Annotated in this window: 62 protein-coding genes (1 of these 62 running past the window's edge); 28 read left to right on the forward strand and 34 right to left on the reverse strand. The window is 72.0% G+C overall.

Annotated elements, in window-relative coordinates; genetic code table 11:
• Positions 1-20: 20 nt before the first annotated feature.
• Positions 21-494, reverse strand: a complete 474-nt coding sequence (locus PD653B2_RS16000) for a DUF2231 domain-containing protein (protein ID WP_085873388.1) — start codon at positions 492-494, stop codon at positions 21-23.
• 107 nt (positions 495-601) lie between these two features.
• Positions 602-1465 (reverse strand): hypothetical protein, encoded by an 864-nt coding sequence (locus PD653B2_RS16005; RefSeq protein WP_242665306.1) that lies wholly within the window; start codon positions 1463-1465, stop codon positions 602-604.
• Between the two features lie 145 nt (positions 1466-1610).
• On the opposite strand from PD653B2_RS16005, the gene PD653B2_RS16010 reads away from it, so the two are divergent.
• The gene (locus PD653B2_RS16010; RefSeq protein ID WP_242665307.1) at positions 1611-2525 is read left to right on the forward strand and encodes an alkaline phosphatase family protein; all 915 of its coding nucleotides are present in this window, start codon (positions 1611-1613) and stop codon (positions 2523-2525) included.
• 21 nt (positions 2526-2546) lie between these two features.
• Here the strand turns inward: PD653B2_RS16010 and PD653B2_RS16015 are convergent, their stop codons facing one another.
• The 3 genes from PD653B2_RS16015 to PD653B2_RS16025 are packed head-to-tail and all read right to left on the reverse strand — an operon-like array spanning position 2547 to position 5646.
• Positions 2547-3818, reverse strand: a complete 1272-nt coding sequence (locus PD653B2_RS16015) for a sensor histidine kinase (RefSeq protein WP_133059045.1) — start codon at positions 3816-3818, stop codon at positions 2547-2549.
• A gap of 41 nt (positions 3819-3859) precedes the next feature.
• Positions 3860-4519, reverse strand: a complete 660-nt coding sequence (locus PD653B2_RS16020; RefSeq protein WP_085873391.1) for a response regulator transcription factor — start codon at positions 4517-4519, stop codon at positions 3860-3862.
• Complete coding sequence (locus PD653B2_RS16025) at positions 4516-5646, reverse strand: phosphatase PAP2 family protein (RefSeq protein WP_242665308.1); 1131 nt, start codon at positions 5644-5646, stop codon at positions 4516-4518. Before PD653B2_RS16025 ends, PD653B2_RS16020 begins: the two co-directional genes overlap by 4 nt.
• A 94-nt stretch (positions 5647-5740) precedes the next feature.
• On the opposite strand from PD653B2_RS16025, the gene PD653B2_RS16030 reads away from it, so the two are divergent.
• From PD653B2_RS16030 to PD653B2_RS16055, 6 genes are read left to right on the forward strand one after another with little or no spacing between them, the layout of a single operon-like run.
• Entirely contained in the window at positions 5741-6799 is a 1059-nt protein-coding gene (locus tag PD653B2_RS16030; RefSeq protein ID WP_165763503.1) for a lysylphosphatidylglycerol synthase domain-containing protein, read from the forward strand.
• Positions 6799-7908 (forward strand): glycosyltransferase family 4 protein, encoded by a 1110-nt coding sequence (locus PD653B2_RS16035; RefSeq protein ID WP_133059044.1) that lies wholly within the window; start codon positions 6799-6801, stop codon positions 7906-7908. The genes PD653B2_RS16030 and PD653B2_RS16035 overlap by 1 nt, the downstream gene beginning before the upstream one ends.
• Positions 7905-8747: a PIG-L deacetylase family protein gene (locus tag PD653B2_RS16040; protein WP_085873394.1), complete on the forward strand. Its 843-nt coding sequence runs from the start codon at positions 7905-7907 to the stop codon at positions 8745-8747. The genes PD653B2_RS16035 and PD653B2_RS16040 overlap by 4 nt, the downstream gene beginning before the upstream one ends.
• Entirely contained in the window at positions 8713-10242 is a 1530-nt protein-coding gene (locus PD653B2_RS16045) for a GtrA family protein (RefSeq protein WP_085873395.1), read from the forward strand. Before PD653B2_RS16040 ends, PD653B2_RS16045 begins: the two co-directional genes overlap by 35 nt.
• Positions 10239-10937 (forward strand): polysaccharide deacetylase family protein, encoded by a 699-nt coding sequence (locus PD653B2_RS16050; RefSeq protein ID WP_085873396.1) that lies wholly within the window; start codon positions 10239-10241, stop codon positions 10935-10937. Before PD653B2_RS16045 ends, PD653B2_RS16050 begins: the two co-directional genes overlap by 4 nt.
• Positions 10934-12460 (forward strand): hypothetical protein, encoded by a 1527-nt coding sequence (locus tag PD653B2_RS16055; RefSeq protein ID WP_085873397.1) that lies wholly within the window; start codon positions 10934-10936, stop codon positions 12458-12460. The genes PD653B2_RS16050 and PD653B2_RS16055 overlap by 4 nt, the downstream gene beginning before the upstream one ends.
• Here PD653B2_RS16055 and PD653B2_RS16060 read toward each other — a convergent pair.
• A complete protein-coding gene (locus PD653B2_RS16060; RefSeq protein ID WP_085873398.1) occupies positions 12427-12888 on the reverse strand; it encodes a hypothetical protein in 462 nt (153 codons plus the stop codon). The two genes, PD653B2_RS16055 and PD653B2_RS16060, sit on opposite strands and share 34 nt — an antisense overlap.
• 177 nt (positions 12889-13065) lie before the next feature.
• Between PD653B2_RS16060 and PD653B2_RS16065 the strand changes: the two genes are divergently transcribed.
• From PD653B2_RS16065 to PD653B2_RS16085, 5 genes are read left to right on the forward strand one after another with little or no spacing between them, the layout of a single operon-like run.
• Positions 13066-13320 (forward strand): hypothetical protein, encoded by a 255-nt coding sequence (locus PD653B2_RS16065; RefSeq protein ID WP_085873399.1) that lies wholly within the window; start codon positions 13066-13068, stop codon positions 13318-13320.
• Entirely contained in the window at positions 13320-14249 is a 930-nt protein-coding gene (locus tag PD653B2_RS16070) for an FAD:protein FMN transferase (protein ID WP_085873400.1), read from the forward strand. The genes PD653B2_RS16065 and PD653B2_RS16070 overlap by 1 nt, the downstream gene beginning before the upstream one ends.
• Positions 14246-14809, forward strand: a complete 564-nt coding sequence (locus PD653B2_RS16075) for a ferric reductase-like transmembrane domain-containing protein (RefSeq protein ID WP_207559456.1) — start codon at positions 14246-14248, stop codon at positions 14807-14809. Before PD653B2_RS16070 ends, PD653B2_RS16075 begins: the two co-directional genes overlap by 4 nt.
• Positions 14809-15891, forward strand: coding sequence for an NADH-ubiquinone oxidoreductase-F iron-sulfur binding region domain-containing protein (locus tag PD653B2_RS16080; RefSeq protein ID WP_242665311.1), 1083 nt, complete (start codon positions 14809-14811; stop codon positions 15889-15891). Before PD653B2_RS16075 ends, PD653B2_RS16080 begins: the two co-directional genes overlap by 1 nt.
• Positions 15875-16093: a ferredoxin gene (locus tag PD653B2_RS16085; RefSeq protein ID WP_085873401.1), complete on the forward strand. Its 219-nt coding sequence runs from the start codon at positions 15875-15877 to the stop codon at positions 16091-16093. The genes PD653B2_RS16080 and PD653B2_RS16085 overlap by 17 nt, the downstream gene beginning before the upstream one ends.
• Here PD653B2_RS16085 and PD653B2_RS16090 read toward each other — a convergent pair.
• The 8 genes from PD653B2_RS16090 to mftA all read right to left on the reverse strand — a co-directional run bounded on the left by PD653B2_RS16090 (position 16087) and on the right by mftA (position 23105).
• The gene (locus tag PD653B2_RS16090) at positions 16087-17232 is read right to left on the reverse strand and encodes an NDMA-dependent alcohol dehydrogenase (protein ID WP_085873462.1); all 1146 of its coding nucleotides are present in this window, start codon (positions 17230-17232) and stop codon (positions 16087-16089) included. The genes PD653B2_RS16085 and PD653B2_RS16090 overlap by 7 nt on opposite strands.
• A 95-nt stretch (positions 17233-17327) precedes the next feature.
• A complete protein-coding gene (gene mftF / locus PD653B2_RS16095) occupies positions 17328-18716 on the reverse strand; it encodes a mycofactocin biosynthesis glycosyltransferase MftF (protein ID WP_085873402.1) in 1389 nt (462 codons plus the stop codon).
• A 4-nt stretch (positions 18717-18720) separates the two neighbouring features.
• Positions 18721-19506 carry a mycofactocin-coupled SDR family oxidoreductase gene (locus PD653B2_RS16100; protein WP_085873403.1) on the reverse strand — a complete coding sequence of 262 codons (786 nt, stop codon included), beginning with the start codon at positions 19504-19506 and terminating at the stop codon, positions 18721-18723.
• Positions 19503-20222 carry a mycofactocin biosynthesis peptidyl-dipeptidase MftE gene (mftE, locus tag PD653B2_RS16105; protein WP_085873404.1) on the reverse strand — a complete coding sequence of 240 codons (720 nt, stop codon included), beginning with the start codon at positions 20220-20222 and terminating at the stop codon, positions 19503-19505. Before mftE ends, PD653B2_RS16100 begins: the two co-directional genes overlap by 4 nt.
• Positions 20219-21427 carry a pre-mycofactocin synthase MftD gene (gene mftD / locus PD653B2_RS16110; RefSeq protein ID WP_085873405.1) on the reverse strand — a complete coding sequence of 403 codons (1209 nt, stop codon included), beginning with the start codon at positions 21425-21427 and terminating at the stop codon, positions 20219-20221. Before mftD ends, mftE begins: the two co-directional genes overlap by 4 nt.
• Before the next feature lie 45 nt (positions 21428-21472).
• Positions 21473-22693 (reverse strand): mycofactocin radical SAM maturase, encoded by a 1221-nt coding sequence (gene mftC, locus PD653B2_RS16115; protein ID WP_085873406.1) that lies wholly within the window; start codon positions 22691-22693, stop codon positions 21473-21475.
• Complete coding sequence (mftB, locus tag PD653B2_RS16120; protein ID WP_085873463.1) at positions 22690-22977, reverse strand: mycofactocin biosynthesis chaperone MftB; 288 nt, start codon at positions 22975-22977, stop codon at positions 22690-22692. The genes mftC and mftB overlap by 4 nt, the downstream gene beginning before the upstream one ends.
• 11 nt (positions 22978-22988) lie before the next feature.
• On the reverse strand, positions 22989-23105 hold the full coding sequence (gene mftA / locus PD653B2_RS16125) for a mycofactocin precursor MftA (RefSeq protein ID WP_085873407.1): 117 nt from the start codon (positions 23103-23105) through the stop codon (positions 22989-22991).
• A 96-nt stretch (positions 23106-23201) separates the two neighbouring features.
• On the opposite strand from mftA, the gene mftR reads away from it, so the two are divergent.
• Both mftR and PD653B2_RS16135 read left to right on the forward strand, forming a co-directional pair.
• Positions 23202-23810, forward strand: a complete 609-nt coding sequence (gene mftR, locus PD653B2_RS16130; protein WP_085873408.1) for a mycofactocin system transcriptional regulator — start codon at positions 23202-23204, stop codon at positions 23808-23810.
• A gap of 153 nt (positions 23811-23963) precedes the next feature.
• Positions 23964-26174, forward strand: coding sequence for a DUF1254 domain-containing protein (locus tag PD653B2_RS16135; protein ID WP_085873409.1), 2211 nt, complete (start codon positions 23964-23966; stop codon positions 26172-26174).
• On the opposite strand, the gene PD653B2_RS16140 is transcribed toward PD653B2_RS16135, so the two are convergent.
• Both PD653B2_RS16140 and PD653B2_RS16145 read right to left on the reverse strand, forming a co-directional pair.
• Complete coding sequence (locus tag PD653B2_RS16140) at positions 26171-26572, reverse strand: hypothetical protein (RefSeq protein WP_085873410.1); 402 nt, start codon at positions 26570-26572, stop codon at positions 26171-26173. The genes PD653B2_RS16135 and PD653B2_RS16140 overlap by 4 nt on opposite strands.
• A gap of 180 nt (positions 26573-26752) precedes the next feature.
• Positions 26753-27097: a DUF5335 family protein gene (locus PD653B2_RS16145; protein ID WP_085873411.1), complete on the reverse strand. Its 345-nt coding sequence runs from the start codon at positions 27095-27097 to the stop codon at positions 26753-26755.
• A 154-nt stretch (positions 27098-27251) separates the two neighbouring features.
• On the opposite strand from PD653B2_RS16145, the gene PD653B2_RS16150 reads away from it, so the two are divergent.
• Positions 27252-27701 (forward strand): DUF1931 family protein, encoded by a 450-nt coding sequence (locus PD653B2_RS16150; protein ID WP_085873412.1) that lies wholly within the window; start codon positions 27252-27254, stop codon positions 27699-27701.
• Between the two features lie 158 nt (positions 27702-27859).
• On the opposite strand, the gene PD653B2_RS24620 is transcribed toward PD653B2_RS16150, so the two are convergent.
• From PD653B2_RS24620 to PD653B2_RS16175, 8 genes are all read right to left on the reverse strand, one after another.
• On the reverse strand, positions 27860-28366 hold the full coding sequence (locus PD653B2_RS24620; protein WP_133059043.1) for a hypothetical protein: 507 nt from the start codon (positions 28364-28366) through the stop codon (positions 27860-27862).
• 30 nt (positions 28367-28396) lie between these two features.
• Positions 28397-28546, reverse strand: coding sequence for a hypothetical protein (locus tag PD653B2_RS25075; RefSeq protein WP_165763504.1), 150 nt, complete (start codon positions 28544-28546; stop codon positions 28397-28399).
• A 119-nt stretch (positions 28547-28665) separates the two neighbouring features.
• The gene (locus PD653B2_RS16155; protein WP_085873413.1) at positions 28666-29355 is read right to left on the reverse strand and encodes a hypothetical protein; all 690 of its coding nucleotides are present in this window, start codon (positions 29353-29355) and stop codon (positions 28666-28668) included.
• A 382-nt stretch (positions 29356-29737) separates the two neighbouring features.
• Positions 29738-31375 (reverse strand): amidohydrolase, encoded by a 1638-nt coding sequence (locus PD653B2_RS16160; RefSeq protein WP_085873414.1) that lies wholly within the window; start codon positions 31373-31375, stop codon positions 29738-29740.
• 4 nt (positions 31376-31379) lie between these two features.
• Positions 31380-31673: an EthD family reductase gene (locus PD653B2_RS16165; protein WP_085873415.1), complete on the reverse strand. Its 294-nt coding sequence runs from the start codon at positions 31671-31673 to the stop codon at positions 31380-31382.
• A gap of 122 nt (positions 31674-31795) precedes the next feature.
• Positions 31796-33343, reverse strand: a complete 1548-nt coding sequence (locus PD653B2_RS16170; protein WP_085873416.1) for a cytosine permease — start codon at positions 33341-33343, stop codon at positions 31796-31798.
• A complete protein-coding gene (locus PD653B2_RS25080) occupies positions 33340-33498 on the reverse strand; it encodes a hypothetical protein (RefSeq protein ID WP_165763505.1) in 159 nt (52 codons plus the stop codon). Before PD653B2_RS25080 ends, PD653B2_RS16170 begins: the two co-directional genes overlap by 4 nt.
• 35 nt (positions 33499-33533) lie before the next feature.
• Positions 33534-34604, reverse strand: coding sequence for an LLM class flavin-dependent oxidoreductase (locus PD653B2_RS16175; RefSeq protein ID WP_085873417.1), 1071 nt, complete (start codon positions 34602-34604; stop codon positions 33534-33536).
• Here PD653B2_RS16175 and PD653B2_RS16180 point away from each other — a divergent pair.
• Positions 34603-35772, forward strand: coding sequence for an Lrp/AsnC family transcriptional regulator (locus PD653B2_RS16180; RefSeq protein WP_207559455.1), 1170 nt, complete (start codon positions 34603-34605; stop codon positions 35770-35772). The two genes, PD653B2_RS16175 and PD653B2_RS16180, sit on opposite strands and share 2 nt — an antisense overlap.
• Here PD653B2_RS16180 and PD653B2_RS16185 read toward each other — a convergent pair.
• Positions 35745-37241 carry an aldehyde dehydrogenase family protein gene (locus PD653B2_RS16185; RefSeq protein WP_085873419.1) on the reverse strand — a complete coding sequence of 499 codons (1497 nt, stop codon included), beginning with the start codon at positions 37239-37241 and terminating at the stop codon, positions 35745-35747. The two genes, PD653B2_RS16180 and PD653B2_RS16185, sit on opposite strands and share 28 nt — an antisense overlap.
• Before the next feature lie 224 nt (positions 37242-37465).
• Here PD653B2_RS16185 and PD653B2_RS16190 point away from each other — a divergent pair, with 224 nt between their 5' ends.
• Both PD653B2_RS16190 and PD653B2_RS16195 read left to right on the forward strand, forming a co-directional pair.
• Entirely contained in the window at positions 37466-37921 is a 456-nt protein-coding gene (locus PD653B2_RS16190; RefSeq protein ID WP_278247496.1) for an ester cyclase, read from the forward strand.
• On the forward strand, positions 37921-38442 hold the full coding sequence (locus PD653B2_RS16195) for a flavin reductase family protein (RefSeq protein ID WP_085873421.1): 522 nt from the start codon (positions 37921-37923) through the stop codon (positions 38440-38442). Before PD653B2_RS16190 ends, PD653B2_RS16195 begins: the two co-directional genes overlap by 1 nt.
• 686 nt (positions 38443-39128) lie before the next feature.
• On the opposite strand, the gene ychF is transcribed toward PD653B2_RS16195, so the two are convergent.
• Together ychF and PD653B2_RS16205 are read right to left on the reverse strand one after the other, a co-directional pair.
• Positions 39129-40205 (reverse strand): redox-regulated ATPase YchF, encoded by a 1077-nt coding sequence (gene ychF / locus PD653B2_RS16200; RefSeq protein ID WP_085873422.1) that lies wholly within the window; start codon positions 40203-40205, stop codon positions 39129-39131.
• A 39-nt stretch (positions 40206-40244) separates the two neighbouring features.
• Positions 40245-40571 (reverse strand): TraR/DksA family transcriptional regulator, encoded by a 327-nt coding sequence (locus tag PD653B2_RS16205; protein WP_085873423.1) that lies wholly within the window; start codon positions 40569-40571, stop codon positions 40245-40247.
• 47 nt (positions 40572-40618) lie between these two features.
• Between PD653B2_RS16205 and PD653B2_RS16210 the strand changes: the two genes are divergently transcribed.
• On the forward strand, positions 40619-40996 hold the full coding sequence (locus PD653B2_RS16210; protein WP_085873424.1) for an SgcJ/EcaC family oxidoreductase: 378 nt from the start codon (positions 40619-40621) through the stop codon (positions 40994-40996).
• Here the strand turns inward: PD653B2_RS16210 and PD653B2_RS16215 are convergent.
• From PD653B2_RS16215 to PD653B2_RS16230, 4 genes are read right to left on the reverse strand one after another with little or no spacing between them, the layout of a single operon-like run.
• Complete coding sequence (locus PD653B2_RS16215) at positions 40972-41400, reverse strand: hypothetical protein (protein ID WP_133059042.1); 429 nt, start codon at positions 41398-41400, stop codon at positions 40972-40974. The two genes, PD653B2_RS16210 and PD653B2_RS16215, sit on opposite strands and share 25 nt — an antisense overlap.
• A gap of 18 nt (positions 41401-41418) precedes the next feature.
• A complete protein-coding gene (locus PD653B2_RS16220) occupies positions 41419-42630 on the reverse strand; it encodes an MFS transporter (RefSeq protein ID WP_085873426.1) in 1212 nt (403 codons plus the stop codon).
• Positions 42627-43178, reverse strand: a complete 552-nt coding sequence (locus tag PD653B2_RS16225; RefSeq protein WP_085873427.1) for an ArsR/SmtB family transcription factor — start codon at positions 43176-43178, stop codon at positions 42627-42629. Before PD653B2_RS16225 ends, PD653B2_RS16220 begins: the two co-directional genes overlap by 4 nt.
• A 56-nt stretch (positions 43179-43234) precedes the next feature.
• Positions 43235-44296, reverse strand: coding sequence for a WD40/YVTN/BNR-like repeat-containing protein (locus PD653B2_RS16230; RefSeq protein ID WP_089503993.1), 1062 nt, complete (start codon positions 44294-44296; stop codon positions 43235-43237).
• 24 nt (positions 44297-44320) lie between these two features.
• Between PD653B2_RS16230 and PD653B2_RS16235 the strand changes: the two genes are divergently transcribed.
• From PD653B2_RS16235 to PD653B2_RS16245, 3 genes are read left to right on the forward strand one after another with little or no spacing between them, the layout of a single operon-like run.
• Positions 44321-45100 carry an exodeoxyribonuclease III gene (locus tag PD653B2_RS16235; protein ID WP_085873428.1) on the forward strand — a complete coding sequence of 260 codons (780 nt, stop codon included), beginning with the start codon at positions 44321-44323 and terminating at the stop codon, positions 45098-45100.
• A gap of 36 nt (positions 45101-45136) precedes the next feature.
• A complete protein-coding gene (locus PD653B2_RS16240) occupies positions 45137-46228 on the forward strand; it encodes a DNA recombination protein RmuC (protein ID WP_085873429.1) in 1092 nt (363 codons plus the stop codon).
• A complete protein-coding gene (locus PD653B2_RS16245) occupies positions 46225-46674 on the forward strand; it encodes a DUF6542 domain-containing protein (protein WP_085873430.1) in 450 nt (149 codons plus the stop codon). Before PD653B2_RS16240 ends, PD653B2_RS16245 begins: the two co-directional genes overlap by 4 nt.
• On the opposite strand, the gene PD653B2_RS16250 is transcribed toward PD653B2_RS16245, so the two are convergent.
• Entirely contained in the window at positions 46617-47243 is a 627-nt protein-coding gene (locus tag PD653B2_RS16250; RefSeq protein WP_085873431.1) for an L-threonylcarbamoyladenylate synthase, read from the reverse strand. The two genes, PD653B2_RS16245 and PD653B2_RS16250, sit on opposite strands and share 58 nt — an antisense overlap.
• A 2-nt stretch (positions 47244-47245) precedes the next feature.
• Complete coding sequence (locus PD653B2_RS16255; protein ID WP_085873432.1) at positions 47246-48247, reverse strand: 4-hydroxy-3-methylbut-2-enyl diphosphate reductase; 1002 nt, start codon at positions 48245-48247, stop codon at positions 47246-47248.
• Between the two features lie 44 nt (positions 48248-48291).
• Here PD653B2_RS16255 and xseA point away from each other — a divergent pair, with 44 nt between their 5' ends.
• Positions 48292-49548, forward strand: coding sequence for an exodeoxyribonuclease VII large subunit (gene xseA, locus PD653B2_RS16260; protein WP_085873433.1), 1257 nt, complete (start codon positions 48292-48294; stop codon positions 49546-49548).
• Positions 49541-49756, forward strand: coding sequence for an exodeoxyribonuclease VII small subunit (locus PD653B2_RS16265; protein WP_085873434.1), 216 nt, complete (start codon positions 49541-49543; stop codon positions 49754-49756). The genes xseA and PD653B2_RS16265 overlap by 8 nt, the downstream gene beginning before the upstream one ends.
• Here PD653B2_RS16265 and PD653B2_RS16270 read toward each other — a convergent pair.
• Complete coding sequence (locus PD653B2_RS16270) at positions 49753-50334, reverse strand: DUF4245 family protein (RefSeq protein ID WP_207559454.1); 582 nt, start codon at positions 50332-50334, stop codon at positions 49753-49755. The two genes, PD653B2_RS16265 and PD653B2_RS16270, sit on opposite strands and share 4 nt — an antisense overlap.
• Before the next feature lie 34 nt (positions 50335-50368).
• Between PD653B2_RS16270 and PD653B2_RS16275 the strand changes: the two genes are divergently transcribed.
• The 4 genes in view from PD653B2_RS16275 to PD653B2_RS16290 are tightly spaced (at most 55 nt apart) and all read left to right on the forward strand, a layout consistent with a single transcriptional unit that may run on beyond the window.
• Positions 50369-51610 carry an SLC13 family permease gene (locus PD653B2_RS16275; protein ID WP_207559453.1) on the forward strand — a complete coding sequence of 414 codons (1242 nt, stop codon included), beginning with the start codon at positions 50369-50371 and terminating at the stop codon, positions 51608-51610.
• Between the two features lie 55 nt (positions 51611-51665).
• Positions 51666-52061 carry a TOBE domain-containing protein gene (locus PD653B2_RS16280; protein WP_085873437.1) on the forward strand — a complete coding sequence of 132 codons (396 nt, stop codon included), beginning with the start codon at positions 51666-51668 and terminating at the stop codon, positions 52059-52061.
• Positions 52058-52831, forward strand: coding sequence for a molybdate ABC transporter substrate-binding protein (gene modA, locus PD653B2_RS16285; RefSeq protein WP_085873438.1), 774 nt, complete (start codon positions 52058-52060; stop codon positions 52829-52831). Before PD653B2_RS16280 ends, modA begins: the two co-directional genes overlap by 4 nt.
• Before the next feature lie 4 nt (positions 52832-52835).
• On the forward strand, positions 52836-53605 hold the 5' portion of the coding sequence (locus PD653B2_RS16290) for an ABC transporter permease (protein ID WP_242665309.1). Its footprint extends 19 nt past the window's final position; 770 of the gene's 789 nt are visible here — the first part of the coding sequence; its start codon is at positions 52836-52838; its stop codon lies beyond the right edge, outside the window.

A 53605-nucleotide genomic window follows, 5' to 3' on the forward strand; every position in this document is an offset into this window, starting at 1 on the left:
GTTTCCTCGCGGTGGGGTCCTCAATCACCCGGGCTGGACGTGCTGCCGTCACCCCACGCCGCGCGAGCCCCCGAGTCGCCGACCCGGTAGACCTGGACCACCGACGCCAGGCCGATGACGACGGCGAGGACCGCCACGATGCTCAGGACCATCGGCCGCCCGGTCTCCTCCGAGCGCCCGTGGCGTCGCTCGAGCCAGACGAGGGCCGCCGACGTGATCAGCAGGGCCAGGGCGAACCAGACGAGGGTGTCGCCGAGCTCGGCGTGCTCGCCGGGGTTCCCGACCCGCTTCTCGAGATCCTCGCCGCTGGAGGTGGCGATGGGACACAGCACGGTGGCCACGAGGGCGGCGGCGACCACGAGCGGACCGGACGGACCCCGCCAGCTCGGCCGGACGGCGATGGCGATCGTGCCGAGGGTGGCGAGCGGGAGCAGCACCACGATCGCGTGGACGACGAGGGGGTGGACGGGAATGCCGTTGATCGAGTCGAACATTCATGCTCCTTCAGGCGGTGACGGCGGGTGTCGAGCATGGGTCGTCGGACCTGCTACGAACCTGACTGCCCAGGTCCCCGGCGCATCGACCGGGGCCGACCGGGAGGTCAGGCAGCCCAGGTCTCCGGGTCGGTCTCCGAGTCGGTCTCGTGGCGGCGCCCGCGACGGTCCTGGATGGTGAACCAGGCGACCGCACCGATGATGACGACGAGGAAGACCGCGCTGGTGCCGTTGGTCCCGAGTCCGAGACCGCCGTCCCCGGGGGCCGCGGTGAGCAGGTCGCCGAGCGACGCACCGAAGGGCCGGGTCAGGACGTAGGCGGTCCAGAAGGCGAGGACCGCGTTCAGGCCGCCCTTCCAGAAGGCGAGCGAGACCAGCCCGATCAGGGCGCCGAAGATCACCAGGGCGGTGAGGTAGCCGAGCCCGAGCTCTTCGGACACCAGGTCGCCGGCACTGGTCCCGAGGGCGAAGGTGAACAGGATGGCGAGCCAGTAGAACGCCTCGCGGCGACTCGTCACGATCGTGTGGATCGAGAGAGTGCGCTCCGAGCGGTACCACGCGGCGAAGGTCGCGGCCAGGCAGGCCCCGAAGACGATGGTGGTCGTCCAGAGACTCACCCCGAGGTTGTCGACGAGGTTGTCGGAGATCAACGTGCCGACGACGCTGATCAGGACGACCGCGAGCCAGTAGGCGACGGGCACGTAGCGACGGGTCCGGAACTGGACGACCAGCACCACCGCGAGCAGCGCGGCCATGATGAGCGAGGTGACCGTCAGACCGAGACCGACGTTGTCGGCGAGGAAGTCCGCGGCGGTCTCACCCACGGTGGTGGACAGGATCTTGACGACCCAGAACAACAGCACGACCTCGGGGACCTTGTTGAGCATCGCTCGTCGCCGAGGAAGCCCGGTGTCGTCGTGGTGGGCGGTGGCTGCGGGCCGGACGCGCGGCCCGCTGTTCGAATGACTCATGGGCCCGATGGTGGGCGGCCGAACCTGCTAGCTGCCTGACCGGGACGGGCATCGCTCGAACACCACGCGTGGACCGGTCCAGGATGGGAGCACGCCGTCCTGTCCGAGGGACAGGTCGTCACCTGTCCCGCCCCGAGGAGCTCCCGTGTTCGCTCGCCGTACGACCATCAGGCTCGTGCTCACCGTGCTGGTGCTGACGGCCTGTCAGGCCCCGACTCCGGTCGAACCGCGGGCCGCCGGCACCACCGCCATCCGCCCGGCCCACGCCGCGCGGGTGACCAAGCTCCTGGTCTTCGTGGTGGAGAACCACTCGCGGGACGAGATGCGGCGACAGATGCCGCACACCTTCGCGCTCGCTCGCCAGTACGGCTTCGCGACGCGCTACCGGGCCGTCACCCACCCGTCGTTGCCCAACTACCTGGCCATCGCGGGCGGCAGCACCTTCGGTGTCACCGACGACGCGTCCCCGGCGAGCCACGAGATCCACGGACACTCGGTGTTCGGGCAGGCGATCGGTGCCGGCAAGACCGCGGGGGTGTACGCCGAGGGGATGCCCCGGCGCTGCTCGCCGGCTTCCGGTGGCGACCGCTACGCGGTCAAGCACAACCCGTGGGCGTACTTCGCCGACGAGCGCAGGTCGTGTCGCCGGCACGACGTCGGCCTGGCTCGGCTCGCCGACGACGTCGCGGCGGGCCACCTGCCGAACGCCGGGCTCGTGGTGCCCGACCTCTGCCACGACGCCCACGACGCGGACTGCGACCTGGCCGATGCCGACGCCTGGCTGCGCGACCAGGTGGGCGCCGTCCTCGACGGGCCCGACTTCGCCTCGGGCCACCTGGCGGTCGTGATCACGGCGGACGAGGACGACCGCTCCCAACGCAACCTGGTCCTCACGATCGTCCTCCACCCGAGCCAGCACCGGCACATCGTCCGCAGCCCGCTCACGCACTACAGCCTGGCCCGGCTCTACGAGCAGGTCCTCCGGGTCCGCCTCCTGCGGCGGGCCGCCACGGCGCCCGACATGGCGAGGGCCTTCGGTCTGCCACTCCCCCGTCGATGACGTCGCCGGCCCGGCCCCGGGTCAGCCCTGCGGCAGCCGGATCACGAACCTCGTCGTGGGCGCACCGGTCTCCACCGTCACGTCGCCGCCCACGGTCCGGGCGATCCGCCGCGCGATGGCGAGGCCGAGACCCGAGCCGATGCCGGTCGCCGATGTCGTGCCGGGGGCGAAGATCGCCTCGGACTGGCTCGCGTCGAGGCCGGGCCCGTCGTCGTCGACGAGGATCTCGACCGACCCCGCGTCGCGCACCCGGCTGGTGATCGTCACCTGGCCGGCGGCGAACCGGACGGCGTTCTCGACCACCGGACTGATCGCGCGGACCGCGAGGGCGTCGGGCAGGTCGAGGCGCGCCTCGGCCGTGTCGACGCTCAGCACGACGTCGCCGGCGTCGATGGCACTGGTGACGTCCGCGATGACCTTGCTCAGCGAGCTGCGGGACGCCGCCAGCACCGTGGCCTCGTTGCGCGCCAGGTCGAGCAGCGCCGTGATCGTGACGGCCATCCGCTGGCTCGCGGCCGAGATCTCCTCGACGTCCTGGGCGGCCTCCGGCGGCAGCACGTCCCGCAGGAGCACCAGGTCCGCCATGCCCTGGATCGTGGTGAGGGGGGTGCGCAGCTCGTGCGCCAGCTCCGACGTCAGCCGCTGCTCGGACCGGATCGCCGACGACACCTTGTCCAGGAGCTGGTCGAGCGTCGCGGCGAGGGCGGTGATCTCGTTGTCCGGCGGGCCCAGACCGAAGCGCCGCGCCAGGTCGTGCTCGCTCCACTCCGTGGCGGTCGCCGCCATCTCGGCCACCGGCCGCAGCGCCCGGTGGGTCGTCCAGGCCGCGATCGCGGCGGCGGCCAGGGTCGCGAGGATCCCCGTCACCAGGCTTACGATCAGGGCCAGGTGCTCGGCCTCCTCGTAGGGCTCCAGCCGCTCGGCGACGATCACGACACCCGACGCGCCGTCACCCGTGGTGAACGGTCGCGCCTGGACCCGAGCGTGGTCACCCGCGTTGCGCACCGTGGTCGTGCCGGTCGTGCTGAGCTCCTGGTAGATCCCCTCCAGGCCGTCCGGGACGCTGCCGGCCACGAGCATCCCCTGGTCGTCGTACACGGCGACGCCGGCATCCAGCCGAGAGGCCGGGACGTCGACCTCGCCCGTCGGCCCGGCGGCGGCAGAGCTGACCACGGCGTCCGCACGGTCCTCGAGGACCCGGTCCAGGTCGTTCGTGGTGACGTGGGCGAGCACGAGCTGGACGACGAGCGTGAGGAGCAGCATCGCGAAGGCGGTCACGCTGGCCGTCAGCACGACGATCTGCTGACGGAAGGAGCGCGGGAGTCGGGGCCGTCTCACCGGATGCGGAACCCGACCCCGCGCACGGTCTCGATCGAGACCGGCGAGTCGATCGACTCCAGCTTGGTCCGGATCCGGCGCATGAACGAGTCCACGGTGTTCTCGGCCACGACGGCTCCTTCCGGCCAGCCTGCGGCGACCACGCTACGCCGGCGCACGACCTCGTCGGGGCGCGACGTGATCGCGGCCAGCATCCGGAACTCCGTCGGCGTCAGCAGGGCCTCTCCCGTCGACGTGCGGACGGCGTGCCGGGCCGGGTCGAGGTCGAGGCCCGATGTCGTCGCGAGCGGCGGCCGGCCGCGCCGGCCGAGCGCCTCGAGGCGGGCGATGAGCTCCTTGAGCTCGAACGGTTTCGCGACGTAGTCGTCACCACCGGCACCGAAACCGGCCAGCCGGTCGTGCACGGCGCCGAGTGCCGTCAGGAAGAGGACCGGGGCGTTCTGCCCGGCGGAGCGCAGCGCCTGGCACACGTCGCGTCCGTCGGAGTCGGGCAGGCCGATGTCGATGACCAGGACGTCGACCCCGCTGTCCGTCCCGAACCGTCGCAGCGCCTCACCGCCGTCGTGGGCCATGACGGTCTCGTGCCCGGCGAACCGCAGCGCCTCCGCCAGCAGCCGGCGGATCGCGGGGTCGTCCTCACAGACACCGATGATCATGGACCCTCCTCCGCGGGCTCCGAGGATCGCGCCGGCCCGGGGGAGGTGCCGGCGCGACCTGCATCATGCTCACGCGTCCGGCCTGCCATCAACCTGACCGTCGAGCCCGGGTAGATCGTGAGCAGGCCCAGGAGCACCGCGACCAGACCGATCGCCAGGCCGGCGATGTCGTCCACGACGAAGTGCCAGCCGAGGTAGACCGTCGCGACCACGGTGAGCGCGAGGTACGCCGCCAGCACCGCGGCGGCCGTCCGGCGCCGGTAGTAGGCCAGCATCAGGACGATCACGGTGGTGACGCCGACGTGCAGGCTCGCGAACGCCGACACCTGGGCGAAGGCGTCGTGCGCGGCCGGGTCGGCGAGCAGGTGCGCGCGCTGGGCGAGGTACGTCGCCTGGGTGTCGGTCACGATCGTGCGCGGCAGGCCCGCGAAGTCCTGCGGCACGTCGTCGAACGGCCCGAGGGACGGCACCAGGTAGTAGCTCCCCACTCCGAGGATCCACACCCAGATCATCGACGCGAGGAACACGTAGCCGTCACGGAGCCGGTCGCCCAGGACGACGGCGGCGACGAACGAGACGGACACCAGGGTCGGGAACGACTCGTACACGAGCATCAGCACGTACGCGCTCACGTGCTCGCCCAGCAGCGAGTGCAGCAGCACCGCGGGCGAGTGGCCCAGGAACAGCGCCCGGTCGACCCGGGTGAGCAGGTCGTCGCGCGGTGCGTTCAAGACGTCCCAGCTCTTCAGGTTGTGGTAGCTGAAGTAGACGAGGTGGTAGGCCAGCAGCCCACCGGCGGCCAGGGCGAGGCGACGCCCCGGCCAGCGGCGTCGCAGCGTCGTCAGGACGTCGTGGCTGCGGCGCCGGCCGCGCGGCGTCCGCCGTACGGCGTCGAGCAGTGCCAGGACGACGAAGATCCCCACGGTGATGGCCACCCGGCTGCGAAGGACCTCCCCACCGGGGTCGCGCACCGGGATCCCCACGGTCACGGAGCGCCAGCCGGTGACGACCGCGAACGCCGCCACGACGAGCCAGACCCGGATCACCCAGCCAGGACCGGGCTCGACGTCGGCCGAGCCGTCGTCGCCGACCGGGGAGCCGGCGATGAAGGGGACCGATTCGAACACGCCGTGAGGATCGCGCCCACAACCTGCACTCTTCCTGAACGAACCGGCGCGGACGGTCAGGTCGTTGGCAGGCAACGCCTCCGACTCTGGCTGCGTGAGCGCAATCCTGACGCACCCGAGGCAGCCGGCCGTCACGCTGGCGGCCGGAAGCCGCTGGATCCTCGGCTCGTGCGTCGGACTGGCGCTGCTGCTGGTCGCCCTGCCCGCTGCGGCCGGGGTGCCGTGGGCCGAGGTCTGGTCCGTGGTCGCCGGAGTCCCCGCCGCCGACCTCGCCGCGCTGGTCGCCCTGTGGGCGGTGGGGCTCCTGACCCACACGGTGACCCTCACCGCGGCGCTCCCGCGCCTCAGCCACCGCCGGGCCCTCACGATGAGCCTGACCGGCAGCGCGGTGGCGAACGTGCTGCCGATGGGCGGCGCGGCGGGCATCGCGGTCAACTACCGGATGGCCCGGCACTGGGGTTTCACCGGCGCCCAGTTCGCGACGTACACCGTGGTGACCAACGCGTGGGACGTCCTCGCGAAGCTCGCCCTCCCGCTGGTCGCCGTGCCGACCCTGGCGCTCGTCGCCGATGCGGCCGTCGGCCCCTTCCTCGGCCCGTCCCTGGTCGTCGCGGCAGGACTGGCGCTCGCGGCGGGTCTGGCCGGGGTGGTGCTCGCCCGACCCGCAGCCGCAGACCTCGTCGGCGGCGCCGCCGAACGGGTGCTGGCAGGCGCACTGCGGATCGTCGGCTCGACGAGGCACGTCGGCGTCCGAGCTTCCCTCGTCGCCCTGCAGAGCAGCTGCAGCGACGTGGTCCGCACGCGGTGGGTACGCCTCAGCATCGGCATGCTGCTCTACACCGCCCTGCTCTTCGCCCTCCTGTGGGCGTGCCTCACCGTGACCGACACCGGGCTGGCTCCGGCCGCGGTGCTGGCCGGGTTCGCGGTCGAGCGTCTGCTGACCCTGGCGGGGATCACCCCGGGCGGTGCCGGGGTGGTCGAGGTCGGGCTGGCCGGCGCCCTGCTCGCGCTGGGCGGGAGCCCCGCGGGTGTCGTGGCGGGGGTGGTGCTCTACCGGGCGCTGACCTTCGGGCTGGAGATCCCGGTCGGCGGCCTCGGCCTGGCCGCGTGGGTCTGGGCCCGACGCGGGGACGCCCGGGCGGCGGTGGCGTGATGCGCATCCTCCACGTGAGCGACTGCTACTGGCCGCGACTCGGTGGCATCGAGATGCACCTGCGCGACCTGGTGGTGCACCAGCGTGCTGCCGGGCACGACGCCCGCGTGGTCACGACCAGTCCTCCTCCGCCCGACGGGACGCCCGACGACCCCTGGGTGCACCGGGTCGGCGCCCGGACCGGACTGGCCGGGATCCTCGACGAGGCCCACCCCGACGTGGTGCACGTGCACGTGTCGATGTTCTCGCCCTTCGCCACCGCGGCCGCCTGGCGGACGTCGTCGCTCGGTCTGCCCACGGCCGTGACGGTGCACTCGATGTGGTCGCGGCTCGGACCGCTGCCCGCAACGGCGTGCTCCCTGCTGCGCCTGCGCTCCTGGTCGATCACCTGGTCCGCTGTCAGCGAGCGCGCCGCCGAGCCGCTGCGCGTCATGCTCGGGCCCGACATCCCGGTCCGGGTCCTGCCCAACGCGGTCGAGCCGGCCCGGTGGCGCGAGGGGGGTGGTCCCGACCTGGCGCCCGACGTCCCGACCGTCATCAGCGTCATGCGCCTGACGCACACGAAGCGGACGCTCCCCCTGGCCAGGATCCTGCGCGACGTACGACGACGAGTCCCCGGCGATCAGCCGCTCCGCGCACTCGTCGTCGGGGACGGGCCGCAGCGACCCGCGCTCGAGCGCTACCTCCGACGGCACCGGATGGACGCCTGGGTCGAGGTCGCGGGGCGCATGGACCGGTCCGCGGTACGCCGCGCGCTCAGCGGTGCCGCCGTCTACCTCGCGCCCGCCGAGCTCGAGTCCTTCGGGATCGCCGCCCTCGAGGCGCGCACGGTCGGCCTGCCCGTCGTGGCGAGCAGCCACAGCGGGGTCGGTGAGTTCGTCACGCACGGGACGGAGGGCCTGCTCGGCGCCTCGGACGACGCCCTCGCGACCCACGTCGCCCGGCTCGTGACCGATGGACCGCTGCGGGCCGCGATCACGCGTCACAACGTGGCCGTGCCCCCGCGACACGACTGGGCCGAGGCCTGCCGTCGGACCGAGGACCTCTACCTCGCCGCAGCGGCTGCGGCACCGGCCCATCCGGCCTTCACCCTGGCGGGCGCGTCATGACGGCCCGACCGGACGGCACCTTCACCGTGGTCTCCTTCCACGCCCACCCCGACGACGAGGCACTGTTGACCGGCGGCACCCTCGCAAGGGCGGCGGCGGACGGGCACCGGGTGGTGCTGGTCGTCGCCACCGCCGGCGAGGCCGGGCTTGCCCCGGCCGACCACCGGCCCACCCTCGGGCGGCGCCGGGCGCAGGAGCTCGACGCCTCGGCGCGAGCGATCGGGGCCGCGCGCGTCGAGCTCCTCGGGTACGCCGACTCGGGGTCGCGGGGCCCCCTCCCGGCGGGGTCCTTCGCGGCGGTCGACGTCGAGGTCGCCGCGACCCGGCTGGCGGCCATCCTCGACGAGGAGGGCGCCGACGCGCTCACGGTCTACGACCCGGCCGGGGGGTACGGACACCGTGACCACGTCCAGGTGCACCGCGTCGGCGTGCGCGCCGCCGAGCTCGCCGGCACTCCGCTCGTGCTCGAGGCGACCGTCGATCGCCGCCGGATCGAGCGCGTCGTCCGGGTCCTGCGACACCTGGCGCGGGTCATCCCGATGCCCGAGCTCCCCGAGACCGCTGGTGCCTTCACCGCGCGCGCCGACCTCACGCACCAGGTCGACGTACGCCGCCACCTCGACGCCAAGCGGTCCGCGCTCGCCGCCCACCACAGCCAGACCGGCGGCGGTCCGCGGACGTTGGCCCTCCTGCTGCGGCTGCCGCGCCCCCTCGCCCGCGCCGCCCTCGGCCGGGAGTGGTTCCGCGAGGTGGGGAGGACGCCCGACGGTCCGCTGCAGGACGACATCTTCGCGACGCTGCGCGATGCCCGGGTCTCGGGAGCCCGTCGTGCTGCCTGAGCGGCGCCGCGAGGTGCTCACGTTCCTGGCGGTCGGCGGGGCCGGGTACGTCGTCGACGTGCTCGCGTTCAACGGGCTGCGCGTGCAGCCGGGCCTCGCGGGTCTCGACCCGACGGTCTCGAAGGTGCTCGCGGTGGCCGCAGCCATGGTCGTCACCTACCTGGGCAACCGGATGCTGACCTGGCGCGACCAGGCGCCCCGTGCCGAGCGCCACCGGGAGATCTCGCTGTTCGTGCTGTTCAACCTGGTCGGACTCGGCATCTCGGTGGCTCTCCTCGCCCTCACCCACGACCTGCTCGGACTGACCAGCAGGCTGGCGGACAACCTGTCCGCGAACGTCGTCGGCCTCGCTCTCGGCACGGCATTCCGCTACTGGTCCTACCGCCGCTACGTCTTCGTGCCGTCCGGGCTGCCGGTCCGGCCGGCGACCGTGCACGTGATCTCCGGCAGCTACGGCGCGGGCCACGATGCGGCTGCACACGAGATCGAGCTGCGCCTGATCGCCGCCGGGCACGTCGTCCGCCGCTGGGACGTCGTCGGCCTGTTCCCCGCGGGCATCGGACGACTCCTGCGGTGGGGGTACTTCGTGCAGCTGCGGCTCAGCCCCGGCTCCTGGGGGCTGCTGCTCCATCGCCTCCAGCCCGGCCGACTCGCCCACCGGGTCGCGGTGCGCTTCCTCGCGCTGCCGGGCCGGAGGATCCGCGGGATCGCCGCCGAGGGTGGGGTGCTCTTCATCTCGACCCATCCGTTCGCGAGCCATGCGCTCGGCCGGCTGCGCAGCACCGGCCGGCTCGACGTCCCGGTGGTCACCTACCTCACCGACGCGTCGGTCCACCCCCTGTGGGTCAACCCGGGCGTGGACCTCCACCTCGCCCTGCACGACGTCGCGGCCGGTCAGGCCCGGGCTCTCGGGGGTACGACCACGGTGGTCGAGCCGCTGGTCCCCCGAGCCTGTCGGGAGCCGGTCGCTCGGTCGGTGTGGGACCTGCGGGCGCACCTGGGTCTGCCCGTCGAGGACGACCTCGTCCTGGTCGTCGGGGGGTCGCACGGCGTGGGCGACCTCGAAGCGGCCGCGGTCGACATCGCGGCGACCGGTCTGGCGCGACCGGTCGTCGCCTGCGGCCACAACGACGCCCTGCGGCGGCGTCTCGAGCTGCGCCCCGGCATCATCGCGCTCGGCTGGCGCGACGACATGACCGACCTCATTCGCGCGAGCAGCTGCGTCGTGCAGAACGCCGGCGGCTTCACCAGCCTCGAGGCGATGGCCGCCGGGGTCCCGGTCATCAGCTACCGCTGCCTCCCGGGCCACGGCACCACGAACGCGGCCGCCCTGGAGGAGTCGGGGCTGGTGCCGTGGGCCCGCGACGTCGTCGGGCTCGGCCACGCCCTCGCGCGGGCCGTGTCGAGACCGCGGCAGTCCCCCGGCCCGCCTGCGGTCGAGTCGCTGTCCCTCCTCGACGCACTGCCGCTCCGGTCGCCGGTGGCCGTCGGATGAACGACGCCCTCGACGTCGTGTCGGCCGGGGTCGGCCCCCTCCGCCGGCGGGTCCGGCCGACGCTCGCCGGGATCAGCGGGCTCGCCCACGTCGCCCTCACCTTCGACGACGGCCCCGACCCGGCATCGACGCCGTCGTTCGTGGCGCTGCTCGAGAGGTGGGACTGCCGGGCGACGTTCTTCCTCCTCGGGCAGCACGTCGCCCCCCACGCCGGTCTGGTCCGCGACCTGGCGGACCGGGGCCACGAGCTCGCGGTGCACGGCTGGGACCACCGGTGCGTGCTGCGCTCGGGAGAAGCAGCGCTGGTCGACGACCTGCGCCGCACCGCCGCGACGATCGAGGACCTGACCGGAGGTCCGGTGACCTGGTACCGCCCGCCGTACGGCGTCCTCGGCACCCACGCGCTCCGCGCCGCGAGGAGGGCCGGGCTGCGCACGGTCCTCTGGTCCGCCTGGGGGCGAGACTGGGAGCGGCGGGCCACGCCGGCGCGCATCGTGACCAGCGTCGACCGCACCCTGCGCCCGGGCGGGGTCGTCCTGCTGCACGACACGGACCGGACCTCGGCGCCCGGCTCATGGCAGCGGACGCTCCCGGCGACCGAGATCCTGTTGTCGAGGTGGAGCGAGGCCGGCCTCCGCGTCGGGCCGCTGAGCGACCACGGTCTCGCCGACGACGTCCGGACCCGGTCGCGATGAGCTCCGCGGTCGTCACCCGACCGGCACCCTCGCCGCCGCCTGCCCGGGTCCCGGCAGCGCGATGGCGCGGCGTCGCCGTCGTCGCGCTCGCGGCGGCCCTGCTCTGGCTCCCGAACCTCCTGCGGCCGCTGTCGTCCGACGAGGGCGGGTTCCTGCTCGTGGCCTCGCAGTGGTCGCCGGGCACCTCGCTCTACGGCAACTACTGGGTGGATCGTCCCCCGCTCCTCATCGGCCTGTTCCAGCTGGCCGACGAGGGCGGGGGACGGACCGGCCTCCGTCTCCTCGGCCTGCTCGCGGTCGTCGTCTCGGTGCTCCTCGCCGGGCGGATCGGCCGCCTCGCCGCACCGCACACGTCCGCGGCACCGGTGCTCGTGGCCGCCACATCGGCCGTGTTCGTCACCGCTCCGCTGTTCGGCGCGAGCGAGGTCGACGGCGAGCTGTTGGCGGTCCCGTGGGTGCTGGGCGGCATGCTGTGCGTCCTGGAGGCCCTGGGGTCCGCCCCACGCCGCCGGAAGCGGCTGCGGTGGGCGGCCGCCGGCGCCGCAGCGATGGCTGCGGCCTTGGTCAAGCAGAGCATGGTCGAGGTGCTCGTGCTGGCAGCGGTCGTCATCGCGTGGCTGGTCGTGCGGCGCCGCTACGCCGATGCCGGCGAGGCCGCGGCAGCCTTCTCACTGGGCGCCGTCGCGCTGCTCGGCACCGTCCTCGTCTGGGCAGCGGTCCACGGCACCGACCCGGCCGGCCTGTGGGACGCGGTGGTCGTGTTCCGTGCCGAGGCCGCCGCGACCATCTCCCACGAGTCGAGCCCGGCCACCTCCCACCGAGCCGCCGGACTGGTCGCCTCGTTCCTCGCGAGCGGAGCGCTGGTGGTGCCGGCGGTCGCCTTCCTGCCCGGCGTACGGCGACGGGGAGTCCTCGGCGCGCGCGACCGCGCACTGCCCGACGTCCGCCTGCTCGCCGGCGCCGTCCTCGCGTGGGAGCTCGTCGGGGTCGCCCTCGGCGGCAGCTACTGGCTCCACTACCTGATCGGCACCGTGCCGGGTCTCGTCCTGGTGGCGGCGGCTCTCGCAGCGCACCGGCCCGCGCGGACCCGCTGGGTCGTCGCCGCCCTGACGTACGGCACGGCGGTCAGCCTCGTCGCCACCGCCGGCCTCGCGGTGCACGACCGCGACGTGCCGCCCGATGCAGCGGTCGCGGCCTACCTCGTGGCCCACGAACACCCCGGTGACACCGGTGTCGTGGGCTTCGGCAACCCGGCGATCCTCGAGAACGCCCACCTGACCAGTCCCTATCCGGAGCTCTGGAGCCTTCCCGTCCGGGTGCGCGACCCGCACCTGGCCGAGCTCACCCGGATCCTGGAGAGCAGCGACCGCCCGTCGTGGGTGGTCGTCGACGGCACCTCGCTCGCCACGTGGGGCGTGGACGCCACCGCGGCCGACCCCGTGCTGGAGCGTGAGTACCAGTGGGTCGACACCGAGGGTGACCTCCGGATCTACCGACGGCGCATGCCCCCGGGCGCGGGCTGACCCAGGCAACCCGCGGAGACGGCGAGGCAGCCGAGCGCCACCAGGATCCCGGTCGTCCACGGATGGCCGATCCCGCTCCCGACCTCGCCTGCGACCCAGCCGAGCAGGAGCAGGCCACCCGTCCAGGCGGCGGCGCCCACGACCGAGGCGGCCGCGAAGTCGATCGTGCTGTGGGCCCGGCGCAGGAGACCGAGGGGATCGCGCCCCGACGGGCGCCCGGCGACACGCGCGACCTGGTCCCCCGCCGCGGCGGCGGTCACCAGCCAGCACCACGCCGCGACGAGCGGAAGCCCTCCCGACCAGGTCGTGAGCATGCCGACCACGACCGGGCCCACGGCCACGGGCACCCGGGTGCGTCCCAGTGCTCGCTCCGCGAACACCAGGCTCATCACGACCAGGAGGGCCGACTGCTCCCAGGGCTGGACCACGCCGGGACGCTAGACACCCGCACCTGCCACACGCCTGACCGTCGCGCAGTCAGGTGGACGGCAGGTGCGGCGCGCCACCCTGAGGACGTCAGCAGGTGGTCATGAGAACCATCGGTTCCGCACAGGGAACGGACAGGAACCCCGACCAGGCTGGCACCCTTGACAAAGGGACCAGACATGACGAACTCACGCCCCACCGCACTGAGCCGGGCCAAGATGCTCACCGCGACCGTCCTCGTGGCCGCCACGGTCGCCACCGGAGCCGTCGCCGTCGAGCTCGCGACGTCCGCGTCGACCTCCGCCGTCGGCACGTCGACGTCCGGCTCCGGCCACTCCTCGTCGAGCTCGTCCGGCGGCTTCCGCAAGGCGCAGCCCGTGCAGGGGAGCACCAGCGGGAGCAGCAACACCACCACGACCACCCGGGGGTCGTGATGGCCGCCACGGTCGACACGGTCCGGCCGGCGTCGGAGACCTTCGAGGCCATCGGCAGCGTCCACCGGATCGCGGCGACCCAGCACGACCGCCTGCCTGCGGCCGTCGCCGTCGCCCGTCGCCACCTCGCCGACCTCGACCGGGCGGTCTCGCGCTTCCGCCCCGACTCCGAGGTCTCCGCGCTGGCCCGGCTGGCCGAGCACGGCCGGGCGTCCGTGCCCGCGTCCCCGGTCTTCGTGTCCTCCCTGCGCGCCGCGCTCCGGGTCGCCCGGCTGACCGACGGACTGGTCGACCCGACCGTGGGGCGCGCGGTCGCCGCGTCGGGGTACGACGCCGACCTCGCGGTCGTCCGACTGCGGTCCGGTGCCGGTGACCCGGACCAGACCGACGTGGTGCCGGGCTGGACCCGGGTGTCCGTGAGCGACGACGGCTGGGTGGGAGTGCCTCCGCGCACGCTGCTCGACCTCGGCGCCTCCGCCAAGGCCCACGCCGCCGACACCATCGCCGCGCTCCTCGCCCGGGACCTCCCCGGAGGCTTCCTGGTCGACCTCGGCGGTGACATCGCGACGTCCGGCGCGGTGCCGCCCGACGGCTGGCGGATCGGCGTCGAGCTGGCGGACGGCAGCGTGGCGCAGGTCGTCGTGGGCCGGGGACAGGGGTTCGCCACCTCCTCGACCCAGCTGCGGACCTGGCAGGTCGGCGGCCGCGTCCGCCACCACCTCATCGACCCGCGCACCGGCCGCACCGCCCTGACCCCGTGGGCCCAGGTCACCTGCTCAGGCGCGTCGGCGCTGGAGGCCAACGCCGCCTCGACCGCGGCCGTCCTGCTCGGCTCGGACGCGCCCGCCTGGCTCACCGGCCACGGCATCGCGGCCCGGCTCGACGCCGTCGACGGGACCGTCGTACGCACTCCTGGCTGGCCCTCGTGAACGAGCTGCTGTGGTACTTCTCGCGGGCCACCGGCGTCATCAGCATGGTCCTGCTCACCACCACCCTGGTGCTCGGCATGACCCTGTCCGGCCGGCGGAGCGCCCGGCCCGCCACGAGCACCGTGGTCGCGGGCCTGCACCGCTGGCTGGGCCTGGGCATGGTCGTCTTCGTCGTCGGCCACGTCACGACCGCGATCGTCGAGACCTACGTGTCGATCGGCCCGCTGTCCGCGCTCGTGCCCTTCACCGCCGGCTACCAGCCGCTCTGGGTCGGGCTCGGCACCATCGCCTTCGACATCCTGCTCGCGGTCGCCGTCACCTCCGCGCTCCGCCACCGGATCTCCGAGCGGGTGTGGCGCGGCGTCCACCTCGCGTCGTACCTGCTGTGGCCGACCGCGCTCGTCCACGGCTTCCTGCTCGGCACCTCCGACCAGCCGCTGCTGCGACTGGTGACGGTGGCCTGCGGCGTCGTCGGCATGCTCGCGGTCTCCTGGCGGATCCAGGCCACCCACCACGACCGGGAGCACCGTCGCTCGGTCACCGCGCAGGGGTGGTCGTGATGGACCTCGCCGACCTGCTCGAGTCCGCGGGCCTGACCGGCCGGGGCGGTGCGGCGTTCAGCACCGCGACCAAGCTGCGCGCCGCCCGGGAGCACCGGGCCGACCTCGTCGTCAACGCCTGCGACGGCGAGCTGGGTGCGACCAAGGACGCCTGGGTGGTCGCCCACCACCTCGACGACCTGGTGACCGGCGCCGGGCTGGTCGCGGCCCGCAGCCGCCGGCCGGTCCGCTACGCCGCCCACCGCGGCAGCGCCACCCTCGCGACCCTGCGCGCCCGGGGGCTCGAGGTCCTCGAGGTGCCGGCCCGCTACGTCTCGTCGGAGGAGTCGGCCCTGGTCTCGCTCGCCGGCGGGGGCCTGGCCCGTCCTCTCACCAAGCAGGTCCCGGTCGTCATGGGCGGCCGGGACAGCCGGGGCCGCTCGACGCGCCCGACCCTCGTCCTCAACGCGGAGACGGTCTGGCGGGTGGCCCAGATCGCGTGGTACGGCGCACCGTGGTTCCGGTCGTTCGGCACCCCCGCCGAGCCCGGGCCGCGCCTGGTGACCGTCCACGGGTACGTCGCCCGCCCGGGCGTCGTCGAGACCGCGGCCGGAGCCGCCATGACGTCGATCGTCGACGCCGTGGGCGGGCTGGCCCCCGAGGTGGAGTCGGCGCTGGTCGGCGGGCTCGCCGGCGTCTTCCTCACCGCCGACGAGCTCCGCTCCGCGACCTGGAGCACGGCCTCGCTCTCGGCCTTCGGCGGCGGGGTCGGCTCCGGCGTCGTCGAGGTCCTCGACCCGCGGCCGTGCCCGCTCGACCGGCTGGTCGCGATGCTGCGCTACGCCGCGGGCGAGTCCGCCGGCCAGTGCGGCCCGTGCATGTTCGGGCTCCCGGCCGTCGCCGACGACGTGGCCCGGCTGGTCGCCCACCCGGACCGCGCGACGTACGACCGGCTCCGTGGCCGGCTCGGCCTGCTGCCCGGGCGTGGTGCGTGCCGGTTCCCCGACGGCGTCTCACGCTTCACCGGCTCCGCGCTGCGGGTCTACGCCGGCCACCTGGAAGAGCACCTCACGGGAAGGGCCCTCCATGCCAGCCTCGCGTGAGCAGGCCACCCGCGTGGCCGTCGACCGGGTCGCCTGCACCGGTCACGGGGTCTGTGCCGCCCTGCTGCCCCGCCAGATCACGCTGGACGAGTGGGGCTACCCGATCGTCGCGGCCGCGGACGACCCCGCCGTCGACGTCGAGGCCGCGGTGCGCCTGTGTCCGGCTCGGGCGCTGCGCCCGAGCCGGGCACCGCGTCAGTAGACGATGACGCCGCGGATGTTCTTGCCGTCGCGCATGTCCTGGTAGCCCTGGTTGATCTGGTCCAGGGTGTACTCCTGGGTCACCATCTCGTCGAGCTTGAGCTTGCCGTCCATGTAGAGGTTGAGCAGCCGCGGGATGTCGTAGCGCGGGTTGGCGTTGCCGAAGATGCAGCCCACCAGCTCCTTGCGCTGCATCGACATGTCGAAGAGGTTGAGCTTCACGTCGTCGGCCATCATGTTCGAGACCGAGGTGACCACGCCGCGACCGGCCTTCTTGATCAGCGACATCATCGGGGCGATGTGCGTGCCCTCGGCCAGGCCGAGCGCGAGGATCGCCTTGTCGGCCATCGCGCCGTACGTGATCTCGGAGATGAGCGGCTGGGCGTCCGCCATCGACGCGGCCACGTGGGTCGCGCCGAGGGTGAGCGCCTTCTCGCGCTTCCACTCGACCGGGTCGATGGCGACGACGAACCGGGCGCCGGCCATCGCCGCGCCCTGCACCGCGCTCATGCCGATGCCACCGAGGCCGACGACGGCCACGGTCTCGCCGGACTGCACGTCGGCGGCGTACGTCGCCGAGCCCCAGCCGGTCGTCACACCGCAGCCCACGAGCGCGGCCTTCTCGAGCGGGATGTGCTTCTCGATCTTCACCGCGCTGTCGACGTTCACCACCGTGTACGGCGAGAAGGTGCCGAGCCCGACCATGATGCCGAGGTCGCGCCCGTCCTTGGCGTGGTGACGGTAGCTGAAGTCGCTGAGCTGCATGCCGCTGAGCAGGAACGCGCCGAGGTCGCAGAGGTGCTGCTTGCCGGTCGAGCACGACGGGCACTTGCCGCACGACGGGATGAAGCTGAAGACGACGTGGTCGCCCACCTCGAAGCCGACGGTGTCGGGGCCGACCTCCTCGACGACGCCGGCGCCCTCGTGGCCGCCGATCAGCGGGAACTGCTTGAGCCCGAAGGCCTCGGCCAGCTCCGGGTCGAGGACCATGTCACCGGTGACCATGTGCTCGTCGGAGTGGCAGAGGCCGGACGCGGCGAGCTTGACCAGGATCTCGCCCCTCTTGGGCGGGTCCAGCTCGATGTCCTCGACGCTCCAGTCGGTGTGCGGCTCCCAGAGGATGGCGGCGCGTGTCTGCATGATCACTCCCGGTGAGAAATAGAACGTGTTCCTGTCGAGCAAGTTAGCGCCGTCACCCCCGATCCGTCAGCACCTGGGGGAAACATTCCGGGCAGCTACCTGCGCGTGAGACGCGGGGCGAGCGCGCGGGCGGACCGCGCGCGTGCCGCACCCGCCCAGAGGCCGGCGCCGTAGGCCAGGTCGTCGAGGCGTCGCGAGACGAAGAACGCCAGCCGCGGCACCCCCGCCGGCCGCGGAGTGAGCACGGCGTCCACGACGGCCGCCACCCCCAGCGCGCGGCGCGCCCGGGACGAGAACGGCACGGCCACGGCGGTCAGCGGCCACCAGTGCCGGAGCACCAGTGCGGCGGTCTGGGAGACCACGGCCGACATCCCCTTCCCCGCCAGGACGGCGGCCTCCTGCGTGCGTCGTTCGGTCAGCGGGAGCGACCTCCTGACCCGGAGCGTCGTGACGACGACGCAACCGGCCGCCACGGGCACCGACCAGCGCCGCTGGGCCAGCAGCGCGAGCACCGCGACGGCGTAGGCCGGCGACATCACCGTGGGCGCGATCAGGTTGCCGTGCCGCTCGGCGAGCAGCGCACCGCCCGTGCCGTAGAACGCCTTGCGGCCCATCCAGCCGGCCAGCGTGCCGCGGCTGTCGTGGCGCACCTCGAAGTCGGCGTCGTAGCGCACCCGCCGCCCACCCTCGACGAGCCGCCACACGAAGTCGACGTCCTCCGCCACCCGCATGCGGTCGTCGAAGCCGGCCCCCGCAGCGTCGACCCGGACCACCAGGCACGCGCTCGGCAGCCAGGAGACCCGGGAGCCGGGCCGGACGAGCGCCTGCTCGTCACCGAGGTCGAGCGACATCGACAGCTCGTCGTACCGCTCGAACCACCGCACCCGGTCGGAGCGGGCGACCCCGCGCACCCGGGGCGCGACGGCGGCGACCGACGGGTCGGCGAAGTGGGCACAGAGCCCGGTGATCGTGGCCGCCGTGGCCTCCACGTCGCTGTCGACGAAGGCGACGTACGGCGTCGTCACCGTGCGGAGCCCGGCGTTGCGGGCGCCGGCCGGACCGACGTTCTCCGCGAGAGCGAGCAGCCGGGCGCCGTGCCGTGCCGCCACCGCGGCGACGGGACCGGGGTCGAGGGACGCGTCGTCGACCACCACACAGTCCAGGTCCGGTCGCAGCTGGGCGAGGAGGCGGTCGAGCTGCTCGGCGCGGTCGCGCACCGGGACCACGACCGTGACGTCGTCGGCGCTGACCGGGGTGGCCCCGAGCACGGGCGTGGCGAGGTTGCCCTCGAGCAGCCGGTCGGCCAGCGCCCGCGAGGCGGCGTCGACCACCGCGACGCGGCCGTCGCGCACCAGCGCGGCACCCGCGTCGCTGAGCCGGGCGACCCGGACCGGCGAGCCTCCGATGAGCACCCGCCCGCCGTCGGCGAGCCGGACGTCGTCCCGGATCCGGACCTCGTAACCGTCCGGCAGCCCGGGGCTCATCGCGTCACGCCGGGAAGCCGCCGTCGGCGTGCACGACGCTGCCGTTGAGGACGGCGCCCGCGGGCGAGCAGCAGAACGCGATGCACCGGGCGATCTCGTCCGGCTCGATGAGCCGCCGGATCTTCTGGTGCTCCACCAGGTCGGTGACGTCGGCGTCGTCGTACAGCGCTGCGGTCTGGCGCAGCATCGCCGTGTCGGTGGCTCCCGGCGACACGGCGACCGCGGTGACGCCGGTGCCGACCAGGTCGGCGGCCAGCCCCTTCGCGATCCCCACCACGGCGTGCTTGACGGCGGTGTAGGCAGCGAGGTGGAAGAGCCCGTGGGTCCCCGACGCGGAGGCGACGGCGACGAACCGGCAACCCGACGGGTCCGGCCCGGTGAGCATCAGGGGGACGGTCACGGCCGCGGTGTTCCACACGCCCTTGGCGTCGATCTCCCACAGCAGGTCGACCTGGTCGTCGGGCGTCTCCCAGAGCGACCGGCCCCCGGAGACCACCGCGGCCGCGGCGACCGCGACGTCGAGCCGGCCCCACCGCTGCACCGCGTCGGCGACCGCGCCCTCGAGCGCGGTCCGGTCGCGGACGTCGGCGAGGTAGGCCCGGGCGGCGTCGTACGGCGCGACCACGGCGTCGAGGTCCTCGCGCGTCGGCATCGGGTACGGCGCCGCGTCCGGCCCGGCGCACCAGTCGACCGCGAGGACGGCGTACCCCTCCTCGGCGAGGCGGCGCACCGTGGCCGCACCGATGCCGCGCGCGGCGCCGGTGACCAGGGCGACCCGCGGGTCGGTCATCGGACCGCCCCCACGGACCGCAGCCGCCCGTGCCGGTCGGCCTCTCCCCCACTGACGGCGGCCGCGATGTCGGCGGCCATCTGGTGGAGCACCCGCTGACCCTCGCCGGCGGTGGCGCCCGCGGGGTCGCCGAGCACGCCGTTGGGAGACACCGCCGCGACTCCCCCGGCGACGAGCTCGGGCAGGAGCTCGGCGATCGGGCGGGTGTTGCCGGCCTCCGCGAGGTCGGAGCGGACCGCCCAGGGGTGCAGGTGCAGCATCAGCGAGGTCTCGGTGAGGCCCGCGTGGGCGTCCACCTGCTCGGTGGCGCACGGCACCCAGGCCACGTCGTGCCCCTCGGCGACGAGCTGCTCGACCGCCGTCGTGAGCGCGGCCAGGTTGCCGCCGTGCGCGTTGACGAAGACGACCCGGGCGCACCAGGTGCGCAGCGACCGGGTCAGCTCGACCACGGTCTGGCGCAGCACGTCGGTGCCGATCGACGAGGTGCCGGGGAACATCTGGTGCTCGCCGCTCGCGCCGTACGAGATCGCCGGCGCCACCACCACGTCGTCACGCTGCAGCAGGCCGGCCACCCGGTGGGCGACGGCGCCGGCGATCACGGTGTCGGTGTCGAGCGGCAGGTGCGGTCCGTGCTGCTCGATCGAGCCGACGGGCACCAGCACCAGCGCCGATGGCGGCAGCGCCGGCGACCGCGACCCGCCGAGCTCGCGACTCACGCCGGCGCGCCCAGGGTGCGGTGGAAGCCGTCGGGGATGTCGAAGAGCCCGGGGTGCAGCTCGTCGATCGACGACAGCCCCATGCCCAGCAGGGCCGAGTCGATGCCGCCGCGCAGGATGTCGAGCACGTTCTCGACGCCGGCCTGGCCGTTGGCGCCGAGACCCCAGAGGTAGGCGCGGCCGATCATCACCGAGCGCGCGCCCAGGGCGAGCGCCTTGACGACGTCCGAGCCGCGCCGGATGCCGCCGTCGAGGAGCACCTCGAGCTGCTCGCCCACGGCGTCCGCGACCGGCTTGAGCATCCGGATCGAGGCGGGGGTGCCGTCGAGGTTGTTGCCGCCGTGGTTGGACACCGAGATGGCGTCGGCGCCGGCGTCGACGGCCCGCAGCGCGTCGTCGACCCGGCAGACGCCCTTGAGCATGAACGGCTTCCCGCTCATCTGCTCCCACTGCTCGCGCATCCACGCAACGTCCTGCCACGACGGCGGCGGGGTGCTCATCCACTCGTAGTAGGCGCCGAAGAACGTCGGCGCATCTCCCCCGGGCGGAGCCAGGTTGGGAGCGGTGAGGTCGGGGATGTGCCGCGGACCGAACTGCCAGAGCCAGCGCGGCTTGGTGGCCACCTTCGGTGCCATCCGAATCATCGTCTTGAGGTCGATCTTCTCGGGGATCTCCGGGCTGCCCCAGTCGCGCCCCATCGAGAACGACCAGTCCAGCGTGGCGATCAGGCCCTGGGCACCGGCCGCGCGGGCCCGGTCCATCCGCTGGATCATCACGTCGCGGTCGCCGGTCCAGTACATCTGGAAGAACGTGCGGTCGTTGACCGCACAGACCTCCTCGACCGACTTGCTGGCGAAGTTGCTCAGGCCCATCACGGTGCCGCGGGCGGCGGCGGCCCGAGCGACCGCGACCTCGCCGTCGGGGTGCACGGCCTGGACGCCGGTCGGGGAGATGACCACCGGCAGCGAGATGTCCTGGCCCATCACGGTGGTCGCCATCGACCTCTCGGCCTGCTGCCCGGCGACGTGCGGCGCGAAGCCGATCTCGCCGAACGCCGCCTCGTTGTCGCGCAGCGTCAGGCCGCGCTCGGAGCCGGCGACCAGGGCGGCGTACACCGGAGCGGGCAGCCGCTTGCGGGCGCGCTGCTGCGCGACCGCGACCGACTCGAACCAGGGGTTCTGCTTCCAGGGGTTCTCGACCTTCACACTGCCGTCCTTCGAGGTGGTTTCGAGGCTCGCTTCGCTCGCACCTCAACCACCGATCGGCTCGAAGCCGGCGAGCGGGCTCTCCGCGCAGTCGCTCACCGGCGGACGGGTCATCAGCTTCAGCATCACCGGCTGGTTGCGGGTCGGGGTGGTGCGGGAGTGGTCCTGGCTGGCGGCCGGGACGGTCCGGTCGCCGGCCAGCGCGGTCTCCCCGTACCCCTGCACGCACTCGGGATCCGGACCGTCGAGCGGCAGCCCGGTGAAGAACTTCGCGGCCATGCAGCCGCCCCGGCACGAGTCGTAGAAGGAGCACTTGGCGCAGGCGCCTCCCGTCTGCGGCGAGCGCAGGTCCGCGAACAGCTCCGAGGTCTGCCACACCTGCTGGAAGCCTCCGTCGGCGAGCAGGTTGCCGGCCAGGAAGTTGTCGTGGATCGCGAACGGGCAGGCGTAGACGTCGCCCACGGGGTCGATCAGGCAGACCACCCGGCCGGCTCCGCAGAGGTTGAGGCCCGGCAGGCTCTCACCGAACGCCGCGAGGTGGAAGAACGAGTCGCCGGTCAGGACACCCTCGCCGTGCGCCATCAGCCAGTCGTAGAGCACGCGCTGCTGCTCGGGCAGCGGGTGCAGCTCGTCCCACACGTCGGCGCCGCGGCCCGAAGGACGCAGCCGGGTCAGCCGCAGGGTCGCGCCGTACTTGTCTGCCAGGGCCTTGAACTCGTCGAGCTGCCCGATGTTCTGCCGGGTGCAGACCACCGAGATCTTGGCGTCCTGGAAGCCCGCGTCCTGCAGGTTCTGCAGGGCCGTCAGCGCGGTGTCGTAGGAGCCCGGGCCGCGCACGTAGTCGTTGACCTCGGCGGTCGCGCCGTCGAGGGAGATCTGCACGTCGACGTAGCCGCCGCAGGCCGGGGAGGCCAGGTAGGCCGCGCGCTCCGGGTCGAGCCGGACACCGTTGGTGGAGAACTTCACGCCCACGTTGTGGTTGACGGCGTACTCCAGCAGGTGCCAGAAGTCGGGTCGGATGGTGGGCTCGCCGCCACCGATGTTGACGTAGAACACCTGCATCCGCTGCAGCGCGTCGATGACCGCCTCGCACTGCTCGGTCGACAGCTCGCGCGGATCGCGCTTGCCCGAGGAGGAGAGGCAGTGCGCGCAGGCGAGGTTGCACGCGTAGGTCAGCTCCCAGGTCAGGCAGATGGGCGCGTCCAGGCCGTACTCGAACTGCTGCACCAGCGAGCCGCCGCTCGGCCGCTCCTGCACCGCGGTCACGCCGCGACCTCGGCGGCGCGCGGGCGGATCATGTCGGTGACCGCGAGACCGCGCAGCGCGTCGGCGTACGCCGCCCACTGCTCCTCGGGCACGCCGGCGGCGCGCAGGGCGCCGCGGACGTCCGGGCTCTCGGCGAGCCCCCGCACGACCGCGACCAGCTCCGGCCGCTTGAGGAACGTGAGCTTGCGGTTGCCGAAGTGGTAGGCCAGCGCCCCGAATGGCTCGGGCCGCAGCGCGACCGACGGCGAGAGGCCCCAGGCCTCGCTCAGCAGGGGGTCGGGCATCGGGTCCGGCATCAGTAGACGCCGCACATGCCGTCGATCGAGACCTCTTCGATCAGCGACTCGGCGGTCACCGGGGACTCGTCCTGGGCCGGGGCGGTGGTGGCGGTGTCGCGGGACTCGGCGGTCATGGCTGCTCCATCTGTCGGTGGGGTGGTGTGGGCCACACATTAATGGCAGTCAGTGCCAGAAAGAAGGGGGTCGCGAGATGTTGTTAGATTCCGGCCGTGACGACCAGCGCGGGCAGGCCCCGAGGGGCTGCAGTGGGACGGCCGGTCGTCACCACGCCCGGCGAGATCGAGCAGGCCGCCTTCAGGCTGTTCGCGGCCGCCGGCTTCGAGGGCACGACGATGGCCGCGATCGCCGCCGAGGTCGGCGTCGGGCAACGCACGCTCTTCCGCTACTACCCGTCGAAGAACGACATCCCCTGGGGCCAGTTCGACCAGACGCTCGACAGCTTCCGCCAGATCCTCGACGGCACTCCCGAGGACGTCTCGCTGATCGACGCCATCCAGCAGGCCGTGCTCCGGTTCAACGAGTACGACCCCGACGCCCAGCCTCCGCACCGCGACCGGATGCGGCTGATCCTGCGCACCCCGGCGCTGCAGGCCCACTCCGTGCTCCGCTACGCCGACTGGCGCGCGGTCATCGCCACCTACGTCGCTCGTCGCCGCGGCCTGGCCGTGGACGACCTCTTCCCCCAGACCGTCGCGCAGGTCAGCCTCTCGCTCGCCCTGACGGCGTACGACGCGTGGCTCGACCACCCCGAGACCTCCCTCGCCGCGCTGCTCGACGACGCGATGGGCTGCCTGCGGGACTACGTCACCGCGGACTAGCCCGGCACCGCCGCCCGGCCCGCCGACCGGGACTTGGGAGTAGCGTCGCCGCAGTACTTTCGTCGGGTTCGTCCGACGACGTCCGGACCCGGGAGTCCGGCCGCCGCCGGCGTGTGCAGCGTCCTGTGACCACCTCCGGCGGAAGGCCAGCACATGCACCTCGAAGACTCCCCACCGTCGCGTGGGCGAGGCAGGGCGCTCGTCGCGGCAGCTGCCGTCGTCCTCGGCGGCGGGCTCCTGGTCCCGGCGCACGCGGAAGCACCGGCGGCGCCCCGGCCGAGGGCGGCCTCCCGGGACGCGCGCGGGCCGGGCTCGACGCTGACCGACCCGCAGCGGATCCGCCGGCTCGCGGCCCAGGCCTACAGGTGGGGCCTGCCGGCCGAGTTCGTCTACCGCTTCTCGCGCTACAACTACCTGGCGACCGCGCCTCGCAACCAGCTCGGCGGCGGGCGGGCAGCGGCCGCCTGGAACAACAACGCGACCAACGCCGGCGACGCGTCGGTCGTCTACCTCAACGCGATGCTGGACCTGAGCGGCGACCCGGGCCGCGGCCACGCGAAGCAGCTCGTCATGACCGTGCCGCCGTCGCAGGACGACTACTTCGTGGTCAACCTCCTCGACAGCTTCGTCAACACGGTGGGCAGCATCGGCACCCGGACCACTCCGTCCGCAGCGGCGCAGACCTACCTGCTCGCCGGCCCGACCTCGCCGTACGCGCACCGCCGGACCGTCACTATCAAGGGCTTCACCTACCGGGTGATGACGATGGACACCGACCTCGGCTGGCTGCTGGTGCGGATCCGGGCCGACACCCTGGTCGACCCGACGTCCCCCGCCTCGGCCAGGTCGGTCATCGACCGCGTGGTCGGGGGCTTCGCCCTCCAGAGCCTGCGCAGCTTCGAGTGGGACCACCACGAACCCCGGTACTTCGAGCCGGGGTACACGCCGACCGCCGAGCAGAAGGCCGCGGCCCAGAAGTGGCACAACACGCCGGCCCAGGCGACGGTGTTCTTCGAGCAGATGGGGCGTTCGCTGCGGATCAGTCCCCTGCCCACGCGGCATACCGGGCTCAACGGCTCACCCCTGGAGACGCTGCCGCCATGGGTCGCCGCACAACCGGGTGCGAGGACGGTCTTCCGGTACCCGTCGTACGGCCAGCAACAGACCCTGAAGCGGTTCGCCCCGCTCGGCCTGACCGAGCGGGGCTTCCACGTCCCCCGCACCTGGGGCCAGCCCCAGCTGGACGCCCTGCAGGACGGCTTCGTGCTCGGGCAGCAGCGGGTCGCCCAGGCCTCGACGTCGGTCGGCGTCAGCAGCAGCACCCACTACTGGAGCTACCTCAACGACAACATCGGCAGCTACCCGAACTCCACAGCGGGCTACCTCTTCCGCGCCATCGTCGTGCTTGCCGGCGGGTCGGCGAACCTTCCCGCGGACGCGGTGTACGCGCAGCTGGACGAGTACGTCGACGCCGACGGGCACGCGGAGGGTCTCGACGGCAACGACACCTACACGCTGACGTTCACCCCGCCGGTCGACGGCGGACCGGTGCCCGCCGACGGGATCCTGCCGTCCATGGTCACCGGCTCCGACGGCAACCCGCAGGGCTTCTGGTCGCTCCACGTCTACGCGACGGACCCGTCCCAGGCGGCCGCGCCCTTCATCACCCAGGCCAGCGTGCTCAACACGGCGTACTCGGACGCCGACCTCGCCGTGACCGCGGTGGATCCCGTCGCCGACACGGTGACGGTGACCCCGTCCGACTGGGGACCGCTGGTCGAGGGCTCGCCCGTGCTGTTCGGCCCGACCGCCGGGCAGTACGGCTTGCAGCCCGACACCCCCTACTACGTGGCGGGTGTGCCGACCGCGACGACCCTCGACGGAGCCGTGACGAGCTACACGTTCCAGGTCAGCACGCGCTGGCTCCAGGACTGGGACGCCACGGAGACCCACCCGGTGCCGATCCAGGGCCCGGGCGGACACCCGGGCGACGTGGCAGCGATCGACGACCCGGGCGGCGCGGTCCACCTGACGTGGGGGCCGGTCCAGCCGGTGTCCCAGCTCGGCTCGCAGCAGCTGACGTCGGGCCGGCTGGCGACGAACCCCGACGGCTCGGTGACGATCTGGATCGGGCCGACGCTGCCGGACGGCGCGCCGATGACGAACTGGCTGCCGACGCCCTCGACGGCGTACCACGAGTCGGTGTACGGCGCAGCCGGGACGTCCATGGCGACGGGCATCCGGCCGATGATGCGGATGTACTACCCGTCGCCCGGGAGCGACACGCAGCCGTCGATCCTGCCCCCGCCGGCCGGCGGGTCGACGGCGACGTACGTGCTGCCCCCGCTGGCGAAGGTCGGCTAGGTCGGGTCCTCCGCGTGGAGGAGCGCGTCGGGGTCGAGCCTCGGTGGCACGTGCGCGAGAGCCGTCTGCACCAGCGCCGTCCGCGCCTTGACCACGACCGCGCGCCGCAGCCTGCCGACGTCGTCGCCGACCGATGCGGCGACCGTGTCGCTCACCTGCTGCTCGGAGAAGGTCGGCCGGGTGCCGGGCGCGACGTCGATGTCGGGCAGCGCCACCAGCACCGGCAGGACCTGGTCGCCGAGGGCGTCGAGCACCTGGAACCTCTCGAGGCGGCTCATCGCCTCCCACGCCGTGTCGATGTCGACGGCACCCTTGCGGACGTCCTTGCGCTGTGCCGTCACCACCGCCTTGGCCGCCCCGGTGAGAGCCGCGGTCAGCTCATGCTCGGTGAATCGCATGCGCCCAGCATGGCGGACGGGCCCGCCACGGCGTCGACCGAGCCGCCAGTCAGGACCCGGCCGCCGGGCGGACGGCCGCGCCGGCCCGTCGGCCGGTGCGCCCGGGGAGGGAGCGCCGTTCGCGTCGCAGGGAGGCCGGAGCAGCTCCCCCGGCGGCTGACGACCTGGAAGGAGGAGCCGTCAGCCGCCGGACCTGGGGAAGAAGCTCACGATGGTCGTGGTGCCGTCCTGCTCGACGACGCGAAAGGCGCCCGCGGCCGGGTCGATGTCGACCTCGCTCGGGTGCGGGACCAGGTGGCGGAGCACGACGGGATGGCTCGAGGAGCTCCCGCCCACGGCCACGATCACCACGTCGTCCTTGGGGTCGTACGACGTGTACGCGAACGGCAGCCGTTCGACCTCTCTCTGGTCGCCGAACGAGCGGTCGAGGACCTCGATCGTGACGTCTTGTCCCTCGCGGTCCTTGGTCAGCCGGTCCAAACCCTCCACCCAGCCCTGGTGGTCCGTCGTCGAGGTGTCTGCCATCGGTCCTGATCCTTCCGGACGTCGCTCGGGTGCCCTACCCGCGGCCGAGACCCATCCTCGGTGGCCCGGCGGAGCGACACATCCCGCGTATCCGGGATGTCCCGTCGTGCCGCGGGCGCGAGGCTGGGACACCGACAACACAGGAGGACCGACGATGGAGCTCTTCGGCATCGCCCGATTCGAGCGTTTCTTCCGAGCGGCCGCCGGTCTCGACGTCGACAAGAGCGACCTGCGCCGCTTCGACGACTTCGTGAACGACAAGATCTACGACCTCCTGCTGCGCGGGCAGGCGAACGCGAAGGCGAACGGCCGCGACGTCATCGAGCCGCAGGACCTGCCGATCACCAAGGGGCTCCAGGAGTCCATCCACGCCTTCAAGGCGATCGATCAGGAGCTGTCGCTGGAGCCGATCCTCGAGCAGCTCACCAGGCGGCCGCCGCTCGACGTGACCTACAGCGACGAGGCCCAGGCGCTGCTCCCGCTGGTCGCGGGCGGCCTGGGCGTCGCCCTCGCGCGGACGTTCCCGATCCTCGAGGAAGGCCTGGTGAACCCGCAGACCGTCCACTGGGACCGCGCCATCCGGATCTTCGACCTCCTGCTCTGACGAGCTGCCTCGGACAAGCCGGGAGGCCCGTCGAGCAGCCCGGCGCCGAGGTCCTCTACGGGGACCGGACCCGGCGTCACACGTTGAAGCGGAACGATCACGCGGGGTTTCGGTGGTCGTGGGTCATCACCGACTGCGACTGACAAACGCCGTCTGACCTACGGAAACGCGTTCGCGTGACTATTGGAGGTCGTCGGCGATCGTCGGTCTCGGCCGAACTTCTTGCGGTCCATTTGCTGACCTGGGTCGCGGCGAGATCCCTCGGGCGAGGGCGGCGTCGAACAGCGTCCGGGCGACCTGCTCAGCCTTCTCGGTCGCCGCGGCACCCACCGACTTCGCCTCGTAGCGTCCTGGTTGAGAGCGCGTCGCAGGCGGTCGAACTCTCGCGCCGCCCTTTCTGCGGGCGGCTTGTCGAAAACGGCGCGCAGGTAGCAGCCGAGCGCCTCGTCCTGGCCCGGCCCGTTGGTCGTCAGGAAGCCGTACGCCGCCAGCAGCGCCTCGCCCGTGTCGTGGCAGGCGTCGTAGGCGATGCCGTATCTGACGACGAGGTTGGTGAGCAGCGGTAGTTGGTTCAGACGGTCCTCGGCCTGGCGCAGGAACGACGCTGCGCGCGCAGGATCCGCTTGTACGGCCTCAAGACGGCGTGCCTCGACCAGCGCGAGCACGGTCGCCTGCTGGACGCGGGTGAGCGGGGGTCAGCGCCACGGCAGCTCCCCGACCACGGCGACCGCCGGGCCGCTGCGCACGTTGCCCAGGAACCCGTAGAGCGGGGCGAACTCCGCAGCTGTGACGATCGTCGGGTTCAAGGGCCGGTGCACCGCGGCCTCCCTCCAACGTGAGGCCACGAGATCATCAGATCGAAGATGCTAAGCGCCGATAGCCGATCTGGTCAGGGTCCTCGTCCCCGTGCTCCACTCTGCGGCAACCGGAAGGATCTCTTCGACGAAGGTCCGATTCAAGGCGATCACAGACTGACTAGCGCAATGGCGACGACGCTGAGCCCCAGACCCGCTGCCCGCACCTTGCCGAGGGGTTCGGCGAGAACTGTGACCGCCAGCAGGACGGTGACTGCCGGATACAGCGACGCGATCACGGCCGTGAGGGCGGTGGAGCCCCCGGTGGCTCCGAGCCGGAAGGCGAGGTGGCCGATACCGGCCACCGCACCTGCGACGACGGCGGGGACGACGACGGGCCCCGAAAATCCGCCGGAGGACCGGCTCATCGGGAACAGAACGCAGGCGCCGATCAGCACGGAGAGTAGGACGGGCCACGCGCCCGCCCCCTCCGCGGAGCCGTAGGCCAGGTACATAACTCCGAATCCGCAGCCGGCAATCACGCCGTGCATAGCGCCAGATGCGGTCGACTGCGCCGTCTCCGGGTCCAAAGGTGTTTCGCCGGTTCCCGCGACGCACGCGAGCGCCGGAACGGCCAGGAGCCCTCCGACGATCGCTGTGGGACTGAGCGACTCCCCGGCCAGCAGGCCCCCCATCACCGGAACCGCCGCGCCGAACAGGGCGCTAAGAGGGGCCACGACGACCATGCTCCCGACCGCCAGGCCGCGATACAGCCCTAAACAGCCGATGATCAGCCCGACGCCGGCGACCATCCCGGCGACCAAAGACCCTGCGCCCAGGGGTGAGCCCTGCGCGCCCATGAACGTCAGGATAGGGACGAGTGCCCCCAGTTGACTTACCGCCGCGACATGGGTGGCCGCCGATCGCCGGGAAGCACTTCCGGCGAGGAAATCTGAAGCCCCGTAGCCAACAGCAGCAACCAGGGCGTAGATCGTGATCAGTGGGAACTCCTAGGTCTTCGGTGTGCACACTCGCGCGATCGGCCTGCCGCCATGAGGCCGGCTGCTGCGGTTGTTCGTCACGGCGATGGGCAAGGAGGGCGCGATCACCCGGAACTGGTATTCCATGCTTGTCGGCAGGGCACCGTCGCCGCCGGAGTCATGGCTGACAGGAGGGTGACGCCGCAGGGGAACCTGAAGAAGAGCTTCGCCCCCCATGTCCTAGCAGCGGGCTCTCGGGCAATCATGCGGTGGTGTGCACAAGATTGCCGCCAAGGAAGACGTCGGTCACCGTGATGTCGACGAGCTCGTCGGGGCTGGTCGCCTCGGGATTGCGGTCCAGGGCGATGAGGTCGGCGAGCTTCCCGGCCTCGAGGGTCCCCCGCGTCTGCTCCTCACCCAAGGCGTAGGCGCCGCCGATCGTGTGCATTTTCAGCGCCTCGCGGATAGTGATGGCCTGGTCTTCGTTCAATGCATGCCCGTGGAAGGTGCGCCGAGCGACGCAGCTGGCGATGCTGAGGAACGGGTTCGTCTGTCCGATGTCCGACCCGACCCACACGTCGGAGCTCCCGGAGAGTGGCCAGCCGTCGTCGAGCATGCGCCGCAGCGGGAACTGACGGTGGCGCGAGTACTCGCCCACGTAGTTCGGCATGAACTCGGCGAAGTTCTTCATGAACACCGGTTGCGGAACCGGGACGATGCCGGCTTGCCGCCACGCGTCGCTGAGCTTCGGGTAGTCGGGGACGAAGTTTCCTGCATGCTCAATCCGGATCCGCGGGCCGCCGTTGCGCGGAAGCGTGGCCAACGCCTCGCACACATGAAACTGGGCGTGGTCACCGTTCGCGTGAATCGCCAGCTGCAGTCCGGCCTCCGCCGTGGCCCGCGCGAGTTCGACGACCTGCTCGGTGGACACCGCGATCTCGCCGCAGTTGTGTCCGTCGCCGATTGCGTACGGGCGGCTGAGCGCCGCGCGGGCGGCGGAGTACCCGCCGTCCGCGAACGCCTTGACCCCCTGGACGCGGAGCAGGTCCCGTGACGATCGCAGGCTGGACCACTTCGCCGGGTCGCACGCCTCCTCCAGGCTGACGGTTCCCGGTGTCCAGAAGTACACGTGGATCCGGACCGCGATACGACCTCCTGAGAGCGCGTCGTCGTAGACGTGGAGCCCTTCGTCGATGGTCTCGGAGATCTCCCCGATCGTCGTGACCCCGTGCGCTGTGAACAGGTCCCGAATTCCGCGCTCGACGGCTGTCCGCGCCTCCTCGCCGGTCAGGGCCGGGAATGGCAGCAGCTTGTCCATCTCCGTGACGATGCCCGTCGGGCGACCGGAGGCGTCGCGTTGCACGGTCGGCTTACCCGTGACGCTGTAGTCGACCGCCCGGTAGTGCTCGTCGATACCCGCCAGCTCGAGGGCACGGGAGTTAAGAACGCTGAGGTGACCGCCGGCGCGGATCGCGATCGCGACGTCCGCACTGACCGAGTCGAGCTCCTTCCGTGTCGGGAACCGCCCGTCGGTGAGCTTCTGGTCGAAGAACAGGTTGCCCTGAGCGACCAGCCAGCCTTCCCGCGCCCGGTCGAGGTTGTCGCGCAGCACGTCGAGGACCGCCGCGATGTCCGAGCACCCAGGTGCACGGACGTCGACCATGGAGTAGGCCGCCTTCGCCGCCACCTCGGCATGCACGTGGGGGTCCACGAAGCCCGGCATCAGGATGCGCGTCCCGAGGTCGACGACCTCCTCACACGCCGCCTCGGCCGATGCGAGGCTGTGGACGTCGACCACGTGTGCGATGCGTCCGTCCCGGACCACGACTCCTCCAGGTCCGTCGATCTCCTCCGCGGACAGCGTCAGGACGTGATCGCCCTTGATGAGGGTGCTCGACATGCTGTCAGCTCTGCCGGGCGATGTTGAGCACGGTCACGCCGGCGCCGGCGAAGTTCGCCAGGTCGTCGACAGAGGCGCGTCCGGGCTCGGACGAGAACGACTCGGCCGCGTCCTCGGCGCTGTCGTACGTCAGCCGGGCGACCACGTAGTAGGGCGAGTCACTCTCGGCGGGCTTCCCCCAGCTGAACTCACGCAGCTTCGGCAGCATGTCAACGAGCGGAGCGTGCGTGCTGGCGTAGTGCGCGTCGAACTCCTCGGGGGAGGACGGGTGGTTGTAGAGGACGATCACGTCGTGCATGAGGAGAGGCCTTTCAAGGGGATCGGTGGGCGAACGTCGCCGGGACGGGGAACCAGGTAGCCCGGCCCCGGCGACGCCTCGCGTGGGGTGGAGGAGCTGCGCTGCCCGGGGGCTCGCGGCTGTCAGCCGGCTCCGCTCGCGCGGGGACCGAGCACCGGCAGCTCGGATCGCGCCGGCGCCGGCTCCGGTGTCACCGGGCCGGGTTCGACGTCGCCGACGGGCGGAGCATCCTGGGTGCCGGCCTGCGGGACCCGCGTCCGGCGGCCGTACCCGCCGAGCCCGAACGGCGCGACGAGAACTCGGACCGCGACCACGTAGACGACACCCGCGACGATCGCCGAGGGGAAGGAGGCGGTGAGGTACTGGAACGGCGGGCGGTAGACGTAGGTCACGGGGTCGAGCAGGTAGATGTAGACCGCGATGCCAGCGGCGAACCCCAGGAAGCCGGCCGGGTTGACGCCGGCGACGTAGAAGTACGCGGACGACTTGTCGAGCTGGTACAGCGAGCGCACGTCGTAGCGCTGCCGACGCAGGATGAACCAGTCGGCGACCTGGATGCCGCAGATGGGCGCGAACGCCACGCCGAGGAACGCCAGGAAGATCGAGAAGAACGAGTTCGCGGACGTTGCGAACAGGGCGACGATCACCATGGCCGGCACCGACACCAGGAAGATCGTCCACTTCCAGGACAGCTTGTCCGCCTTGGGCAGCTGACGGATGGCCAGGCTGGCCGCGTAGATGCCCATCATCGCTGTACCGACGTTGGCGACGAGGAGGAACACGAGCATGACGGCACCGACCAGGAGACCTCCCTGGCTGACCAGGAAGTCGGTCGGGTCGCCGCCCGACCCGCTGACCGCAACGCCGGTGTAGAGACCGGTCAGTGACCCCAGTCCGACGCCGAGCCCGAACCCGATGACGACGGGCCACAGGGAGCCGCGCGCGCTGGGGCTGGTGCGGACGATGGTGCCGATGTAGGCCCACCAGGACAGGTTGGACGCGATGAGGACCTCGATGGCGCTGGCCCAGTTGCCGGCGCCCTGTGGGTACGGCGAGACCGCGACCGCGTCCACGACCCCGCTCACCCCCACCCGCTGCACCAGCAGGAGGAGGATCACCAGGCTCATCACAGCGACCACGACCGCGATGATCGGGCCGCGGCTCCGAACGTACTCCGGACCCTTGCGGATCAGGTCCAGCACGATGAAGATCGCGAGGACGCCGACGATCTTCACGCAGAGGTCGAAGTGCGAACGGTCCATGATGTCGAACGAGACCAGCAGCTCGGCGATCGCGCGTCCCTTGTAGATGAACAGGAGGATGCTCCAGCCCATCGCGGAGCAGTAGACCAGGATGAGCGACACGTACGAGCCGCGTGTGCCGAGCTGCGCGCGGCTGGCGATGACGGAGTCGATGCCGTACTTCGAGCACATCGGCAGCGTCGCGAGCGTCACCAGCAGGATCCCGAGCAGCGCGCCCGCGAGCGTGGCGAACGTCCCGGTGGTGGCCGAGAGGTAGTAGGCGACGAAGCCGCCGATGGTGAAGCACCAGGTCGCCATGGCGGCCGAGAATGCGGCCAGGAAGATGGCGGTCTTCCCGAAGCCGCGCTCGGAGCGCATGAGCGGCCAGCCGTTCTCCTCGGCCAGCTTGGCCGATCCCAGGATGCTCACAGCGCCACCCCGACCGCGATGAGGATCGCCGGGACCACGACGGTCACGACGAGGAACCAGAAGTAGTCGGCCTTCGTCAGCGCGACGCCCTGCTGGTCTGCGCTGAGGATCTGCTGACAGCGGAGCTCGAGCTCTGCGGGCAATGACTTGGACATGGTTGCTGCTCTCTCTCTGTGGAGGTCCGCCGCCGCTAGCGCGTGGCCGCGGTGGGGTCGACGACGGGGATGACCTCGCGGCCGATGAGCTCCAGTGAGCGCTTGATGTTCTCGTGTCCGAATCCGTCGATGCGGAGCAGGACCTCGTCCACGCCCATCGCCTCGAGCCGGTGGATGCGCTCGATGAAGTCCTCGGGCGTGCCGATCATGACCGAGGGGGTGTACTCGCAGAGCCAGTTGAGGTCGTCCTGGTGCTCGATCAGCTTGTCGAGGGTGTCGAGGTAGGTGTAGCCGGGCTTTTGCGACAAGGGGATGTAGAGGTCGAGGATGAACTTGAAGTAGTCCATGGCGATGTCGTGCGCGATGCGACGCGCCTCGTCGCGGTCCGCGGCGCAGTAGGCGGTGGCGACGTAGACGCCGCGGTAGTCGTTGGGTGCGGCCACGTTCGACAGGTCGGCCGCGTCGAACGCGATCCGATAGGCGTCGAGGCATTCCTGGAGGTAGTCGAAGCCGAAGTAGTTGTCGAACGTGATGGCGCCGATGCCACGAGTACCTGCGTTGCCGTGGCTCTCCACGCTCGAGGCGGCCACCGACACGGCCGGGTGCGGCTTCGTGAAAGGCTTGGGAACGACCTCGACGGGGGGGATCTTCCAGATCGGTCCGTCGTGCTCGAGCTTCTCGTCGACCATGGCCTTCATGAGCACGTCCATGCCGTCCTCCCACTGATCGCGCGTCTCGGCCGGGTCGACGCCGAACGCGCGCAGGCTGGTGAGGTTGTTCGAACGGGCCGTGCACACCTCTGCCCGGCCCCGCGAGACGATGTCGAGGGTCGCGAGCCGCTCGGCAACCAGGATCGGGTGGTTCCACTTCAGCATGACCGACGCCATCGTCCGCAGCTTGATGTTCTTGGTCCGCATCGCGATCGCGGAGTAGAGGACCTCGGGGGCCGCGACCGAGAAGCTCGGCGGCGTGAAGTGCTGCTCGGAGGTGCCCCAGGTGGAGAACCCGAGGCTGTCAGCGAGAGCGACCTCGTCGATCAGCTGGTGGTAGCGATCCGCCACCGTCGTGCCGGTGAGGTCGCCCTCTTGCAGGAGTCCTACACGCATGGTTCGTACCTTCCGTTTGGCGTTGCTGTTCGTTGTCGTTCTGGGCACGGGTGCCGGGGTTGTCGACGGCGCTGAGGCGGTTTCACGCTGCGCTGTCGCAGCCGACCGATCCCGTAGGGTGGCGGCCATGTCGTCGCAGGTCGCTACTGGAATCGATGAGGGCCCCGACGCGTCCGGCGTGTTGGCGGCTGCGGACAACGCCGCCGACCTGGACGAGCTGGACCTGCGGCTGATCGACGAGCTTCAGCGGGACGGCCGCGTGCCGTTCGCGGAGGTGGCGCGTCGCATCGGTGTCACGGAGAAGACGGTGCGTCGCCGGGTGTCGCGGCTCATCGAGCAACGCTTCATCACCATCGCCGCGGTCACCGATCCTGCGATCCTGGGCTTCGGTTGCATGGCCTTGGCGTTGATCACGACTGACGGATCGCGTCCGCCGACCGAGCTTGCCGCCGAGCTCGCCCGGCTGCCTGAGGTGGACTATGTGTCCGTCACGACCGGGCCCTTCGCGATCCAGGTCGAGCTGATGAGCTCGACCCCCGCTGCAGTCCACGCGGTGGTCTCGGACCGGATCCGACCGGTCACCGGCGTGGCTTCCGTGGAGGTGCTTCCCTACCTCCGACTGCACTACCAGCAGGCGCACCTCTCCCCGGTCCGGGAGAGGTCCGACGGCGTTCGTCCCCGCCCCCTCGACGAGACCGACCGCGCGATCATCGCCTATCTCGCGGCCGACGGCCGTGCACCCCTGCGGGACCTCGCCCCTGCGCTGCAGGTCTCCGAAGCAAAGATCCGGTTCCGGTACAACAAGTTGGTCGAGTCCGGCGCCGTCCGGGTCATGTGCATCGTCAACCCCTTGCGGCTGGGCCACCACTTCACGAGCTGGGTGGCAATCCGCGTCGGCCAGCACGGTCGCGCCGAGGATGTTGCCGAGGCGTTGACCCACCTGGCGTCCGTCTCGTACGTCGCGATCACCGCAGGGCGGTGCGACGTGCTGGCCGAGGTCGTCGCCGACTCCGGTGAGCACCTGCTGGGCATCCTGGACGGGGAGATCCGGTCCGTCGACGGGGTGGTCGAGGTGGAGTCGTGGCTGTACGTGGCCGTCTACTACAAGGCGATTCGGCCGCGCCGTGCACTCGACGATGATCACGCCAGCGACATCCAGACCGTCTGAGTGTCGAGGTACTTGGAGAGGCCCTCGTAGCCGCAGTCCTTGCCGATGCCGGAGCTCTTGAAGCCGCCGAACGGCGCCGCCGCGTGATAGTCCGCGTAGGTGTTGACCCACACCAGGCCCGACTGGATCTGCTGCGACACGGCGTGCGCCTTGCGAACGTCATTGGTCCACACACCTGCAGTGAGGCCGTAGTGCGACTTCGCCAGTCGGGGCATCAGCTCCTCGACGGTGTCGAAGACCTGGATGTTGAGCACCGGCCCGAAGATCTCGTCGGTGATGACCCGGTCGTCATCGCCGGCACCGACGATCGCGGTCGGCTCCAGGAAGTACCCCGGGCGGTCGACGCGCGAGCCGCCGAAAGCGACCTTCGCTGCCGAACCGGCGACGCCGTTCAGGTACGACTCCACCTTGTCGCGGTGCTGCGCGGAGGCGAGCGGTCCCATGGTCGTGTCCCGGTCGAGGCCGGCGCCCAGCACAAGACCCTGCGCGTACTGCTGGATGACGTCGAGCACCTCGTCGAGCGCGGCGCGCTCGACCATCAGGCGCGAACCGCTGAAGCACACCTGGCCGGAGTAGAAGAAGGCCGTCACGGCGGCCGCGGTCGCGGCCTTCGTGAGGTCGGCATCCGCGAAGATGACGTGCGGGTTCTTGCCGCCCAGCTCGAGCGAGATGTGCTTGAGGTTCCCGCCGGCGGAGGCGCCCAGCAAGCGTCCCGTGCGCTCGGACCCCGTGAAGGAAATCTTGGCGACGTCGGGATGCGACACCAGTGCCTGGCCGGTTACGCCGCCGGTCCCGGTGACCACATTCAGCGTGCCGTCGGGCAGGCCGGCCTCCGTGGCGAGCTCCGCGAGTCGGAGTGAGGACAGCGAGGTCAGCTCCGACGGCTTGAGCACGACCGTGTTCCCAGCCGCGAGGGCCGGGGCGATCTTGATCGCAGCCTGGCAGAGCGGGAAGTTCCACGGCGTGATCGCGGCGACGACCCCGAGGGGCACCCGGCGGGTGTAGACGTGGGCCTGCGGGGTGTCCACCGGCACCACGTCGCCCGTGAGTTTCGTCGGCCAGCCCGCGTAGTACCTGAACTGCTCGACCGCGAGCGGCAGGTCGACCGCCTCGACGTACGACACGGGCTTCCCAGCCTCGTGAGCGTCGTAGGCAGCGAGCTCGGCGGCGTGCTCCTCGATGAGGTCGGCGAAGCGGTGGATGGCCGCCTCCCGTCGACCGGCAGTCAGCTGCCCCCACTCGCCGCGGAAGGCCGAGCTCGCGGCGGCCACGGCGGCATCGACGCCCTCGTGCCCGGCCTCCGACACCTGCGTGATCACCTCACCGGTCGACGGGTCGACCGTGTCGATCATGTCGGCGGACGGCGCACATGCCCGGCCGTTGATGAAGGCGCCGTGCGGGGCGCTGGCAAAGTCCCACCAGGCCTCGGACATCTCCTGGCCTGTGTGGGTGGCGGTGGTGGTGGTCATGGTTTCCGCTCCTCGTCTGCAAGTTCTTGTCGCGGGGCCCGTGACGTAGGTCACCAGGCGGCAGGAACGTTATACGTGACATCTCGTGACCACAAGACCCGAATTCGCAATCTTGCTTCTATTTCGAGCCGGATATCGCTAACGTGGCGGCAGTCACAGCGCCGCCTGAGGCGTCGGCCTACGTGGACCGACTGCGTTAGACCACTCGGATTGAGATGAGACCCATGACCCTGATTGACCATCGTGGCCCTGCCACAGCCGCCTCGCCCGTCGAGCCGGGACGTCTGGTGCATCAAGCACTCGTGGACGTCTGGAACAGCGGCGAGGTCGACCAGCTCGACGCGCTTCTCGCGGCGGACTATGTGCGCCACGGTCGCGCCGAGGACACCGACAAGAACCACATCAAGCAGACGATCCAGGAAGCCCGAGCAGCGTTCCCGGACATGCGGACCGTGGCCGAGCACCAACTCGTCGACGGCGACCTGGTGGCGACCCACTGGCGGTGCACCGGCACCCATGAGGGCCCCTTCTACGACCTCCCAGTGACCCACCGGCGAGTCGACATCGAAGGCATGACGTTCTCGCGTCTGCACAACGGCCAGATCGTCGAGGAGTGGGAGTCATGGTCGAAGTCGGACCTGTTCTCGAGCCTCGGCGTGGCGAACCTCTGGGAGGCGTGATGACGGACACCCTGATCGACCAGCTGCTCGCCGAGCCGACGCTCGACGACATCAGGAACTTCCACCGGAAGTTCGTCACCGGCGTCACCATCGTGACGACGATGGACGGTGACGAGCCGCGCGGCCTGGCGCTCAACGCCTTCAGCAGCGTGACCCTCGATCCGGCCATGGTGCTCGTGTGCGTCGCCAAGTCGTCCAGCACCCACGACGCCCTGTTCTCCGCGAGTCACTTCGCGGTCAATCTGCTCAGCCGCGAGCAACTGGCGGTGGCGAAGCGCTTCGCAACCAAGTCCTCCGACAAGTTCGCCGGCCTCGATTGGCACGAAGGGCCGACCGGGTGCCCGATCATCGAAGACAGCTGCGCCCACCTGGAGGCCGAGATCAGCATGCGCGTGCGGACGTCCACCCACACGGTGTTCTTCGGTCGCGTCGTCCACGCTCGCAGCAGTGACGTCGACCCCTTGGTCTACCTCGGTTCAGCGTTCTTCGATGGAGCGCGACTGGAGCCGTTGACGACCTAGCCGCCAGGACCGGCAGGGCCCGGCTGCCCGCGTTCTAGAGTGTCCGGAAGCGCGGGCCGGCTCGGCGGGCGTCGCTGGGCAAGTTTGCCCCAACGCGACGGTGGAGCACGCCCAACCGGATTCGAACCGGCGCTACGCCGTGAAGGTGGCGACCGAGAGGTAACGGACGACACCTGAACCGGCGCCCGGTCTCGCGGTGACGAGGGCCGGCTGCGCCATGAGGCGGCACCGGGTTGGAGAGCAGCCCCCACGGGGGACGCCCGCTTCAGGCGCTTTGTAAGTCGACGGCTCGGTCCCGTGATCGCCGCGAGTGACGGATCCGGTTGAGCGACGTTGGCATCGGAGTGCCCTCCGAGACAGGGTGCGACTTACTCTTGCCTAGCCAGCATGCGCTCCGGTGACCCGTTCGTCATGGCCAATCGGGGGACCCAGGGTAGGGATACGTCGGTGCACGAGCGCGAGCGCTGACAGGATGGCACCGCCGACACCCACGAAGAGGGCAGCACTCCTGATGGTGCCGATCGCATGCCAGGGCCGCGCGACGCGACACGGACGGGGGTGGCCGTCCCAGGCCGCCACTGGCCAGGCTTGATCCCTGCCCGATCTTCGAGCGCTTGGCTGAAATTCTTGCGGGTTCTGTCTGCGCACGGGGAGGGGTCACACCCCTTCTGCGCAAACGCGCCGATTCACACGTTGAAGCGGAACTCCACGACGTCGCCGTCGGCCATCACGTAGTCCTTGCCCTCCATGCGCACCCTGCCGGCCTCCTTGGCCTTGAGCATGGAGCCGGCCGCGACCAGGTCGTCGAAGGAGACGATCTCGGCCTTGATGAAGCCGCGCTGGAAGTCGGTGTGGATGACGCCGGCGGCCTCGGGAGCGGTCGCGCCCTGGGGGATGGTCCAGGCGCGGGTCTCCTTGGGGCCTGCCGTCAGGTAGGTCTGCAGGCCGAGGGTGTCGAAGCCGACGCGGGCGAGGGTCTCGAGGCCGGGCTCGGTGACGCCCATCTCGGCGAGCATCTCGCGCGCCTCCTCGTCGTCGTCCAGCTCGACCAACTCGGCCTCGAACTTCGCGTCCAGGAAGATCGCCTCGGACGGCGCGACCAGCGCACGCATCTTGTCCTTGAGCGCCTCGTCGGCCAGCTCGTCGGCGTCGCAGTTGAAGACGTAGATGAAGGGCTTCGCGGTCATCAGGGAGAGCTCGCGGATCGCCGCACGGTCGACCTTGGTCGCGATGATCGGCGTGCCGGCCTCGAGGTGTCCGAGCGCCTCCTTGGCCGCCTCGACGACGGGGGCAAGAGCCTTGTTGGTCTTGGCCTCCTTCTCCAGCCGCGGGATCGCCTTCTCGACGGTCTGGAGGTCGGCGAGGATCAGCTCGGTCTGGATCGTCGAGATGTCGTTGCCGGGGTTGACCTCGCCGTCGACGTGGGTGACGTCCTCGTCGCGGAAGACCCGGGTCACCTGGCAGATCGCCGCGGACTCCCGGATGTGGGAGAGGAACTTGTTGCCCAACCCCTCGCCCTCGGAGGCGCCGCGCACGATGCCGGCGATGTCGACGAACTCGACGGTCGCGGGCAGGATCCGGGCCGACCCGAAGATCTCGGCGAGCTGCGGCAGCCGCTCGTCCGGGACGCCCACCACCCCGACGTTGGGCTCGATCGTCGCGAACGGGTAGTTCGCCGCGAGGACGTCGTTCTTGGTCAGAGCGTTGAAAAGGGTCGACTTGCCCGCGTTGGGGAGACCGACGATGCCGATGGTGAGTGCCACGGGCGGCGAGTCTACGGGCGTGCGGGCGACGCCGGTGAATCAGCGCTTCGCGGCGTCCTCCACGCACAGGGTCGCCCACGGGAGCGCCTCGAGGCGGCCGTCGCCGATCGGCTTGCCGCAGACGTCGCAGGTGCCGTACGTGCCCTCGTCGAGCTTGGCGAGCGCGCGCTCCACGTCGACCATCGTGACCTGCAACTTGTCGTGTACGGCGACCTGCGAGAGCCGGTCGACCGCGATGGAGGTGCCTTCTCCCACGCGTTTGCCGAAGGAGATCTCGCCGCGCTCGCCGGGCGGCTCCTCGAGCACGGCCATCTGCTCCTCGAGCTCGGCCTTCTTCTCGAGCAGGGTCGTGCGGGTGTCGTCCATCTGCCCAGTCTGCTCCGCACCCCAAGTCCGGCGCGCAGAATGACGCTATGACCGAACTCGACGCCCGGGCGATTCTCGCCGAGCTGCAACGACGGATGGACGCCCGCGACCTGGACGAGGTGGTGGAGCTCTTCACCGAGGACGCGTTGCTGATCGGTACGGCGGCGTACAACACCGGGCCGGAGGCGGTGCGCGCCTACCTCGCGCGGGTGCTCGACCAGCCGGGCCGGATCGTGTGGGACTACGACCGGGTCGACGTCTTTCACCGGGCTCCGGGCGAGCTGGGGGTCTCGGGTCTCGGGTCGGTCGGGTTCGCCGACGAGGCACCCGCAGACCGCGATCCGTTCCGGTTGACGGTGCTGGCCGTGGAGACCGACGCCGGGTGGCGGCTCCGGATGTTTCACGGGTCCGTGCCGCAGGCCTGACCCGCCAGCAGCTCCGCGCGCCGGGTCCAGGCGAAGCGCAGGATCACGAGGGAGAACACCAGCGTCACGGCCACGATGCACGCCTCGGCGATCCCGCCCCCACCGGAGGTGAAGATGCCGTGCTCGAGGTCGTAGAGCAGGTCCATCCCGAAGAGGTACAGCCCCGATGAGCCGGCGGCGATCAGCCAGAAGAGCGCCATCGGCCGGCGTCGGGTGAGCGTGACGAGGGCGAGGACGCAGGCGCTGCCGAGCCAGAGGTCGGCGAGCGGGAAGGCGTTCTCGAAGTCGTAGTAGGCCCGGGTGTGCTCGCTCGCGAGCACGTCGCGGTCGAGGAACCAGAGGGACCAGTACGCGATGTCGAGCACGATCGCGCCGACGAGCAGCCACTGCACGGTGCGCCTCATGCGCCGATGAAAGCAGACTCAGGCCAGCGAGATGCGCCGGACGGCGGGACGCGACAGCGGCACCACCATCAGCCCGGCCATCGCGAGCCCGAAGACCGCGCACGCCGCCCCCACCCCGGCCGCGCCGGCGAGCGCTCCGAAGGCCACCATCGCGACCGGCATCAGCACGTCGTCACCGAGCCGCGTGAGGGAGGCCATCCGACCGAGGTACTCGCCGTCGACGGTCGCCACGAACACGGCGCCCAGCAGCGACGACGCGGCGCCCGCAGTCACGCCGATGACCGCGCAGGCGACCGCGGTCGCGACCAGCGACCCGACGCCGATCCCGACGATCGCGAGCCCCTGGAGGACCAGCAGCCAGAAGCCGGCCACGGCCTCGCGCGCCGGCCGCCACCGCACCAGCGCGAGCGCCCCGGCGGCGGCGCCGAGCCCGACCAGTGCCTGGAGGGCCCCGAGAGTGCCGGCGCCCCAGCCCGCGTCCCGGGCGCGCAGCGCGATGCCGAGCGCGAGCGCCGGCGAGACCGCGAGGTTGAGCCCCGAGAGCGTCAGCACGAGCGTGCGCGTCGTCGGCTGGTCACGCAGGTGCGCGAACCCGCGCCCGACCGCGCGCAGCACCGGCTCGGCCTCGGCCCGCGGCAGCGGGTAGCGAGGCCGCAGCGCCAGGGCGAGGTAGCCGACGACCACCGCGAACGTGATCGCGTTGGCCAGCGCGCTGCCGCCCAGCCCCCAGACCGCGACGACGACGCCACCGAGCGCCGCGCCGGTCATGCTGCCGATCCGGGTGACGGTCTGGCTGGCACCGGTGTAGGCCGGCAGCTGGTCGGGGCGCACCAGCTGGCGGCCGATGGTTGCCGCCGACGGCTCGTAGAGCGCGTCGCAGACCCCGAAGGCGATCGCGGCCGCGAGCAGCAGCGGGACCGACGTACCGACGGAGAGCACCCAGACGCAGGTCGCGATGAGCACGGCGACCCGGAGGACGTTCACGCCGAGCATCACCCAGCGCGCCTCGCGCCGGTCGGCGACGACTCCGCCGAGGAGGAGGACGACGGCGCGCGGCACCGTCCCGGCGGCGACCACGAGCCCGGCGAGCGCCGGGCTCGCGACCTGGACCGCGGTCCACGCGAGGGCGACCGTCCAGAGCGCGTCGCCGGCGTCGGAGAGGCCCTTGACCAGCAGCCAGCCCTGGACCAGCCGATCGCGCCCCAACCCTGCGCGCTCCGGCCCGGTCACGGCTGCGACCGGAAGCCGTGCGCGAAGACGAACACCGGCTCGCGCACCTGGCCGTCGTCGGTGGGCAGGGCGGCCTGCCAGGCCCGGACGACGGCGGTCAGCGACTCCTGGAGGGCGACCAGCTCGTCGGGGGTCGCCAGCCCGATGAAGTCGGAGCTGAACGCCGCGCGCCGCCACGCGGGGTCGACCCGCTCGGCCTCCCGCTTCCACGCCGCGAGCTTGCCGAGCTGGTGGTCGATGTTCAGCCGCTCGGCCGCCTTGGCCTGGGTGCGGTCGGCGGCGTCGTCCGCGAAGTCCTCGACGGACCAGCTGATCGAGCTCTGCTCGAGCCGCCACCAGCTGGTGCGCCCGTCGGTCGCGAGCTCGGGCGCCGCGGCCACCACGCCCGCCTTCTCGAGCATCCGCAGGTGGTGGCTGATGCTGCCGACCTGCTCGCCGAGCTCCCGCGCCAGCGTGCCGACCTGGCACGGGCCGTGGAGGTACAGGAAGTCGACCATCCGGCGCCGCGTCGGGTGGTGGACGGCGCGCAGCGTCTCGATCGAGGTCATGCGGAGGACGCTAGGTGCGGCCCCGACCTTCTACAAGACTTCTTGTATGTCTCCGGTCAGCCCCGGACGAGGCGGACGACGGTCCCCTCCGGGCCGCTCCCCCAGCAGCCGCCGGTCACGCACTGCACCGCGTCGAGGTCGAGCTGGCTGAACCGGTCCCACGTCTTGCCGCCGTCGCGGCTGACGTCGCTGCCGTTGGGCCCGACGGCGACCGCCATGTGCGCCGTCCGCCAGTCGACGCCGGAGCGGTAGCCGCTCAGGTCGCCGGCGTTGTGCCACGTCCGGCCGCCCCGCGAGAAGGCGGCCATGTTCTCGCCGTTGTCCTCGGCCTCGAAGTCGCCGCCGACCGCGATGCCGTGGCCCGACCGGAAGGCGATCGAGAAGACGCCACCGGCGGCCGCCGCCGGGATGGTCGACGTCCGGACCGACCAGTGCCTGCCGCGGTCACGGGTCACGAAGATGCGCGACGCCGTGCCGCCCGACGCCAGGTAGCCGTCGCGGTGACCGGCGGTCGCCAGGCAGGAGCCGCTCGCGGCGAAGCCGAACTCGCCCTTCTCGGCGGCCGGCATGCCCTTCGAGCTCAGCTTCTTCCAGCTCGCCCCGCCGTCGTGGGTGGCGATGATCCGGAACTTGCCGTGGACCGGGTCGCTCATCGCGAGGCCGTTCTTGTCACCGGGCCACATGGCCATGCAGTCGTAGAACGCCTTCTCGTCCTGGTTGACGAAGGCCTTGGTCCAGCTGCGGCCACCGTTGGTGGTGCGGTAGATCCGACTGTCCCGGCCCTCCCCGATCGCCAGCACCAGTGCGACCTTCGCGCTCGCCGCCTCGACGTCGCGGAAGAGCAGGCCCTTCGCGCCCTTCGGCGACACGTTCTTCCAGGTCTTGCCGCCGTCCGTCGTGCGCCAGACGCCGCCCTCGCTGCCGCCGACCCAGGCGGTGCGGTCGTTCACTCCGTCGAGCCCGCGGAGCTGCTGGTCGGTCGAGACGTCGACGTGCTCCCAGGTCAGGACGGCCCGGCCGGCCGGCGGTGCGGGCGAGGACGGGGCAGCCGTCGACGGGGCTGCGGACGCGAGCGGCACGGCCAGGGCGGCGGCGAGGATCCCGAGGAGTGTGCGCATGGTCGCCACCCTAGGCTGACCTTCGTGCGCATCGCCACGTGGAACGTCAACTCTCTCCGCTCCCGCATCGACCGGGTCGAGGCGCTCCTCGACCGCCACGAGATCGACGTGCTCGCACTCCAGGAGACCAAGGCGCGCGAGGACCAGCTGCCGCTGATGGGCCTCCAGGGTCGTGGGTACGAGGTCGCTGCGGCCGGCACCAACCAGTGGAACGGCGTCGCGATCATCAGCCGGGTCGGGCTCGAGGACGTCCAGGTCGGCTTCCCCGGGCAGCCCGGGTACGCCAAGGACGCGGAGAGCGCCGCCGACCCGGAGTCGCGCGCGATCGGAGCCACCTGCGGCGGCGTCCGTCTGTGGTCGCTGTACGTCCCCAACGGGCGCAAGCCCGACGACCCGCACTACGTCTACAAGCTCGACTGGTACGCCAAGCTCCGCGAGGCCGCGAGCGACTGGCTCGGCGGTGACGCCGCGCTGGTGGGCGACTGGAACGTCTGCCCCACCGACGACGACGTCTTCGACGTCGCCCAGTTCAAGAACTCGACGCACGTGACGCCGGCCGAGCGCGCCGCCTTCTTCGCCCTCGTGGAGGACGGCTGGGTCGACACCGCCAAGCCGTACGACGCCGGCTACACCTACTGGGACTACTACCGGCAGAGGTTCGAGCGCAACCGCGGCCTGCGCATCGACTTCGTCCTGGGCTCGCCGTCGCTCGCCGCGCGGGTCACCGGCGCGTTCGTGGACCGCGAGGAGCGGGCCGGCACCGGCGCCTCCGACCACGCCCCGGTGATCGTCGACCTCGACTGACGGGTCACTGTCGGTGCCGCCGTCCATGCTGGCGCCATGGAGATCCTCACGCTCTTCCTCACCCTGTTCGTCGGGCTCGCGCTCGGCGGGCTCGTCGGCGTGCTCTGGTCCCGCTCCCGCCCCGCGGTCGCGGCCGGCCTGCTCGACCAGGCCGAGGTGATGCTGGAGCTCGACCGGCTCAGTGACCAGATGCGCGACCTCGACCACCAGCGGGCCAGCTGGCAGGGGCAGCTCAACCAGCAGGTGCTCGACATGCGCGCGACCGCCGAGGGCCTGCGCCGCGAGACCCAGTCGCTGTCGACCGCGCTGCGCAAGCCGCAGGTCCGGGGCCGGTGGGGCGAGCTGCACCTGCGCCGCGCGGTCGAGCTGGCCGGGCTGGTCGACCGCTGCGACTTCTCCGAGCAGGTGCGCCTCGACGACGGCGCCCGCCGCCCCGACCTGGTGGTGCACCTGGTCGGGGGCCGCCAGGTGGTGGTCGATGCCAAGGTCCCGCTCGACGCCTACCTCGACGCGACCTCGACCGACGACCCCGAGGACGCCGACCGGCGCGCCGACCACCTGCGCCGCCACGTCGTCCAGCTGCGCACGCACATCGACGCGCTGGCCTCCAAGCAGTACTGGCGCTCGCTCGACGAGAGCCCGGAGTTCGTCGTCCTCTTCGTGCCGGCCGAGTCGTTCCTGGCTGCGGCGCTCGAGACCGACGGCTCGCTCATCGAGTACGCCGCCACCCGCCAGGTGGTGCTCGCGACCCCGACGACGCTGATCGCGCTGCTGCGCACCGTCGCCCACGGGTGGAGCCACGAGGCACTGGCCGACCAGGCTCGGGAGATCCACCGCCTGGGCCGCGAGCTGCACGGCCGGCTCGCCGGCATGAACGCCCACCTCGACACCCTCGGCCGATCGCTCAACGCGGCCGTCGGCCACTACAACCAGACGGTCGGCTCGCTGGAGTCGCGGGTGCTGGTGACCGCCCGCCGGTTCCACGACCTGTCCGTGACCGACGACGGCCTGCCCCCGCCGCGCCAGGTCGAGTCCACGAGCCGGTCCATATCACCGGTCGACCTGCGGGTGGTCGAACGGCGCGGCTCCCCCGGCGACGGAGACGCGGACCATACCGTGGCCCTGTGAGCCAGAGTCACACCCTCTGGGAGGAGGGTCACGAGCCGGGCCGGCAGGTGGTCGCGCTCGGGCTGGCGCTCGCCCTGACGGCGACCGTGCTCGACCTCGCGCTCTCGGGTCGGGTGAGCCTCTTCTTCGACGTCTGCTTCGTGCTGCTCTGCGTCGGGCTGGCGCTCGCCGTACGTCCCGCCGACTTCTTCACCGTGGGCGTGCTGCCGCCGCTGCTGATGGTCGTGGTCTTCACGCTGCTCGGGATCACCCGGCCCGACGTGATCGCCGACGCCGAGGACGGCGTCATCCAGGCCGTGGTCGCCGGTCTCGCCCACCACTCGGGCTCGTTGGTGGTCGGCTACGTGCTGTGCCTGGTCACCCTCGCGATCCGGCACCGCGTGCTGGGTCAGGCGGCCTCGAACCGGGCCGGGTCACCGGCTCCCACCCGCACGACCTCCGGGTAGCCCTCCGACCAGTCGACGACGGTGGTCGGCTCGGCGGGCGTCTCGCCGGCCTCGACCACCAGGTCGACCACGTGGTCGAGCTCCTCCTTGACGTCCCAGCCCACCGTCTGCGCCTCGGTCTGGCCGGGGAGGATGAGCGTGCTGCTCAGCAGCGGCTCCCCCAGGGCCTCGAGCAGCGCCTGGTCGAACACGTGGTCGGGGATCCGGACGCCGACGGTGCGCTTCTTGGGGTGCATCAGCCGCCGCGGGACCTCCTGGGTCGCCGGCAGGATGAAGGTGTACGGGCCCGGCGTCGCCGCCTTGATCGCCCGGAAGGCCGAGTTGGCGACCTGCGCGAACTGCCCGAGCTGGGCGAAGTCCTTGCACATCAGCGTGAAGTGGTGCTTGTCGTCGAGCCCGCGGATCCGCAGCATCCGGTCCCGGCCCTCGCGGTTGCCGAGCTGGCAGCCGAGCGCGTAACCGGAGTCGGTCGGGTAGGCGATCAGCTCGTCGTCGCGCAGCGCCGCCACGATCTGGTCGATCAACCGCTGCTGCGGGTTCTCCGGGTGGACGTCGACGAAGCGGGCCACGGTCAGACCCGACCTGCGGCCTTGAGGTCGCGCCGCAGCTCCACGGGGAGCGCGAAGATCAGCGACTCCTCGGCGCTGTGCACGGCCTTCGCATCGGGGTAGCCGCGCTCGGCGAGGAAGGCCAGCACGCCGTCCACCAGCTCCTCGGGCACGCTCGCGCCCGACGTCACGCTGACGGTGCGGACACCGTCGAGCCAGGCCTCGTCGATCTCCGAGGCGTCGTCGACGCGGTAGGACGACCGCGCGCCGGCCTCGAGCGCGACCTCGACGAGGCGCACGGAGTTGGAGGAGTTGCCGGAGCCGACCACGATCACCAGGTCGGCGCCCGGGGAGATCTCCTTGACCGCGAGCTGGCGGTTCTGGGTGGCGTAGCAGATGTCGTCGCTCGGCGGGTCGAGCAGGTCGGGGAAGCGCTCCCGGATCGCGGCCACCGTCTCGAGCGTCTCGTCGACCGACAGCGTGGTCTGCGAGAGCCAGGCGACCCGCTTCGGGTCGCGCACGACGATGCCGGGCACGTCGGCCGGGCTCTGCACCAGCTGGATGTGGTCGGGCGCCTCGCCCGCGGTGCCCTCGACCTCCTCGTGGCCGGCGTGGCCGATGAGCAGGATGTCGTAGTCCTCGTTCGCGAAGCGCTTCGCCTCGTGGTGCACCTTGGTGACCAGCGGGCAGGTCGCGTCGATGGTCTTGAGCGCGCGCTCCCCGGCCTCTCGGTGCACCTCCGGCGAGACGCCGTGGGCGGAGAACACCACGGTCTGGCCCTCGGGCACCTCGTCGAGCTCCTCGACGAAGATCGCACCGCGCGACTCGAGGTCGGCCACGACGTGCTTGTTGTGCACGATCTGCTTGCGGACGTAGACGGGCGCGCCGTAGAGATCCAGCGCCTTCTCGACGGTGATCACCGCGCGGTCGACACCGGCGCAGTAGCCCCGCGGCGCCGCCAGCAGGACGGCCTTCTCGGCCTCCTCCGGCGACAGGATCGGCGGCATCCCCATGTCGGTGCTCATGCGGCCAGTCTAGGTGCGTCGGTCCCATCCCCTAATCTCGCGACATGGCCCTGGAGACCTCGCTCGAGTCACCGGCCCCGGTCCGGCAGGTCGCCAATGCGATTGCCGGCTGGGTCGACCGGCTCGGCGCCGTGTGGGTCGAGGGCCAGGTCGCCCAGGTCAGCCGCCGGACGGGGATGAACACCGTCTTCATGACCCTGCGCGACTCGGTGGCCGACATCTCCGTCACGGTCACCTGCTCGCGCACCCTGTTCGACGGGCTCAACCCGCCGGTGGTCGAGGGCGCGAGCATCGTCGTCCACGCCAAGCCGTCCTACTACGCCAACCGCGGCACCATCTCGCTCTACGCCCGCGACATCCGGATGGTCGGGCTCGGCGAGCTCCTGGCCCGGATCGAGCGCCGCCGCCAGCTGCTGGCGGCCGAGGGGTTGTTCGCGGCCGAGCTCAAGCGGTCGCTGCCCTTCCTGCCCGGCACCGTCGGCCTGGTCACCGCGCCCGGCTCCGCCGCCGAGCGCGACGTGCTGGAGAACGCGAAGCGCCGCTGGCCGGCCGTCGCGTTCGAGGTGGCGTACGCCGCCATGCAGGGTCCGCGCTCCGCCGCCGAGGTGATCGAGGCCGTCGAGCGGCTCGACCGCAACCCGGCCGTCCACGTGATCGTGGTGGCCCGCGGAGGCGGCTCGGTCGAGGACCTGCTGCCCTTCTCCGACGAGGGCCTGATCCGGGCGGTGCACGCGATCCGCACGCCCCTGATCTCGGCGATCGGCCACGAGCCCGACTCCCCGCTGCTCGACCTGGTCGCCGACGTCCGCGCGTCGACCCCCACGGACGCCGCGAAGCTCGTGGTCCCCGACGTCGCGGAGGAGCTGCGCATCGTCATCCGGGCCCGCGACCGGGTCCGCGGCTCCCTGGCCGGGTGGCTGGCCCGCGAGCAGGCGGGCCTCGACGCGCTCCGCTCGCGCCCCGCGCTCGCCGACCCGCGCAGCCTGCTCGACGCCCGCCTCGACGAGGTCGTGGCGCTGCGCGAGCGGGCCCGCCGCACCCTTCACCACGCCCTCGACCGGGCCGGCGACGACATCGGCCACCAGCGGGCCCGCGCCCGGGCGCTGTCGCCGCTGGCCACCCTCCAGCGCGGCTACGCCGTGCTCCAGGACGCCGACGGCCACGTCGTCACGTCGGTCGCCGACGTCGTCGCCGGGCAGCAGCTCAGCGTCCGGGTCGCCGACGGCCGCATCCACGCCACCACGACCGGCACCGAACCCCTCGAAGGACCCCTCGAAAGGCAGCGAGAGACCGATGGCTGAGAAGAAGACCGCCGAGGAGAGGCCCTCCTACGAGGCCGCCCGCGAGGAGCTCATCGACGTCGTACGACGCCTCGAGGCCGGCGGCACCACCCTCGAGGAGTCGCTCGCCCTCTGGGAGCGCGGCGAGAAGCTGTCCACCCTCTGCCAGGAGTGGCTCGACGGCGCCCGGCAGCGCCTCGACGCCGCCATCGACGCCGACGAAGGCTAGGAGACGTCCTGGGGGTCGAGCGGCGCGGTCGTCAGCGACTCCACGAGCTCGCGCAGGTCGTCCTCGGGCGCGGAGCCGTAGACCAGCACGGTGTCTTCGCCGACCTGGGCCGCGAACGCGTGGTCGCCGTCAGGATCGGAGAAGGTCTGCCAGCTCGACGCGACGCTGCTGTCGAGCCGCACCTCGTCGCCCTCGGTGGCGTCGGTCCCGACCAGGGTGTCGACCAGCGCGTCGACCGACCGGTCCTCCTGGTGCAGCCCGGCGAAGTGGTCCTCGTCGGTGGTCATGGCCAGGTCGAACACCGGCCGGTCGCCCGGCGTGAAGGTCGCCTGCTTGACGAACCAGCCGTCGGGCAGCGCGGCGGGGTAGACGGGCTCGAGGCCGGCGCCCTGCTGGATGCTCGTGACGAGCGCCAGGTAGTCGACGTGGTCGGGCTCGTACGTCGGGGTGTCGCGGAAGGTGCCCCGGAAGATCACGATGCCGAGCACCACCAGGACCAGCACGATCATCGACCCGACCAGCCCGCCCGCGGACCGGTCGTACCGCCCCGGACGGCCGGTCCCTGACGCCTCACTCACGGACCCATCCTCACAGGTGGTCTACCGTCTCCGCGTGCCGACCCTCGACGCCGTACCCGTGGTGGCGCTCGTCGTCCTCCTGGTCACGGCGTACGCCCACCCCTCAGCGCGCGCCGAGCTGTCCCTGGGATTGGGGGCGGCGGCGGCGACGCTCGCCACCGGCATCCTCGGGTGGTCCGAGGTCGAGGCGACGCTGCGCCACCTCGCCCCGGTGGTGCTCTTCTTGGCGACGATCCTGGTGGTCGCCGACGTCTGCGCGCGGGCCGGACTCTTCACCGCCGCCGCGGCGCGGGTCCGCGACGCGAGCAGCGGCCGGCCGGCGCGGCTCTTCACCGGCGTGTTCCTGCTCGCGGCCGCGGTCACGGCCGTGCTCAGCCTCGACGCGACCGTCGTGCTGCTGACCCCCGTGGTCATCGGTGCGGCCCTCGCGACCGGCACGTCGATCCGGCCCGGGGCCCAGGCCTGCGTGCGGATGGCCAACTCCGCCTCGCTCCTGCTCCCCGTCTCGAACCTCACCAACCTGCTGGCGATGCCCCACCTCGACCTGACCTTCGGCGGCTTCGCGCTGGTGATGGCGCCGGTGCTCGCGGTCGTGCTGGTCGTGGAGTACGTCGTGCTCCGCGTGCTGGTCCGCCGCGACCTGTCCGCGCCCGTCCACCCCGGCGCGGCCGGGCAGGCCGACACGCCTCCCCTGCCGCCGGTCCCGCTGGTGGTCGTCGGGCTGATGCTGGCCGGCTTCGGGGTCGGCTCGCCGTTCGGCGTCGACCCGTTCTGGATCTCGGGCGCGGCCGCGGTCGTGCTCGTCGTCTGGGCCCACCGCCGCGGGCTGCTGGGCGCGGCCGACGCCGTGCGCGCCGCGCACCCGGCGTTCGCGGTGTTCGTGCTCTGCCTGGGCGTGGTCGTCGCGGCGCTGTCCGAGGGGTTCCTCGGCGACTGGGTCTCCGACCTGCTGCCCGGCCCGACCGGCTTCGTGGACCTGCTCGTGATCGCGCTGATCGCCACCGCGCTGGCCAACCTGCTCACGAACCTCTCCGCGACCCTCCTCCTGCTCCCGCTGCTGGCGCCCCTCGGCGACACCGCCGTGCTCGCGGCGCTCCTCGGGCTCAACATCGGCTCCGGGCTCACCTACACGGGGTCCCTGGCCAACCTGCTCTGGCGCCGCGGGCTGGTCCGGCTCGGCGAGCCGCCGTCGCTCCGCGAGTTCCACCGGGTCTCGCTCCTCGCCACCCCCCTGTCCCTGGTGGCCGCGGTGGCCGCGCTGACCCTCGTCACCTGACCGCACCTGCGGAGATCGGTCGCCAGATCCCCCGCATCTGCGGCATGATGCCAGGGTGACGACGTACCGAATCGCGGAGGCAGCCGAGCTGCTCGGCGTCAGCGACGACACCCTGCGGCGCTGGGTCGACGCGGGACGCGTGGCCAGCAGCAAGGACGACGGCCGCACCGTCGTCCCCGGCGCGGATCTCGCCGCGCTGGCGGAGTCGCTGGCCGACCACCCCGACCGCGACGTCACCCGCGCCTCGGCGGTGAGCGCGCGCAACCGCCTCGCCGGCATCGTCACGAAGGTCACCAAGGACACCGTCATGGCCCAGGTCGAGATGATCTGCGGCCCCTACCGGATGGTCTCGCTGATGAGCTCCGAGGCCGCGGAGGAGCTCGGCCTCGAGCCCGGCGTCCGCGCCATCGCCTCCGTCAAGTCCACCAACGTCGTCGTGGAGCGCCCGTGAACAGGTCGCCGCTCGTCCTGCCTGCCGTGCTCGCGCTGGTCCTCCCCCTCGCCGCCTGCGGCAGCGACGCCAACGACGGGGACAGCGCGGCCACCACCACCCTCACGGTGTACGCCGCGTCCTCGCTCACCGCGACGTTCGGGGAGATCGCCCAGGAGTTCGAGGCCGCGCACGACGGGGTGGCGGTCGACCTGAACTTCGGCGGGTCCTCCGACCTGGTCACCCAGATCCAGGAGGGTGCGCCCGCCGACGTGTTCGCGTCGGCCGACACCGCCACCATGGACACGCTCGTCGGCGACGACCTCGCGGGCGCCGACCCGCAGGACTTCGCGACCAACACGCTCGAGATCGTGGTGCCCGCCGGCAACCCGGCAGGGATCACGTCTTTCCAGGACCTCGCCGAGCAGGGCCTCAACCTCGTCATCTGCGCGCCCGAGGTGCCCTGCGGCGCGGCGGCCCAGGCCGTCGCCGACGACGCCGGCGTCACCCTGAGCCCGGTGAGCGAGGAGCAGTCGGTCACCGACGTCCTGGCCAAGGTCACGAGCGGCGAGGCCGATGCCGGGCTCGTCTACGTGACCGACGTCGAGGCGGCCGGCGACGACGTCGAGGGGATCACCTTCCCGGAGTCCGCCTCGGTCGTGAACACCTACCCGATCGTCCCGGTGCAGGGCACCGACGAGTCCGACCTCGCCCAGGAGTTCGTCGACCTGGTCCTCGGCTCGACGGGCCAGCGGATCCTCGCCGACGCCGGCTTCGGTCCGGCGGCCTGACGGCGTGTCCCACCAACGACAGGTCGGCGTACCCCGGTGGATCTACGCCCCGGCTGCCGTCGGGGTGGCCCTGGTGCTGCTCCCCCTGGCCGCGATGGTGTCGCGGGTCGCCTGGGGCGACTTCCTGGACCTGGTCACCTCCGAGTCGGCGCTGACCGCGCTGTCGTTGAGCCTGCGCACCTCGGCGGTGAGCACCGTGCTGTGCGTGCTCCTGGGCGTGCCGATGGCCGTCGTGCTGGCGCGCACCAGATTCCCCGGCCAGGGCGTGGTGCGCTCGCTGGTGCTGCTGCCGCTGGTGCTGCCGCCGGTGGTGGGCGGCATCGCGCTGCTCTACACGTTCGGCCGTCGCGGGCTGCTCGGCAGCGAGCTGGACGCCCTCGGCATCCAGGTCGCGTTCTCGACCACCGCGGTGGTGCTGGCGCAGACGTTCGTGTCTCTGCCGTTCCTGGTGGTCAGCCTGGAGGGTGCGTTGCGCAGTGCCGGCCAGCGCTACGAGGTGGTCGCCGCGTCGCTGGGCGCGGCGCCGACGACCGTGTTCCGCCGGGTGACCCTCCCGCTGGTGCTGCCCGGCCTCGTCTCCGGAGCGGTCCTGGCCTTCGCCCGGGCGCTGGGCGAGTTCGGCGCCACGATCACGTTCGCCGGCAACCTGCAGGGCACCACCCAGACGCTGCCCCTCTACATCTACAACCTGCGCGTCACCGACCCGGACGCGGCGGTCGCGATGTCGCTCGTGCTCGTCGTGGTCGCGGTCGTGGTGATCGGGCTGGCCCGTCC

Source organism: Nocardioides sp. PD653-B2 (assembly GCF_002117935.1).
GTDB lineage: Bacteria > Actinomycetota > Actinomycetes > Propionibacteriales > Nocardioidaceae > Nocardioides.

What these genes read in the sequence shown, in the direction of transcription:
- mftA (WP_085873407.1), bottom strand. Translation starts at nt 23,105, where the DNA reads ATGACCGCCGAGTCCCGCGACACCGCCACCACCGCCCCGGCCCAGGAC.
- PD653B2_RS16085 (WP_085873401.1), top strand. Translation starts at nt 15,875, where the DNA reads ATGCCAGCCTCGCGTGAGCAGGCCACCCGCGTGGCCGTCGACCGGGTC.
- PD653B2_RS16195 (WP_085873421.1), top strand. Translation starts at nt 37,921, where the DNA reads ATGACGGACACCCTGATCGACCAGCTGCTCGCCGAGCCGACGCTCGAC.
- mftB (WP_085873463.1), bottom strand. Translation starts at nt 22,977, where the DNA reads ATGCCCGACCCCCTGCTGAGCGAGGCCTGGGGCCTCTCGCCGTCGGTC.
- PD653B2_RS16045 (WP_085873395.1), top strand. Translation starts at nt 8,713, where the DNA reads ATGCCCGGGTCTCGGGAGCCCGTCGTGCTGCCTGAGCGGCGCCGCGAG.
- PD653B2_RS16050 (WP_085873396.1), top strand. Translation starts at nt 10,239, where the DNA reads ATGAACGACGCCCTCGACGTCGTGTCGGCCGGGGTCGGCCCCCTCCGC.
- PD653B2_RS16180 (WP_207559455.1), top strand. Translation starts at nt 34,603, where the DNA reads ATGGTTCGTACCTTCCGTTTGGCGTTGCTGTTCGTTGTCGTTCTGGGC.
- PD653B2_RS16040 (WP_085873394.1), top strand. Translation starts at nt 7,905, where the DNA reads ATGACGGCCCGACCGGACGGCACCTTCACCGTGGTCTCCTTCCACGCC.
- PD653B2_RS16140 (WP_085873410.1), bottom strand. Translation starts at nt 26,572, where the DNA reads ATGCGATTCACCGAGCATGAGCTGACCGCGGCTCTCACCGGGGCGGCC.
- PD653B2_RS16090 (WP_085873462.1), bottom strand. Translation starts at nt 17,232, where the DNA reads ATGCAGACACGCGCCGCCATCCTCTGGGAGCCGCACACCGACTGGAGC.
- PD653B2_RS16255 (WP_085873432.1), bottom strand. Translation starts at nt 48,247, where the DNA reads ATGAGCACCGACATGGGGATGCCGCCGATCCTGTCGCCGGAGGAGGCC.
- PD653B2_RS16035 (WP_133059044.1), top strand. Translation starts at nt 6,799, where the DNA reads ATGCGCATCCTCCACGTGAGCGACTGCTACTGGCCGCGACTCGGTGGC.
- PD653B2_RS16165 (WP_085873415.1), bottom strand. Translation starts at nt 31,673, where the DNA reads ATGCACGACGTGATCGTCCTCTACAACCACCCGTCCTCCCCCGAGGAG.
- PD653B2_RS16175 (WP_085873417.1), bottom strand. Translation starts at nt 34,604, where the DNA reads ATGCGTGTAGGACTCCTGCAAGAGGGCGACCTCACCGGCACGACGGTG.
- PD653B2_RS25080 (WP_165763505.1), bottom strand. Translation starts at nt 33,498, where the DNA reads ATGTCCAAGTCATTGCCCGCAGAGCTCGAGCTCCGCTGTCAGCAGATC.
- PD653B2_RS16205 (WP_085873423.1), bottom strand. Translation starts at nt 40,571, where the DNA reads ATGGACGACACCCGCACGACCCTGCTCGAGAAGAAGGCCGAGCTCGAG.
- PD653B2_RS16225 (WP_085873427.1), bottom strand. Translation starts at nt 43,178, where the DNA reads ATGACCTCGATCGAGACGCTGCGCGCCGTCCACCACCCGACGCGGCGC.
- PD653B2_RS16070 (WP_085873400.1), top strand. Translation starts at nt 13,320, where the DNA reads ATGGCCGCCACGGTCGACACGGTCCGGCCGGCGTCGGAGACCTTCGAG.
- PD653B2_RS16160 (WP_085873414.1), bottom strand. Translation starts at nt 31,375, where the DNA reads ATGTCGAGCACCCTCATCAAGGGCGATCACGTCCTGACGCTGTCCGCG.
- PD653B2_RS16145 (WP_085873411.1), bottom strand. Translation starts at nt 27,097, where the DNA reads ATGGCAGACACCTCGACGACGGACCACCAGGGCTGGGTGGAGGGTTTG.
- PD653B2_RS16135 (WP_085873409.1), top strand. Translation starts at nt 23,964, where the DNA reads ATGCACCTCGAAGACTCCCCACCGTCGCGTGGGCGAGGCAGGGCGCTC.
- xseA (WP_085873433.1), top strand. Translation starts at nt 48,292, where the DNA reads ATGGCCCTGGAGACCTCGCTCGAGTCACCGGCCCCGGTCCGGCAGGTC.
- PD653B2_RS16190 (WP_278247496.1), top strand. Translation starts at nt 37,466, where the DNA reads ATGACCCTGATTGACCATCGTGGCCCTGCCACAGCCGCCTCGCCCGTC.
- PD653B2_RS16240 (WP_085873429.1), top strand. Translation starts at nt 45,137, where the DNA reads ATGGAGATCCTCACGCTCTTCCTCACCCTGTTCGTCGGGCTCGCGCTC.
- PD653B2_RS16065 (WP_085873399.1), top strand. Translation starts at nt 13,066, where the DNA reads ATGACGAACTCACGCCCCACCGCACTGAGCCGGGCCAAGATGCTCACC.
- PD653B2_RS16080 (WP_242665311.1), top strand. Translation starts at nt 14,809, where the DNA reads ATGGACCTCGCCGACCTGCTCGAGTCCGCGGGCCTGACCGGCCGGGGC.
- PD653B2_RS16005 (WP_242665306.1), bottom strand. Translation starts at nt 1,465, where the DNA reads ATGAGTCATTCGAACAGCGGGCCGCGCGTCCGGCCCGCAGCCACCGCC.
- mftF (WP_085873402.1), bottom strand. Translation starts at nt 18,716, where the DNA reads ATGAGCCCCGGGCTGCCGGACGGTTACGAGGTCCGGATCCGGGACGAC.
- PD653B2_RS16215 (WP_133059042.1), bottom strand. Translation starts at nt 41,400, where the DNA reads ATGAGGCGCACCGTGCAGTGGCTGCTCGTCGGCGCGATCGTGCTCGAC.
- PD653B2_RS16210 (WP_085873424.1), top strand. Translation starts at nt 40,619, where the DNA reads ATGACCGAACTCGACGCCCGGGCGATTCTCGCCGAGCTGCAACGACGG.
- PD653B2_RS16155 (WP_085873413.1), bottom strand. Translation starts at nt 29,355, where the DNA reads ATGGGCGCGCAGGGCTCACCCCTGGGCGCAGGGTCTTTGGTCGCCGGG.
- PD653B2_RS16020 (WP_085873391.1), bottom strand. Translation starts at nt 4,519, where the DNA reads ATGATCATCGGTGTCTGTGAGGACGACCCCGCGATCCGCCGGCTGCTG.
- PD653B2_RS16100 (WP_085873403.1), bottom strand. Translation starts at nt 19,506, where the DNA reads ATGACCGACCCGCGGGTCGCCCTGGTCACCGGCGCCGCGCGCGGCATC.
- PD653B2_RS16230 (WP_089503993.1), bottom strand. Translation starts at nt 44,296, where the DNA reads ATGCGCACACTCCTCGGGATCCTCGCCGCCGCCCTGGCCGTGCCGCTC.
- PD653B2_RS16055 (WP_085873397.1), top strand. Translation starts at nt 10,934, where the DNA reads ATGAGCTCCGCGGTCGTCACCCGACCGGCACCCTCGCCGCCGCCTGCC.
- PD653B2_RS16185 (WP_085873419.1), bottom strand. Translation starts at nt 37,241, where the DNA reads ATGACCACCACCACCGCCACCCACACAGGCCAGGAGATGTCCGAGGCC.
- PD653B2_RS16265 (WP_085873434.1), top strand. Translation starts at nt 49,541, where the DNA reads ATGGCTGAGAAGAAGACCGCCGAGGAGAGGCCCTCCTACGAGGCCGCC.
- PD653B2_RS16000 (WP_085873388.1), bottom strand. Translation starts at nt 494, where the DNA reads ATGTTCGACTCGATCAACGGCATTCCCGTCCACCCCCTCGTCGTCCAC.
- PD653B2_RS16150 (WP_085873412.1), top strand. Translation starts at nt 27,252, where the DNA reads ATGGAGCTCTTCGGCATCGCCCGATTCGAGCGTTTCTTCCGAGCGGCC.